Consider the following 47,838-nt stretch of genomic DNA (forward strand, 5'->3'; position numbering starts at 1 on the left):
CGATTCTGTGTCAGAGTTCCGGTCTTGTCGGTACAGATCACGCTCGTCGAACCGAGCGTTTCCACCGCCGAAATCCTTTTGACCAACGCCCCTCGTTTAGCAAGGGTGCGTACTCCAACTGCCAGCGCCAACGTGATGATCGGAAGGAGCCCTTCGGGAACATTGGCAACCAGGAGTCCGATCGCGAAGTTGATCGAATCTCCCCAGGACAATCCCGCAATCAAGCTACCGAGGGGGATGAATGCCGCGCCCATCACCACCGCTACACAGGCGATCAGCCAGGCAATCTTCTTCACTTGTTTCTCGAGTGGACTCTCGTCACGACCCACGCGCTGTGAAAGGGCAGCGATACGCCCGATCTCAGTACGCATACCAGTTGCGAAGACCAATCCCGTAGCTTTGCCGCCGAGCACATCCGTTCCACTGAAGGCGATGTCTCGGGCCGAAACCAAAGGCCCTGCATTACTTGTCGAATCCGCAGAAACAGTGACCGGAACCGACTCTCCGGTCAGCGTGGACAGATCTACCTGCACCGAGCCCGATATCAGTCGTACATCTGCCGACACTCGGCGACCTTCGTCGAGAATGATCACATCACCTGGAACCAAGGTCCGTGCATCCACCACTTGCTCAAAGCGGTCACGGACCACAGTCGCCGTTTCAGGGAGAAATGCAGAGAGCGCCTCCACCGCTTGTTCGGCATGTAATTCCTGGACGAACGCGAACAACGCATTGACGAGAATCACCAGGACGATCGCCACCGCCAGTGGAGAAGCTCCACTGACAACAGCAAGCCCAGCGGCAACCCACAGCAGCAACGCGAGGGGATGAGTCAACTGCCCGAGTATCTCGCCAGGCCACTCACGTCCACGCCGACGCTGCAGTTCGTTGGAACCATGAACAACGGATCGACGTTCGGCTTCTCTGGCCGAGAGACCTTGCCGATCTGACCTGAGATCTCGAAACATTCGTTCCACGGATTCACGCGGATTCACCGCATCTGATTCCGAATCAGCGACCGCCTCGGACACATGCACACCTCCTCACGAACCGAGAACCAAATGCAACTGCTTCGTTCGAGGTTTCACCGTCCGAGAACGCGATACCAGGGCACTCGGTAGTCAACTCAGGCCGTATGGCCTCACTGATCGAAACAGTGTCCGCCTGCCGTGCAACTAGTGACATTCGGCCATGTATGCAATCGACACCGCGACGCAAAGCTGGACGAAGACCGGACATGCCTGCAGGTCCGCCCGCCCGCACGACGGTGCTCGTCTGGCCCCCTGCCCCGCACAGAATCGAGAATCACCGTGAGCGCCACCATCGTCGTCGTCGTGGTTGCGACAATCCTGTTCCTGATTTTCGCAATGGCAATACGAATCGTCACACAGTACGAGCGCGGTGTTCATTTCCGGCTGGGGCGGATCATCGCGGTACGCAATCCCGGTCTGACACTCATCATTCCCGCGGTCGACCGGATGACCAAGGTCTCGATGCGTATCGTCACGATGCCGATCCAGTCGCAGGGAATTATCACCCGCGACAACGTCAGCGTCGATATCGCGGCCGTCGCATATTTTCGCGTCATCGACGCGGAGAAATCCGTGGTGACCATCGAGAGCGTCAACTCTGCCATCGACCAGATCGCGCAAACCACTCTCCGAAACGTGGTAGGTCAGCATTCCCTCGACGAGGTTCTGTCGGAAACGGCCGTGATCAACACCAGCATCCGTCAGATACTCGATACCACGACACTCGACTGGGGCGTCGAGGTAACGCTGGTAGAACTCAAGGACATTCAGCTTCCGGAAAGCATGAAGCGAGCCATGGCGCGTGAAGCAGAGGCCGAACGAGAGAAGCGGGCAAAGATCATCGCAGCGGAAGGGGAAGCGCGAGCCGCCGCTGCGCTCGGCGAAGCATCGGACACAATGATGGACCACCCGTTGGCGCTACAACTGCGCAACCTGCAGACCCTCGCAGAGCTCGGCGTCGAGAAAAACACCACCGTGGTCTTCCCCGCACCCCTGATGAGCGCAATCGGCGAACTCGGTTCGTTTCTTCATCGGGAAAACGCATCTGCGGAGGATCTCTCCAGTCATGGTGCGAAGGAAAACGCCATGAAAGAGACAACTTTCAACGCAAGCTCCCTCAGCGCCAGCCGACCGTGATGCCTCCACTCCAGACCGGTCCAGGAGGCCGGCACCATGCGTAAAGATCTGATTCACACGGCGGGACGGCCCACTCGCTGGTGGAACCAAGCTCCCTGGTCTTCGAACCGACTCATGCGTCCGTCGGATCGTATCTGGTCCTCCTTGGTCATCGCCGCAGTCGCAATCGGGACTCTTGCGATACCTGTCGCAGCAGCAGTCGGCACGTCCGTCTACGCGTCCGGCCGAGCGCGAATCGAACAGCAACAGCACGTCAACAGCCAATGGAGTGGCACGGTGAGTCCCGACCCGGTTCCCGGGACAAAAGACATGGGAGCCGCGCGCAAGGTCGTGGCATGGACCATGAACGGAACTGCACGCACCGAACCATTGGTTGCTCACTTCAGCGCACGTCCCGGTGACACGATCGCCGTGTGGACGAATGCAACAGGCGATCAGGTTCCGCCTCCCCCTCAGACGTCGAGCACGGCTGTCGACGGAATCGCTGCTGCGATCACGTTGTATTGTGCGAGCGTTCTTGCTGTGCACGGAATGCTCACTGCCGCAAGAACACTGATCAGTTGGCGCAACGGTCGCGCCTGGGATGCAGAGTGGTCGGGGGCCTTCCCACCACACGCATGAAGTAACAAAAGTCCAAGTGGATTCGTCTGCGACTGGATTCGTCTGCGACGCAGATCAACTGCTACTCCCTTCCCTCTCCGATCGATCTGCGAGGACGAAATAGCTCTCTTCTTCCTGACGGAAATGCAACTTCAGCACCGCATAGAGACCGTAGAGACACGCGAGAAGGTCTCCGACCTGAGCATCGTCTACCGCTCCCAGCTTGTCCGCGGCCCTGACATGATTCTCGACCCGTCGGCAGAGTCTCTCGATCTCGGAGTGAGCGTCGGCCACCGCCGAGATGGAATCCGCGCCACCCAACGAACGCTCTAGTGCTGGATACAGTTTCGCCCCCTCGGCCCGCTCGTGCGGAAGAACCACCTCCTGGAGAAACCGATTGGTCTGATGAAGTCGCCGCATTGCCAACACACGGTCGTCACCCGAGAGAGCATCCGCAGCGACACGAATCGAATCGAGATCTGCGCGCATACGACGATGCTCCGTGGAGAATCCGCGAAGCATCCGCTCCAACTCAGGTTCGAGCTTCGGCACACTCGACCGTCCGTGCCCAAGCGCACGTAACGCGTTCAGTATCACTGCAACATCTATCAACTCCTGCAACAAGGCACCCACCGCCGGAGCCAGCAATCCGAACGCTGCAAAAGCCATCGCGACCACAGAAAGCCCGGTGCCGACAGTGGCACTCTGCACAGCAATTCGACGAGATCGCCGAGCAATATCCATTGCATCGGCTACCCGAGACAACCGGTCGGTCGTCAAGACGATGTCAGCCGCTTCAGACGATGCCGTCGCACCTCGTGCACCCATGGCGATACCGACCGATGCTGCGGCCAGCGCCGGCGCGTCGTTTATTCCGTCTCCCACCATGACGGTCACCGCGCGCTCGGATTCTTCGCGTACTCGCACGACCTTGTCGGCAGGTTCCTGTTCCGCATAAACCGCGTCCAGTCCGAGGACACATCCGACCTCGACTGCAGGTTCCGGACGGTCGCCAGTCAGCATCACGATCTTGCCGATGCCGGCCGATCGCAAGCGCCGTATCGTCCAAGGTGCGTCGTTGCGAATCGGATCGATCAGCAGTAGCGCCCCGCTGAGTTGATCGTCGATCCGCACCCACACCACGACCGCTCCGTCGAGCCTCGCGCGATTCTCCACTGATGCGGCCCAGCCGGGGCGGTCGATCGCGCCGGCGATTCTGCCGACTTCGACGACATGACCGTCGACCGTTGCGGTCACTCCATACCCTGGCCGTTCGGTCACAGATTCGGGTGTACTGAGTAACAAACCCTGCGCTCGCGCACTTCGAACGATGGACTCCGCCAAGATATGTGAGGACACTTGGTCTGCGGATGCAGCCAGGCGGAGAATTGAAGAGCTGTCGATATCCTCTCCGCAGACGATATCCGATTGTGTGGGTTTCCCTGTGGTCAAAGTCCCCGTCTTGTCGATAACGAGAGTCTTGACATTTCCGAGCCTCTCCAGTGCACCGCCGGACCTGACGATCACACCGATCCGCGATGCCCGTGAGAGACCGGAAACGATAGCAACGGGTGCAGCCAGCAAAAGCGGACACGGGGTCGCGACGACTAGTACGGCAATCGCACGTGTGGCAGAGCCACTCGACATCCACGCAAAGCCACTCACGAGCAGTGTCACGGGTATGAACCACGCCGCCACGCGGTCGGCCACACGCACGATCGGCGCACTGTCGGCGGCCGCTTCCTGGGCAAGCGAAACCACCGCCGCGTACGTGCTCGATCTGGCCGTCCGACTCGACTCGATTCGACAACCACCACCCGCATTCACCACGCCACTGCGAACCGGGTCGCCGATCGAGCGCTCCACCACTTTCGATTCACCCGTCAGAGCGGATTCGTCGAAGACTGCCGGTTCGCCGACAATCCATCCGTCCGTGGGTACGACGTCCCCGGAGCTGAGGAAGATTCGGTCGCCTGGCTCGATCTCGTCGACTGCCACCGTCCGAAGTTGGCCGCACTCTTCGCGTTGCGCGGTCCTCGGAACATGTTCACGAAGGGAACGAAGATCTCGCGCCGCTCGACTATTGGCCGCCGCATCGAGGGTTCGCCCGGTCGCCAGCATGACTGCAATCAACGCACCGGCCAGATACTCCCCTACCCAAATCGTTCCGAGCAGCGACAGAACTGCAATGACATCGACGCCCGCCCGTCCTCTGCGCAACCCGTCGACAACCCACCACCCTGCCGGCAGCAACGCCGCAATTGTGCCCAAGGCCCACATCCCGTCGGCAACGGCGCGCTGATCGAGTGACCAGGCGAGAACGCCACCGGCGAGCGCACACACAGTCGCGGCCAGGAGAAGGGACTCGGCTTTCGTTGTCAAGCGCTGGAACAGGTCTCGGATAGGCGACATGATTCCAGCGTCGTCATTGCCGCGCTGTGACCACTAGTGCCGTAATGCCCGACTAAGTCATCGCAATGCCCCGCGACGGCTGACCGCTGTTTCGTCCAGACTTGAAGGATCGAGGAATCGAGCGTCTCCGCGTGGGAACCGCTGCAGTACGAGGGGAGATCAGATGAGCATTCATGCTTCGTATCTCGACGTAAAGGAAACGACTACCGGGGTCGTCATACTTGTAGGTGACCGCGCGTACAAGATCAAAAAGGCCATCTCCACGCCATTCCTCGACTTCAGCGAACCTTCACGACGAGAGGACGCTCTGCAACGTGAACTCACGTTGAATCAAAGGATCTGCGAGGGTGTCTACCGCGGAGTGACGCACGTGGTCGACCCGGTCGACCAGTCGAGCGAGCCGATTCTGGTGATGGTGCGTATGCCCGATGAGCGAAGACTGTCCGCGTTGGCTGCGACGAACCAGGATGTCGCACACGCATTGGACGAGATCGCAGCGGCAGTGTCGGACTTTCACAGGCGAGCAGCCAGGGGCGAGCGAATATCCGAACAAGGAACATCAACAGGCGTCGGACACCGATGGGTATCGAATCTTGCCGAATTGCGCCAATTGTGTTCGGGTCTCCTCCCGCCCTGCCGACTCGATCACCTCGAGGCGCTGTCTACGAGATACCTGTGTGGGCGTCGGTCCCTGTTCGATTCGAGAATCGCCGAAGGTTGCATCGTGGACGGCCACGGAGACCTTCTCGCGGACGATATTTTCGTACTGCCCGACGGACCCAAGATTCTCGACTGCCTCGACTTCGACGACCAACTCAGATTCGTCGATATTCTCGACGACAGCTGTTTCCTCGCCATGGACCTGGAGTTCCTCGGCTATGAGGATCTTGCGAGGGAGTTCCTTGCCTCGATCGTCACGAAATCGAAGGACCAGCCGCCGATTTCGTTGATCGACCATTACATTGCCTATCGCGCCACGGTTCGTGCCAAGGTCGACGCTCTGCGTCTGCAGCAAGGCGATTCGAATAGTCAGGCCGCGCTCGAACGGCACCTTGATCTTGCCGACAACCACCTGCGCAACGGCGAAGTTCGACTATGCCTGGTGGGCGGCTTTCCGGGAACCGGTAAAACGACATTATCCCTCGCTCTTGCCGCACACACCGGCGCTACAGTCATCTCCAGCGACCGCGTGCGGCGCGAGCTCGTCGATGCCGGCGCACTCCGCGGCTCCGCCGACGCCTATCAATCGGGACTGTATTCGCCCGACTCGGTTCACACCGTCTACAGCGAAATGCTCGATCGTGCCCGCGATCATCTCTCGATGGGTGAGTCGGTCGTACTCGATGCAACATGGGCTCGGTCTCGACACCGCAGGGAAGCCGAACTGTTATGCACCTCAACAGCGTCGACGTTGATCAGCCTGTCGACCAGCACACCGCTACCTGTCGCCGTTCAACGAATAGCAACGCGCACGAATACGCTTTCCGACGCCACGACGGCTACTGCAGCCGCCATCGCGCAAGGCCACGACCCTTGGCCCGAATCGACCGCGATCGATACCGACACATCCATCGACGTCAGCGCCGAGTCGGCCGTAGATGTCTGGCGCCGGTCAGTGAGTGTGGGTAAAGGTGTCAACTCGACACGGTGAGCACCTCTTCGAGTGGACGACGGCCTGTGCCCCCTGTCCGATGTTCCTCGATACGTGTTTCGCTCCCTGCGGCATCGATCACCGCGTCGGACGGTTCTCTCTCCAACCCGACACGAATCATCACCTGTGGATTCTGAAGTGTCTCGCCGGATCTCGAAGCAACATCTCGAACGATTTCCCGACTTGATTCCACTTCGGTCAAATGTGTCAGAGGGCAGGTCGCCAGGTGCGACGCGGTGGCATGTAACAGCAGCGAGGACATCGCCTGACCTGCGTTCAGCCAGTCGATCGGTGTGTCCGAAAACGTACTGATCAGTATCAATGCTGCATCGTCCCTCACTCCAGGCCCGATCCTCAGTTGGCCCGAAGGAAACGCTCGTGCAGACGCAGACTCGTGAATCGACAATGCATCCGGCAACGCACTGCGCGGAACACCGTCTGCTGTCGGAGCCGAGCGTATCCAACTCTCCAACTCGTTCCAGTACGCCGGATCGCTCTGATGCTGCTCTGCGGCCACTGTGGCCGCTCGGGCGAGCATGTCCCCGAACTGCGGTGACAAACTGATTGCCGACGCCCCGAAAACCGAGGCGTGCTGAGCAAGGCCGACCAGCGACCCGACGGGGGGTGCATCGAATGGCCGTCGGTCGGAGCGGCGGCGTTCCAACGATGCGAAGAGGCCCGCGTCGGCACTCATCGCCCGCGCTCGCCCTCTGAAGGTGATCACCGCGAGCAGGTCCGGTTGCCCACGGTCGGGAAAAGTCGCGACAATCGGCTCGATGAGGTTGTGTTCCAATGTAACTCGCAAATGATGCAAGGCGGCGCCACAGCTGATGATCAGCTGCCTGCCGGCAGAATCCTCCACCGGGATCGAGCGCAGCCGATCGACGCGGAGTTCAAGTTCACCGCGACGCAGTCGCCACGCCCACGGTTGGACGTTGTGAACAGACGGCGCCGCGCAGGCCCAACGGACAGCGTTGCTGATCGTCTCGGAATCCGCGCTCACGTAGCGCACCATGGTTCGATCACTCTCGTCGAAGTCGTCTGCTGTCGGACGAGCGGCAAACGTCTCTGTTGATCGTGCGCCTCGCCCCGCACTGTTCGCTACGGCCCTTTGTCAATCATCGAACTGTCGTGAGGCATCCTCGGTTCGTGCGGAGTACTTGAATTCACCGCCACGGAGTTGTTCCGTGATCTTGTCCGCCCACGCATCGATGTCGGCCCAGTCTCGAGCAGCCGAGTATCGACCGCCCATGATCTTGAAGACAATGCGCCGACCAGCAGCCAGTCTCCACGTGTCAACGCACCAGCGAACCGGCGATGGTCTCGCAAGTCCGCCGATTTGCGAAGTTTTGTCACCGTCCTCGGTTCAGACGCAGACTTTCTGATTCGACGAGTCAGTTGCGTAGACAGAAACGTCGATGTCTCGCCCCATGTCGCGACCGAGAAGGCCCTCACCGGTTGAGTCTTCACTGCCACCCTCCGTCGATCGACAATGACTGTGGCGGAGGGCAACCAATCCATGTCGTGAATGGCGCTTCCCAAGATCACAGCGTCGAACCATTCGTGCCCTGGGCTCTCGACCGCAGGAAACATCGTCACGTCAAATCCTGCAGCACCACACCGTTCTGCGATCCTTCCGGCTACACCTCGCGTCGATCCTTTGGCACTCGCGTACGCGATCAGAATCTTGGTCATCGTCACTCGTTCCCATCCGGAAGGGGAACCGACCAGACGAGAGTTGTACCACCTCCTGCGGAGGACTGTGCGTCAAAGGTCCCACCCAAGGCGAATGCTCGCTCGCACAGGTTCTTCAGCCCGCGCCGGTGCGCCCCTGATGGTAAGCCGATTCCGTCATCCTTGATCGTGACGGTCAAGGAATCGTCTACGTCTATGACGATCGCCGCGGTTGACGCGTGCGCGTGTCGGACCACATTGCTGAGCGCCTCTCGCACCACCGCCTCGGCTTGCTCGCCCAGAGTCGGATCGACGACCGACAGTGGACCCTTTATTTGGACGGTCACCCGCAAGTCGGTGTCAGCGCTCGTCTCGGCGACAACTTGGTTCAGGCGACTCCGTAGTGAGGGGGCGCCGTCCTCGGTCGCATGCAAGTCGAAGATGGCACGGCGAATGTCCTGAATGATGTCCTGCAAGTCGTCGATGGTCCCACTGAGCCTTTGATGTATTTCAGGAGCTCGCGCAAGCTGGAGCGTGCCTTGAACCGACAATCCGACAGCGAAGATTCGCTGAATTACGTGATCGTGAAGGTCACGCGCGATCCGATCACGGTCAGCAAGTATGTCGAGTTCCCGCATTCGACGTTGATTGTCTGCCAGCCGCAGTGCAACAGCCCCTTGATCGGCAAAGGCAGACATGGACGCCACCTGATCCGTACCGTACTGCTCCGTCCCGCGCAATTTCAATACCGCCAGGACTCCTCGAACCTCTTGTCCGTCTCGAAGTGGCAGCACGATCGCAGGTCCGTAGTCATGTCCCTCACCGAACCCCGGATCGAATTCCAATGACTCCGTCATGATCGGAAGTTTTTTCCGGTAGACCGCGCCCGATGTGGAGAAGTCCATCGGAATACCGTGTCCGACCAAAGCTTCGGAATCCAGTCCGCTCGCGACAGAGACCACCAACTCGGCGGTCTCTACGGCTGTCAGTTCAGGATCCGCAGGTACCGCCAGAAATGCGCAGTCAGATGAAGTGAGTGACAGCGACTTGTCTGCGATCAGTTGAAGAACTCCCCGTGTGTCGGCGCCGGCCAACAACGCTGTCGTTACCTCGCCGGTCGCGCGCAGCCATTCTTGTTTCATTTTCGTCAGGGCGTACAGCTGGGAGTTGTCGATCGCGATGCCGGCGGCCGATGCGAGCGCGAGAACGATCATCTCGTCGTGCGCGGTGAAAGCTCGCCCGTTCGTCTTCTCGGTGAGGTAGAGATTGCCGAACACCTGGCCACGAGTCTGTATCGGTACGCCGAGAAAGGTTTTCATCGGCGGATGATGGTCAGGGAAACCCACGGAGGCCTCATGTTCTGACAGATCATCCAACCGCAGTGGCTTCGGATCAGAAATCAGGGCGCCGAGCACACCGCGTCCGCGGGGGAGGTCACCGATCAGTTCCCGCCCGGTCTCGTCGATTCCTTCGTAGACGAATTGCTTCAGTTCCTCACTGTCGCCGACCACTCCGAGCGCACCGAACGTGGCATCGACCAACGCGATAGCGGATTTGACGATCGTGCGCAGGGTGGCATCCAAGTCGAGTCCCGCCGTGACCGCCAGTAGAGCTTCGAGCAGACCGTCGACATGTATGAGTTCATCGGACGGAAGGCCTAAGTCGTTCGGTACCGTTCCGGCATGAGCTTCAGAACCCGGCTCGGAGTGAGTCATGGCTGCGGAAGGTGCTCGTGCATCTTCGTTGCCAGTATCGCCGCTTGAGTTCTACGCTCGACTCCAAGTTTGCTCAACAAACGGGAAACGTAATTCTTCACGGTCTTCTCCGCCAAAAACATTCGCGCCGCAATCTGTCGATTCGTCAGGCCTTCACCAAGTAATCCCAGCAATACGCGCTCCTGCTGGCTCAGTTCCTCGAATGGGCCGTTCTTGTCAGCTGCATCGGTGCGCAATTTCGCCATCAACGCCGCAGCAGCTCTGTTGTCGAGCAACGATTTCCCCGCGCCGACATCTCGCACCGCCCTGGCCAAGTCCAGTCCCTTGATGTCCTTGATCACGTAGCCACTGGCACCGGCCAGAATCGCATCGAGCATCGCCTGATCGTCTTCGAACGAGGTGAGGATGAGGCACCGCAGTGCAGGCAACTTCGACAACAACTCGCGACACAGTTCGATCCCGTTTCCATCCGGAAGCCGAACATCGAGAACAGCCACGTCTGGTTTCAGAGCAGGTATTCGTGCCATCGCGTGGGCATAATTCGACGCCTCCCCTACTACCCTCAGGCCCGGGTCTCCCTCGAGTAACTCCACGAGGCCACGGCGCACAACCTCGTGATCGTCTACCAGAAATACGTCGGTCATGTGATCATCCGTCCTCACCTCACGCAGCACGCACTCAACGACTACCCATAGCCCGACGAACGAATCAGCGAACGCGGACGTCACTGCACCCAAAGGGTGTTGCCCGACAAGTTCGTCACGTCACGGTAAGGACCTCGGACATCGACCTACGAGTAGTCATGACGGGTGGAGTGCCGCCAGGCGCACGCCCGATACGAACCAGCATCTGAGGAACGCCGACTTCCGGCACCAACCGGTTGAGCAGAGCACGACTGCCAGGCACTTCGGTCATATGTGACAGCGGGCACGTCGCCGCGCCCCGAACCGTCGCTTCGAGCAGTATCGACGAGAGCACCTGACCACACCGCAGCCAGTCGCGCCGGCTGTCAGTGGTTGTGCCAATTGCCACTACCGTCGATTCGTCGATTGCACCTTGGTCCCCCATCGCAGCATTACGGCGCGCGGGAAAAGTCCGGGCGATGGGGACGCTGCCACCACCGGAAACAAGCGAAGTCTCCGGAATTCCACCCGAGGACATGGAATGCCCAGCCCACCAATGCAACTCCGCTTGATACTCGGAGTCGTATCGGCGAGCAGCGGCCGACGCTTGGGTTGCGCGAAGCAGACCGGCTCGTTGCTCCGAGCCCAGTACCGTTACGCCGACGTCAAGTTTGCGACCCACTTCCGCCACAGAGTCGGTCAGCTCGTCGATTGCGTCGAACATCCCGAAAGCGCGGCGGTCGGTGCGCCGCCGACGTATCGCGGCGAGCATGTCGAAGTCGTGCGAGCGCGGCCGCGCATCGTGCCGAAACTCTACCGTGGCAAATAGATTCGGGGAGACTCCGCGGTCTTCGTAGTGAATGTCGACACTCCAACGTAGCCCCAGCAGGCCCACTCGGAGGTGATCGAGTGCGGCGCCGCAACTGATATGCAGTTGCCGTCCGGTCGGGTCAGCTGCCCGGAGAAGTCTACGGTGATCGCCGAACAGCTGTAACCGCCCGTCGGCGTACGTCCACCGCCACGGTTGGCTGTTGTGCAAGGACGGCGCCCGACACGCGAGATCGACGGCGAGCTGTACGACACTCGAATCCGGTTTGGTGAGGTTCATGTCTCCTCCGATCTCAGCGGCCCGAAGTCCCACGTGCCGCTCTCAGTAGAAGCGTCGCAGGGTCGTCCGCTCCGCATAAGTGCCAATGGTCACCGCAACGCCGACCCTGTGAAGGTCGGCCCAATCCGACTGGTGACACCGAAAATGACTTTCTCCTCTGCCATAGACAGCCTCGGTCACGAAGGATTCGGTCACGGCCAATTGACATCCGTTCCGACGAGAAGGAGATCAGTTGTGAAAAACAATCCACCCGTTGTTGTCGGGTATGACGGATCTTCGCAGTCACGGGACGCAGTGTGGTGGGGCGCTCACGAATCCGCCCTCCGAGCTGCACCCTTACTCCTGCTGACGACGATGTTCACTCCCACCACCTATGGCGTACCCATCGGGATGCCGGCCTTCTATTTCGACGAACAAGAAGCAGCCGCCAAAAAACGACTTGCCGAGGCCACCGAACTGGCGAAACAAGCGGTCGGCGAACGAACAGTCCAGATCGACGTCGAATTGGCTTCGGATCCACCCATACCGGTGCTCCGTGAAACTTCCAAAACTGCCCGGGTCATCGTCGTCGGAAGCCGCGGGCACGGCGAATACACCGGAGGTCTCCTGGGTTCGGTGAGTTCGTCGCTGGCAGTGCATTCACTGTGCCCGGTCGCCGTCGTCCGAGGACTCGGCGGCGACGAGGACGTCTCCTCTCGCCCCGTAGTAGTCGGGGTCGACGGCAGCGTACACAGCGAACCAGCCATCGCCACTGCCTTCGAGGAAGCGTCACTACGTGGCGTCGAGTTTGTCGCCGTCCACGCCTGGTCGGACGTAGTTCTCGACGTTGTCTTCTCGAAGTTTCGGGAGGTCGATTGGCGAGCCCGCCAAGACACCGAACGTGCACTGCTCGCCGAGAGCCTGGCCGGATTCGGCGATCGTTACCCCGATGTGCCAGTAAATACTGTCGTAGTCAAGGACAAGCCGGGTCAAAATCTCGTCCACCACACCGAGCGGGCACAGTTGGTAGTTCTGGGACGCCGCGGCCGCGGCGGATTCAGCGGCATGCTTCTAGGGAGCACCTGTCGAGAAGTCCTCCACGACGCACACTGTCCGGTGTTGGTCGTCAACAGCCATCGATGATCGAGATGACACCCCGCACGCCCTCCGACGAGTGGATGATGTCGTGGCATGTCGACGCCCCCGGTTCGCTCGGGACGCATCCACTTGTCAGGCGACTGGTCCCCCGCCCGGAAATCGGCGCGAATGAACTACTGGTCCGTGTTCTCGCGTGCGGAGTGTGCCGCACCGACCTCCACGTCGCCGTAGGCGACCTTCCGGTTCACCGACGCAACGTCGTACCGGGTCACGAAGTTGTCGGGCTCGTCGAGGCGGTCGGGACGGCTGTCGACGCCTTCAAGCCCGGTAACCGTGTGGGGATTCCGTGGCTTCATTCGACGTGCGGTGTGTGTCGCTACTGCCTACGCGGCGCTGAGAACCTGTGCCCGAACTCCACCTATACCGGCTGGGATGTCAACGGTGGATTTGCCGAATATACTTCTATATCAGAAGCATTCGCACTCAAACTCCCGTCTGGGTATACGGACGACGAACTCGCACCGCTACTCTGTGCGGGAATCATCGGATTCCGTGCGCTCGAGCGTGCCGACCTGCCGGAAGGTGGGCGGCTGGGAGTTTACGGTTTCGGCGCAAGTGCACACCTTGCGACGCAGGTCGCACTTGCTCGAGGCGCACAGGTGCATGTGATGACGCGCAGCAAATCCGCGCGCGAACTGGCCCACGATCTCGGAGCCGCATCGGTGCAAGGTGCATACGACCATCCACCGGAACTGCTCGATTCGGCAATCCTTTTCGCGCCAGTCGGCGATCTCGTTCCCACTGCCCTCGAAGCACTGGACCGAGCCGGCGTCCTGTCAATCGCCGGAATACACCTCACGGATGTACCTGCACTGAACTACCAGAAGCACCTGTTCTACGAACGCGAGGTTCGATCGGTAACTTCGAACACCAGGCGAGATGCACAGGAGTTTCTCGAATTCGCGGACAATCATCACCTCCACGTCAGCACCATGCCCTATCCACTCAGCGGAGCGAATCGGGCACTGGAAGACTTGGCGGCAGATCGAGTCACGGGCGCAGCAGTGCTGGTGCCATGACTATCTGGCGCGCGGCGACCTCCGAACACGCGTCGGTGATCATTCGTAGACGCGTCTTTCGCGCTGTCTTGTTCGACATGGACGGTGTCGTGACCGACACCCGACATACCCATCGAGCCGCCTGGGGGCGCCTGTTTCACGAATTGAGCGCGCACGACGACGTCGGCGATGTGGAACTCGACGACGAGGACTATCGAGAATTCATCGACGGCAAAGAAAGACAGAAGGGCCTCCGGTCATACCTCGAATCGCGGAAAATCGAACTTCCCCTGGGGCATCCCGACGATCCTCCCGATGCCACTACCGTCAATAATCTCCTCGAGCGCAAAAACCGATTCTTCCTCGCGGAACTCGAACGAGAAGGAGTCGGGGTGATCGCCCCGACCGTGAGGTGGGTTCAGCAACTACGCGCCGCCGGCGTACTCACTGCTGTGGTGTCGGCAAGCAAAAACGCGCGACGAGTACTCGAGATCGCCTGTGTCTCTGACTATTTCGACATCCGACTCGACGGCGCCGACATTGCACTACTCGGGTTGGACGGCAAGCCGGATCCAGACACCTATCTGGAAACCGCACGAAGACTGTCGATCCCGCCAGCCGAATGCGTCGTCGTCGAAGACTCGATCGCTGGAATCCGCGCCGCCCGATCCGGTGGATTCGGTCTGCGAATCGGTCTTGGTCCAAGCGAAAATCTCGACTCTCTCACCGAGAACGGCGCCGACCTCGCCGTCACCGCCATCGGCGAGGTCGCCTTCCACTTCGTCACGGCCACAACGCGCGAAGGCGATAACCACGATCCTGGATGCCGACTCTGTATATCAGGAAATGAGCCCAACTCCACACTCGAATATCGCGGGATCGACCCGAGCGCCACTGGCCTACGCGAGACCATGTCGACCATGGGAAATGGCTACTTTGCCACGAGAGGCGCGTTGTCTGAGTCCCACGACGACGGCCTCCACTATCCCGGCACATATGTCGCGGGGTGCTACAACCGACTCACCTCGGATATGGACGGACACTTACGCGAGGACGAAAGCGCGGTCAATCTGCCGGACTGGACGACATTTACCGTCACAGGACCTGACGGAGAACTGCTCCAATCCCAATCAACGCTTGTCACGCACCACCACGAAGCAGTCGATCTCGAGCACGGAATCTGTTCCAGAGAAAGTGTATTCCGCGATACGCGCGGTCGCGTCACTCGAATTCGACAACGCCGGATCGTATCGATGGACGATCCACACGTAGCCGCGATCACCATGACCGTCGCAGCCGAAAACTGGGATGGAACAATCGACATCAGATCCGGCATCACCACCGACGTCGTCAACAACAATGTTCCGGACTATTCGAAACTGGCCAAAAAACACCTCGAAGTCCTCGCTTTGGACACCGTCGACGACCAATGCATTTCCGCAACGGTCCAAACCACTAACTCCCACATTCGAATCACCCAAGCCGAGCGTCTCCGCCTAGCCGACATCGACGGATCAATCACGCAACACCACCGCCACGTGAACACAGACCACACTGGAATCGTGCAGGTCATCCGCTGCCGAATCACCGTCGCCAAACCCGTCACCATCGAGAAGACGTCGGCGCTCTTCACCTCTCGCGATAAATCAACTCTCGACCCGAAGTCCGCCGCGTGGCAACGAGTCCAGGAAGCAGAGAACCACGACGCACTGTTTCGACGCCACTGCGCCGCTTGGGACGGACTCTGGCACCAATTCGCCATTACCCTCGCTACAGAAGACTCCTCTGCTCTGGCGACGAACGTACTACTCCTTCACGTACTTCAGACACTGTCGACCCACACAACAGATCTCGACGTCGGAGTTCCCGCACGAGGACTCCATGGCGAGGCATACCGCGGTCACGTCTTCTGGGACGAATTGTTCGTTATGCCAATCCTGACGCGCCGCCTTCCGGAGTTGACATCGTCCTTGCTGCTCTATCGGTGCAGACGATTGGCCCAGGCGCACCGAAACGCCCGAGGCCTGAATCTGCGCGGCGCTCTCTGTCCCTGGCAAAGCGGCAGCGACGGTCGAGAAGAAACACCGCCCTTCCTCTTCAACCCCAGGTCTGCCCACTGGATGCCCGATCACTCTCGTCGCCAGTACCACGTCAACCTCGCAATCGCCCACAATGTCTGGCGATATTGGCAAACGACAACCGATCTGGAATTTCTCGCTCGTCACGGGGTCGATCTACTCATCGAGAATGCGCGATTTTGGATGGCAAAGTCCGAATACGACGCGAGCAACGACAGATACGATATCCGCGGTGTCATGGGCCCAGATGAATTCCATGACGGCTATCCCGACCGCCCCGGCACCGGGATCGACAACAACGCATACGTGAACGTCATGACGGAATGGTCGCTCATACGTGCGGTCGAGGCGGTTCGGGTACTCCGCAATGACAACCGATACTTCCCTGGGCGCCTCGATGTGAGCGACAAGGAGTTGGTGTCGTGGGACCGACTGAGTAGGCGACTGCGCCTGACTTTCCTCGACAACGGCCTGATCAGTCAATTCGAGGGTTTCGGCGCGTTGACCGAGCTGGATTGGGCCGACTACCGGTCACGATACGGGGACATCGGGCGCCTGGATCTCATACTCGAGGCAGAGGGAGACTCGCCGATCCACTACAAGGCCTCGAAACAGGCAGACATCCTCATGTTGCTCTACGTCTTCACCGCGGAGGAACTGACCGAGTTGATCACACGATTGGGGTACGAGTTCGATCCCTCCGTGATCCCGGAGATGATCGATTACTACCTCGAGCGCACGACGCACGGTTCGACACTGAGCCGAATTTCCCACACATGGGTCCTTGTGCGAGGCAACCGATCACAGTCGTGGGCCATGCTCCGCGATGCCCTGGCCGCGGATCTGTCCGACGCTCGGAGCGGAAGTACCAGGGAAGGAATCCATCTCGGCGCGATGGCGGGCGCGATCGATATTCTCGAACGCTGCTACACAGGGCTCGACTTCCGGGACGATATTCTGTGGCTGCATCCGCAATTACCCCTCGAGCTGCCTGAACTTGCCTTCACGATCTGTTACCGTGGCCACCGTCTTCGAATCCAGTGCACCCATTCGGATGTGACTGTGGCATCGGAGACAAAAGATATCCCACCGATCGAGCTTTCGATCCACGACACCAGCTACACACTTGCTGCAGGCTCCTCGGTCACCGTGAGTTCGGATAAGTAGGAGGTCCGGACAGCTAGGGGTCCGAACAGCGGGGCAGTCAGGAGGCGTCGATCGACGGCCCCAGGGCGAACCCGGCGTCGGATAGATCCGCATACGCAGGCTCGCCGTGGGAACCGTCATCGCGAACCTCGACATACCTGGCCGAATACGCTCTCGGGTCAGCAGCGCTGCCCGTGACAGGCGTCCTCTCGAGCACGACAGCGCCAGGCCATCGCGCATGTACCGCAGCCACCAGGGCGCTGCCGTCGACGGTCGCCGTCGACAGTGGTCCACCTTCACCAACGATCACCACGCGCCGACCGTCTGTCAGCATCCATACCCCGACCGGGAACGATCTGACTGTGCTCCCTTCCCCTGAGACCGTCACCGTATCCCCGGCCTCGCTCACCAAACTCGCAGTTTTCGGTTGATTCATTCCCGGGCCTCCTGAGCAGCCGTACCGGTCGAGTCGCTACCTGCCGTCGACGCTAGCCCACAACAACCACCACCACAGGTGTCGGCGGCACACGGATCAGAAGGCCGAAAGACCCTTTTTCGTGCACCTCGCGGCCCTGACCAGGAAGTCCTGACCCCGGCACAATTCGAATCACGATCACCCGAGCACGGCGAGTGCACGTGAGCAATCGCCCTGTTGATTCCCGAGCGGAGCATTGGATGAAGACACTGGTCACGGCCGCAAGCCGCCACGGTTCGACAAGCGAAATCGCAGATTTTCTCGCAAAATCCCTACGAGAGAGCGGAATGGACGCCGACCGCCGCCAGCCTGACGACGTTCTCGAACTCACCGAGTACGACACGATAGTTCTCGGGAGCGCGATCTATATGGGGCACTGGATGAAGGACGCAGAGGAATTCACCAAACGCTTCTCGGATGCATTGCGGCTTCGCCAGGTTTGGCTGTTCTCCTCGGGACCGATCGGTTCCGGCGAATCCACGACCGGTGTTCCATCCGACATCGCCACCTTGATGGAGAAGACCGGTGCAGTCGAACACAAATCGTTCGCAGGCAAACTCGACCGCGAAGGATTGGGGTTCGGTGAACGAGTGGCCGTACGAGTCGTTCACGCGCCCGAAGGCGACTTCCGGGATTGGGCTTCGGTTCGCTCCTGGGCTGAGTCGATCCGCGAGGCAGCTCGCACCACACGGGATTTCGAATCAGAGGAAACGTCATGAACCGCGGAGCACCAATCGTGGTGGGTGTCGACGGGTCGGCGCCGGCGCTGTCCGCAGTTCGATGGGCGGCCCGAGAAGCCGTACTTCGCACTCGACCGCTCCACTTACTGTCCGTGATGCCTGACGACGCAGACACTTTCGGCGGTGCTGTCAAACTCGGTGCACCACGGTTTCCAGACCAACGAACTGTTGGTCGCGAACGACTCTCCACAGCTCGTTCCGAGGCGCTGCTGTCCGCAGCGACGCTGGGAGACAGAGAATTACAGATCGTCGACAAGCTGAGATTCGGAAACGGTGTAGAAGTACTCCTTGACGAAGCCCGCACGGCTGCGATGCTTGTCGTCGGATCGCACGGGCTCAATCAATTCGCCGACGCGATACTCGGCTCCGTCAGCGCGGCAGTGGTTCTCCATTCGAACGTGCCTGTCGCAGTCATCCGAAACGTCCCGAATTCGAAACAGCCGCAGATGAGCGGCCCGATAGTGGTGGGTATCGACGGGACAGAGAACAGCGAACCCGCGATTGCCGAAGCGTTCGAGGCCGCTTCAATCCACGGAGTGGAGCTAACTGCAGTCCATGCCTGGAGCGACTCCGACCTTACAACCGTGTTTCGCTCCGATCCTGACGGTGTATCGCTGGACTGGGACACGATCTCAACCGCCGAGCATGCGGTCTTGGCGGAAAGGCTTGCGGGGTGGAGGCAGGAGTACCCCGACGTCGCCGTTCGATGTGTCGTCGTACGTGACAATCCTGCAAGGCAATTGGAAATCGAATCGAAATCGGCGCGACTCGTACTCGTGGGACGGCGAGGACGGGGCGGATTCTCGTCGATGCTACTCGGCTCGACGAGTCGCCGTCTCATGCACACAGCGTCCTGCCCGTTGCTGATCATGCCGTCCCCCACCCGCCAGAAGGACCAGAACACGTGACAACGCACCTCGAACCCCAATCACCACCGAAGTCGCCCTCGGACCGCAACCAATACTCCGCCACAGTCAATCGACTCGTCGCGGAGTTCAAGGGACTCATCTCGGCGGAATGCATCAACATCGTCGTGACAGGCTGCCTCGACGATCTGTCCTGGACAACGCCGCAAGCCCGACCTGAACTCAGCGAACGACTCGCGCGGCAACGCATCATCAGCTATCTCGACAGCAAGGCGGACAACTTCAACTGAGGGGCTACGCATGACCGACCACAACGGAAGAAGCGCTCTCATTTCCGGAGGAGCGAGCCAGGTCGGTGCGGCCATCGCCAAAGCCCTGTCCGAAGAAGGCTTCGGAGTCCTCATCGGCGACCTCCTCGAAGGAGAAGGAAACGCCACAGCATCGAAACTCGGTGACCGCGTGGCGTTCCAGCGTCTCGACGTGACACAACCGGAGAGTTGGGAATCCGCCATCGACACAGCCGAGTCAACTTTCGGACATCTGTCCGTCCTCGTCAACAATGCCGGAATCATCGAGTCGGGAAGCGTGCAACTACAACGCCCCACACAGTTCAAACATGTCCTCAATACCAACCTGTACGGGGCATGGCTCGGAATACACTGTGCTGCAAAGTCCCTGACAACCGCGGGCGGAGGTGCAATCGTGAACATCTCCTCCACAGCGGGTCTGACCGGATACCAGGGAATGGGTGCTTACGTTGCCAGCGAATGGGGCCTTCGAGGGCTTACTAAGGCGGCGGCCCTCGACCTGTGCGGCAACGACGTGCGAGTATGTTCCGTTCACCCCGGACCGATACAAGGCTCAGCGACAAATGATTTCGGCGGTTTGCCCTTCGTCGCCGATCAGCCTATCCCGCGTCTCGGAAGTCCGAACGAGATAGCATCGACAGTGCGCTTCATCGTCAGCGAAGCGACGTACACCACCGGCACAGAATTTGTCGTCGACGGTGGATACGCTGCGGGGAGACCGCGCTCGTGACCGAAAGAATGCCGAGGATGGTCGACCTGAACTGAACACGACCAGCGGCAAGCGCACAATGGTGAACCATGAGACGCAGGACCATGAGACTCGGAAACAAGAATCGGTGGCATCTGCATCCCGCAGTCCGTACGGGTTCGGAGCTGACCCGCGGAGAACGTGCGGCCGATGTGGTCCGCAACGGTATGGGGTCGTGGCCGTTCGTCTTCGTGTTCGTCGCGATCATGGGAATCTGGGCAGGGTTCAACGGCAATACCGGTTTCGATCCCTACCCGTTCATTCTGCTGAATCTATTTTTGTCGATGCTTGCCGGCATGCAGGGAGCAATTCTGTTGATCTCGGCGAAACGGGCGGATGCCATCAGTAGTGAAGTCGCGGTTCATACCCTCGACAACACCAATCAACTCCGACAGTTGATCGAGGCGAACACGGCACTGACCGAGACCGTCGCGGAACTCTCGCGGGGAATCCACAAACATGTCTGCACTCCGGAATACACCGCACGCTGACCGTCACGATCTCGTGTCCAGCGCGTGCAGCGGCGCATCCGGACTCCTCACGAGAGCATCTGCGGTTGCGGACAGAGTCTTGGCGAAGAGGGTGGCGGTCGCTGCGTCGAAGAGATCGGCGGAGTAGACGAGTGCCGCCTCGATCCCGGCGAGTTCACCGGTTTCGTCGAACACTTCGGCAAAGTGAAAATGAAGGTCACACTTGGCGATGTCGAGTGGCCGCGGCGTGACCTCGAAGGTAAGCCCGTCGGATTCGAGCACTGCGGCAGGGAAGTTCTCGAACGACATTGCCACCTGGAAGAACGGATGCAGCGACGCATGACGAGGAGGATCGAGATAGTCGACCAGTCGCTCGAACTGCACATCGCTGTGATCGTGCGCCAACAGTTCTACTCGGCGGCACTCGGCGACAAGAGAGTCGAAGTCCGCCGAAACGTCGACGTATGTGCGAAGCACGAGTGTGTTCACGAACATGCCCACGAGGTCGTCGAGTTTCGGATGGCCCCGGCCTGCGACCGGGCTACCGACGATGATGTCGTGGTCACCGGACAGAGCACTCAGTGTCGCCGCTAAGACGGCGTGAACGACGGTGAACAACCCGGTCTCGGCTCGCTTTGCAGACATACTCAGCCCGCGATGAGTCTCAGGATCGAGCAAGAATTCGACTCGCCCGGCCCCGAATGTCCACATCGAGGGTCGAGCGTGGTCGAGTGGCAGAGAATTCTCACTCGGTGCCCCGTCGAGAACCCTCGCCCAATGCTCGAGTTGACCGACAGCGAGGTCGGTAGGCGCCCCCTGCGCTCCCAGAATTTCCGTGCGCCACATGGCGTAGTCCGAGTACCGCACCGCGGTCTCCGGCCACGTCGGGTGCGTATTCCGCGCCCGAACCTCGTACGCGACGGACAAGTCGCGCGCGAGAATGGCGAGAGACCATCCATCTGCCGCAATGTGATGGACAACCGCCGCCAACAGATGATCGTCCCGACCGTATGCACACACGATCAAGCGAATGGGGATCTCGGAACGCACATCGAAACCCCGAGAGAGCGTCTGGTGAACGATCGATTCTGCATCGCTCGAATTCCCTTCGACCACTTGAAGTCCGCGCGGAATCCGGTCCGGATTCACCACTAGCGGGCGCGGCGAACCCGAGACATCCGGATACACGGTTCGAAGTGTTTCGTGCCTGACCATTACGTCCTGCACGGCCGAAGCCAACGCGTCGTGGTCGAGTCTGCCACGCACGCGAATTGTGAAGGGCAGGTTGTACAGAGCAGGCGAGGTGAGTTCTCGACCGATGTATTCCTGTGCAGGTGAGAGCAGCGGCGTCGAGGCGTCGCCGGCCTGTTCCAACGGTGGCACCCACCCGACGTGTTGGCCGAAGGAACTCGCGAGCGCGGCGGCGCTCGGCGAGTCGAACAGATCCCGAACACCGAGGTTGATGCCGAACTCAGCGTTGAGGCGGCCGATCACGCGAGTTGCAGACAATGAGTCTCCCCCGAGATCGAAAAACGAATCGCTGTGGCCGATCTCGCTGGCCCCGAGCACTCCCTCGAAGGTACGGATGATGCGGGCCTCGATCGGTGTTGCGACCCGTACCGCTTCTCTCCGCTCGAAGGTGGGAGCGGGGAGCGCGCCCCGATCGACTTTCCTGTTCGTGGTGAGCGGAACCGCGTCGATTCGAATAACGACGACCGGGATCATGTATTCCGGCAACTTCTGAGTCAGAAGGCGTTCGATACTCACGTCCGAGTCGAGCATTCCCGAATGCAGTTTCACGTAACTCACCAGCGCCGGCGAACCATTGGCCAGATCGCGGACCAACGTCGTGGCGAACTCCACCGACGGGTGGCCGTACAGGACGGAATCGATCTCACCGAGTTCGATTCGGCGCCCACGCACCTTCACCTGATCGTCTGTGCGACCGAGGAATTCGAGTTGGGCGTCGTCTGTCCATCGGACCCGATCGCCGCTTCGGAACATACGATGCCCCGCTGAAAGTGTGGACGCAACGAAACGCGCAGCCGTCTCACCCGCTCCACCCTCGTACCCTCTGGCCAAACCAGGCCCCGACAGGTAGAGCTCCCCCGCGGCCCCTGTGGACAACGGCTCGAGCGATGCGTCGAGAACCACCGCCTCGACTCCGTGCATGAGCCGCCCGAGTGTCACACGATCGTCGACGTTCAAGACGTCGGTGATGGTGACACTGCATGTCGCCTCGGTAGGGCCGTACGCGCTTCGAACACGCACGAACGGCGCCCACCGGCGCATCAGTTCGTGCGGTAATTTCTCGCCACCGACTATCAGGAATTTCAAGCCGGGCACCCGTTCCGGAGCCAATGTTGCGAGCGCCGAAGGTGTTACGAGTAGATGTGTCACGGCACGACGGCAGATGAGGTCTTCCAGCTCGAATCCACCAACGGTCTCGGGTGGGCAGATCACCGACGAGGCGCCGAACAGAGCGGGAGCGAGCATCTCTACGACAGAGGTGTCAAAACTGGTTGAAGCACAATGCATTACGACAGAGCGTGAATCGAGCTCGTATTTCTCGCGAATGTCGGTAGCCAAATTGGCCAGGCCACGGTGAGTGACCGACACCGCTTTGGGCCGGCCCGTGGAGCCGGAGGTGAAGATCATGTAAGCCCGATGATCGGCATGTGCGGGCTCGGGGTCGAAGGACGGCGCGAAAGCATCGGGGTCACAGTCCAAGAACAGCCACTCGAGGTCGTACGGCAACGAACGCCGCATCCCGAAAGTCGTGAGCCCGATCCTTGGTTTGCATACACCGAGCATGTCCACGACCCGTTCGGCGGGGTGGGCCGGATCGATCGGTACGTATGTGGCTCCTACACGCGCCACAGCCCACATTGCCAGGACCGATTCGATGGATCGCGGGATCGCCACGACGACAACATCATCGGGGCCCACATCGACGGACTTCAAATGCCGACTCCAGAGTCCCGCCATCCGATCGAGGTGCCCGTAGGTCCACGATCTGTCACCGTCGGTGATGGCAACCGAATCGACAGCCCGGTGCACTGCGGAACGCAGAAGAGAATCAAGACTTCTGGGCTCGATCGAAGGCTCGCCACGCGCCGGACTCGTGGCTCCCAGCTCGGCATCCGTCCACAGGGACGGAGCAGGATGATCCGGCGGCGTGTCGACGAATACCTCGAGAAACCGAACGAATCGATCATGATGGGCAGAAAGTTCGGCAGAGCTGTACAGCGCACCGTTGGCCTCGAGATCGACGCGAATGTTCCCTGTGTAACCGGGGTAGACGTTCAGCGCGATATCGTCGATCGGTCCGGTCGTGAGTATCTCGACGTGACCTCGTACCGCGCCCAAGCTCAGGGCCCTGTCGAACAACATGACGTTGACGACCGGACCGAAAGATTGCACTCTTGACTGCCGTCGACCGTCAGTCAGAGCGGACATGTCCTCCCGGCGGTAACGTTGGTGCCGAAGTGCCTCGCTCAGTGCGCTCTCGACAACGCATACCGCCGAGGAGGGTGTCGATGCACCCACGCCGCGAAGTACCAGAGGAACCACGTTCGACATCGCGCCCGGCAACGATCTCGACGCAGCAGTCACTCGCCCGGACACCGGCAGAGACAAACACAGGTCGTCGACACCACACATCAGTGCCACGTATGACGCGAACGCCGATATCACCGTTGCTGCCGAGAGATCGGACAGTGGCACTGTGCCACTCGCTCGCAGCGTACTTCCCCGAAAAGTGCCCGTCGCGCTCGCTCCCAAGACCGGAGAGGAGGGAACTGACCGGAGTTTCTCGTGCCAGAATTCTCGATCGCGGACACAGCGCGGTGATTCTCGGTATCGGCTTTCCTGGCGGGCAACCGCCGCCACGCGATCCGACACAACCGAGTCGACCTGATCCGGCCTCACCGGACCAGCGGACAGATACATCTCGGCGGTGCGGCGCATCAGAAGTGCAGCGGAGTAACCGTCGAGTGCGATGTGATGCGCACGGTAGTACCAGAACCAGCGATGAGGGCCGACCTGCAACAGATTGGCGACGGTGAGGGCAGTATCCGGAGCGAGAGTCGCCGTGCTCCACTCTCGATTCATCCACGTCATCGCTGCACGGACGGGATCGTCGTATCGACGGAAATCCAGCCTTCCGCCGACCAGTGTCAGATCAGGGTCTTCGTCCAATTCGGGCACTCCATCCGTCACACGCAGACGAAGGCCCGCAACGCCGAACTCACGGTGCGCGGCGACTGTCGATGATTCCAGCCGAGATGCGTCCAGCTCACCGTTCAGATCAACGAACTGAGCTATGACAAACGGCGACGCCGGTTCAAGGGACTGAGCGAACCACAACGAGCGTTGTGCAGCTGTCAACGGCGTCATCGTCTCGCTCGGATCACGACGATCTCCTCAGTGACCTGGTCAGGGTCGATGACGCCGATCGACTCCAGGTATCGCCTGCGCGACAGCAAGACCGGGCCGAAAGGAATCGAGGTCCTCGAGACCACCGATGCATCGAGTTCGTTGTCGGCGAACAGTTCGACGGTGCGATCGATGCCGCTGAGTGCGGACTGGATCAGCAATATCGTGCCCTCCTTCTGCAGAACACCCGGTGCCGTCGCACATATGCGATCGAGCAACAGGCGTCCGTCGTTGCCTCCGTCCCAACTACGAGCACGGCCGGTGCGCGGCGCACGGTCGTCCACGGAAGGAACATAAGGCGGGTTCGAGACGACGAGGTCGAATCGACGACCGTGAAACGGGGTCAGGAGATCTCCGTGACGGGCGTGGATTCTGTGACCGCGGAGTCGCCCGTTCATCCAGGTGCACACCGCGGCACGTCGTGAGATATCCACGGCGAAAACCGTTCCCGCCCCAGCCTTGGCCGCACACACACTCAGCGCACCACTACCGGAGCACAGATCGAGAACCTGAGAAGACGCATCCAACTTCTCGGCGCGTACTGCGTCGGAAATAAGACGAGTATCGCACTGAGGCGAATAGACACCGGGAAATCGAATCATCACACTGCGCTCCTGCCGTGGACTTACTCGGTGGATGTCTACGACTGCTCCTGCCAGACTGCCTTCGCTCCGCTCTCACCGATGCGATAGACCTGAACCATCGAACCCACTGCCGCGACAACTGCGATCGCCGCTATCGCGACTGTCACGACTCGGAGAAGCGTCGAACTGTCGGACAGTGAAGTTCGTGCGCCTCGCCACTCGGTGAATCTATCGGTATGCAGGACCCACCATGTCGCCGCGAACACGAACACCGCGATGGACCAGATCAGAAGTTGATCACCGAGTTCGGCGTGAATCTCGATCAACTCGCTGTGAGGCGAATTGTGTTCGAGCCATTCACCTGCATCGGTGGTGATCGGTACGAGTATCAACGTGACGAGGGCGATGGCCGGTGGAAAGATCCCGAGCCTGCGCCGAGCACTCGGCCACAGAACGGAGCAGAGAACCAGAACCGCCGAGAGCGGAACCAACACGACAACGAAATGAACGAGGAGTGGGTGAGCGGGTAATCCGCCGATCGTGGTCAGGCCCATGTCGATCAACGTAGGCAGGATTTCTTGGAGAGTTCTGGGGACCCTGCTCGAACGTGCTCGGTGTCAACGAGCTACCGGCAGCACAATCTCGAAGGACGAGCCGACATCCGGTGTCGATTCGACGAAGACTTTCCCTCGGTGCGCGTGCGCGATCTCGCGAACCAAGGACAATCCGATGCCATATCGCCGGCTACCGGCGGGTTGAGTCGGGCCATGTGAGAATCGGTCGAACAGAATCGGAACCGCTTCAGATTCGATTCCGATTCCCGTATCGCTCACGCGGATTCTGACGTGGTCGCGATCTCGCTCGACGCGGAGAAGGACGTGGCCTCCTGGACGCTCGTGAGCAAGCGCATTGTCAACGAGCGCGAGAACCGCTCGGCGCAAAGCCGATTCGATCCCCAAGACCACTGGCTCTCCAGTTCCGGCCTTGCTCACGTCGACAGAGACGCCAGATTTCTGAGCATGATCGGCCACACTGTCACGGACCTTCTCACACACTGCCGCCATGTCCACTCGATTCCGGGGTTGTCCGCTGTCGTCCATCGATGCGGCCATCAACAGGTCCTCGATGACTTCGCCGAGGGCCCGAGTGTCGTCCACCAACCCGTTGAGCTGCGAAACAAGCTCAGAAGACTCGAGAGAGTCTCCGCGTCGAGCCAAAAGTTGTGCACGAGTGTGTAGTACGGTCAACGGCGCACGTAGTTCGTGCGATGCATCGGCGACAAAACGACGTTGCAACTCGAGCGCCTGTGTCAGTGGCTGAATCGCACGTCGGGACAACAACACCACTACGCCCACAGATGCGGCAATTCCGGTGAGTTCGGCAAATCCGAGTGCAAGAAGTAATCGCTGCCTTCCTGATTCATAGGGCTCGAGTGCCGCGATCACGACAACGCGACCTTCCGCACCGTCGGAGACGAGGGCCCTGAAGTTGCTGTCACCATCGGTGAAATCCGAATACCCAGCGGGCGCATCCAAGAGTTCCGCGGTACCGGTGGGGGCATGCGCGCTCACGGTCTCCACCCCATCATCGGAACGAAAGGCCAGCGACATACCGGGCGGCGGATCGTCCGCATCGTCTGCTGTGGCTGCAACCTCGGTCAGTGCAGAACGAATCTGACGATCCTGTGCCCGCGCATACCCCGCGTAGGACACCGCTCCGACGATCAGCAACACGGCACCGAGAGCAATGGCGGCTTGGACCGCAGCTGAACGTCCGGCTCGCCGTAGACGCACCTCGTCACCGAACCCGATCCCAGACGACTGCCTGTCCTTGTTTTTGCTGCGGACAATCATGATCCGAGCCGGTATCCGAGTCCGTGGACGGTGGCTACGACGTCCCTGCCCAGTTTCCGCCTGAGATAGTGGACATAAGTGTCAACGGTGCCTGGAGTATCGGCACTTCCGAAGACACGCCCCAGAAGCTGAGTCCGAGAAAAAACCTGCCCAGGCGATGCGCACAGAAACCCGAGCAGTTCGCTCTCGCGTTCGGACAACGAGGTCACCGATCCGGACTCGGTGTCGGTAGCCGTCCGGTTCACTCGATCGATTTCCCACCTTCCAACCACGATCGGCACTATGGACGTTCGGCGACGCAACAGCGCACGCATTCGAGCCAACAACTCGGGAATCTCGAAGGGCTTGACCAAGTAGTCCTCGGCACCGGCATCGAGTCCCTCCACTCGATCGGCAACGGAACCGCGAGCAGTGAGGATCAACGACGGTACTGAGCAATCCCTCGCCCGGAGGGTTCTGAGCAATTCCACACCGTCGATGACCGGCACTCCACGATCGAAAACGAAAGCATCGTAGCTGCGGGTCAACGCCAGATGCAGACCGATTTGTCCGTCGTGCGCCACGTCGACCTCGTGCCCTTCCTCCTCGAAGAGGTCCGCAAGCAGGCCCGCCAATTGCCGGTCGTCCTCGACAAGAAGAATTCGTGGTTTCGCGCCCATGCCTGCGAGCCTGCCACGTCCGTTCTGAGAACTCTCCAAGATTGCACCGCGATCGTGGAACTCGGAACTCTCCGACGGCACGACCGATTCCCCGCAGCTTCACAGCAGACGTGCAGCCCCGGACAAGCACCTCGGCCGATTGTTGAGTTCTCAATCGAACCTTCGAGAGCAGGCATCAGATGGATACACCGGAAGACGGATTTCGACGCACCCGAATCGTCACCGGGGCCCTCGTGGCATTCGGAGTCGTGGGCGTTGTCGGCGGAACAGTACTTGCCTATTCGGATACGCAGGCCACGCCGATCACAGCGACCACAGACGAAACCAAGCAATCGAGCAGTGCACCTGGCGGCAATTCGACTCCGAACTCGCAATCGAAAACTACCTCAACCGCGGCGGCACCGAAGACCTCGAGCGGAAGTTCTACTCCCCACGCTCGATCGGCCGGATCGTGACCACCTCCCTGAGCGTCGCGAGTTCCATGTGGAGGGTGTGGGGCCTCGAAGCCACGGTCGTGGTGACAAAACCCGAGGCGATTCCATCTGCCAGGTCGATAATCGACGAGCGCCTTCTCGAAATAGAATTGGCATGCAGTCGATTTCGTGACGATTCAGAGATTCGAGCTCTCGAAAAGTCGACAGGCCTACCGGTCGAAGTGAGTAGCACGCTTGCCCGGCTGATCCAGACAGCACTCGATGGCGCCGAGTGCACGGACGGCGCCGTCGACCCGACCATCGGCGCAGCGCTCGTCGCGCTCGGATACGACCGCGATTTCGCGCAGATCGAAGGCAGGGACGTGCCGATCAAGACATCGTTCGTCTCTACTCCGCAGTGGACCTCGGTCAAACTCGACGGACAAAAGGTCACAGTTCCCTCGGGCGTCCAACTCGACCTCGGGGCAACGGCAAAGGCCCTCGCAGCAGACGAATGTGCGCACGCCGTCAGCATGTCACTCGACTGCGGTGTCCTGGTGTGCCTCGGCGGAGACATCGCTACCGCCGGACCGGCGCCGGACGGTGGGTGGATCGTTCTCGTCCAAGACGGCGACGACGCCCCGGCCGATACGGTCGCCATTCCAGGCGGGACAGCCATCGCTACATCCAGCACCAGGAAGCGTCGATGGTCGCAAAACGGTAGACACGTGCACCACATCGTCGATCCGCGGAGTGGCACCAGCGTTGATGCCGCATGGCAGACGGTCACCGTCGGCGCGGACAGTTGTGTGTCGGCAAACCTCGCGAGCACCGCATGCATCGTCCGAGGTTTCGAAGGTGCGCGGGACCTCATGAACACGGGCCTACCGGTGCGACTGGTGGACCGTGCAGGTGAGATCCGCCTACTGAACGGATGGCCGACGGAAGATGCGGTCGCCACCGGCAGACGGGAACCCTAGTCGTGGACGAAGCACTGTGGGCATTGGGTCGAGGGACAGGTATCACCGCTCTCGTGTTCATGACGATGTCGATGGTTCTCGGAATCGTCACACGGTCTGGGAGAGCTCTAGCGGGACTACCTCGATTCGGCGTGCAGAACGTGCACAGGGACGCCGCCTTGATCGGGGTGATCCTCGTAGTCGTACACATGCTGGCACTGTTGGCCGATCCGTACGCACAACTGAAACTCGTCGACTTCGTCTTCCCCTTCCTGGGTAACTATCGTGCCTTCTGGCTCGGACTGGGCACCCTTGCGTTCGATGTTCTGTTAGCGGTGTCCTTGACAGGACTACTGCGAAATCGCCTAGGAAACAGAACTTTTCGCGTCGTTCATTGGAGCGCGTACGCTCTGTGGCCGATCGCGTTCGCGCACGGACTGGGAAACGGAACGGACTCAGGACACACGTGGTTTCTCGCCATCGCCATCGGATCGGCCGTCGCGGTGACCGGAGCAGTTCTCTGGCGACTCCGGACAGACTTCGTCGAATTCTCGACCCTGCGCCTCATGGAAAGGACGTGACGTGACAACCGAATCCACCTATGCGGGCCTTCTCGCCGCATGCTCACCCGATCTAGCCACCCACACGGCCCTCCACGGCCACAACCCACGCTCGTCGCCGGGTACCTTGAGCCGCCTACTCGCCGATGCCGGTCTCCACGGGAAAGGCGGGGCGGCATTTTCGACTGCGCGAAAACTCGATTCCGTAACTGGACGGCGTGTTGTGGTTATCGCAAACGGTAGCGAAGGCGAACCGCTCAGCGACAAGGATGCAGTTCTTCTCGAACGTGCGCCGCACCTCGTCCTCGACGGCTTACAACTCGTCGCACACGAGTGCGGAAGCGAAGAAACATATCTGTACGCAGGATCGCAACTGCTTCAATTCGTACGGAATGCGTTGAAAGAAAGAAGGACTGCCGGGCTGACCGAGCCTTTGGTCACACTCGTGGCTTCACCGAAGACATTCATCAGCGGCGAGACATCCGCGGTAGTCGGAACGATCGAAGGCCGAGCACCCATTCCTCGAGACCGCTCGGTACACAGCACCGTGGCCGGGCTGAACGGACGACCCACAGTGGTTCACAATGTAGAGACACTGGCGCACATCGCTCTCATCGCCCGATACGGACCCGAGTGGTTCCGCACGCGAGGGCTGGGCGACGCGTCGGGGACGACCTTGATCACCCTGTCAGGCGATGTGACCGTGAGTGGTGTCGTCGAGATCCCGATGGGAATTCCATTGGATCAGTTGGTGACCCAGTATGCGCGTACTGATACTCCGTCTATCAGAGCAGTCCTCGTCGGCGGGTTTCACGGAGGTTGGATCGATGCGCAAGACTTGCCAACCACCACCATGACAACAACGGCTTTGGTGACGGTCGGTGCTTCGCTCGGCGCCGGAGTCATTCACGTACTGGGTCACGCAAGGTGTGGTCTGAAGACTTCGGCCGACATCGTTGAGTATCTCGCCGATCAAAGCGCTCGGCAGTGTGGACCGTGCATCAACGGAATGCCCCGACTGGCACGCGCGTTATCCGAGATTGCCTATCGCTCAGGGTCGGTCCATACCCAGGAGTCGATCCGATATCTGGCAGATCTGGTCGAGGGGCGTGGAGCATGCAAACATCCGGACGGGGCAGTGAGATTGGTGAGGAGCTCCCTTCACGTTTTCCAGCACGATCTCCGAATGCATGCCGCAGGAGCCTGCGAGGTCAACACACGGATGGGAGCGGCATCATGAGCACAAAATCGCCCAAAGTCCTACACATCGATTGGACTACATGTGAAGGTCGAGGACTGTGCACAGAATTGCTGCCGACCCTGCTGACGCGCGACGAATGGGGATATCCACTCCCACACGATCGCCGACGTGAGCCACACATTCCCGCCGAACTCGAAACGGATGCCCAACGCGCCGTCAAACTCTGTCCCAGAGCGTCATTGAGGGTTCTCTCGGGTCAGGATCGATGAAAATCTGTTTCCATGCACAGATCCCGACTCCGCAATCAGTCCATACTGTCGACATCGATCATCGACCGCCGAGCGGCAGCGCTCCCCCACCGACGGGGTAGGGAGGGAGCGTTCCCGCAAGTGTCGGTGTCAATGTGGTCGCAGACGGATCGGAACGACCGAGAGTGAATTTCCGAACTTCGGCACCACTTCCGTCGCTGCCGCTGACGAGGAGATCCGCGCCGGTGGTCGTGCTCGTCGTGGCTACTCCGACACCCGTCCCTGGACCGGCGAACGGATCGAAGGATGCAACTTCCCGAAACACCACGTCCGTCGAATGATGATCTGGGCTCTCCAGGTACATCTCGGGCGCACCGTCGAGCCTCGATCCACTCGAAAAGACGCGGATTGATCCTTCTCCTCCGAGCATGCCTGCCACTATCGACTTTGCGCCGCCCTCGGCGCCGGCCACCCAACCCGTCGACAGAGACACCCCGTCGCGGTAGCCCTGATCGAATGCCAAGAACTGCGACGTCATTACAGGACCAGCCGTATGACCTGCGTGTTCATCGGAGCCGCCCTGCGCAGCCGCCGTCGGTTCGTACAGGTCGTAGCGGAACGTCTTGATCAACGGCTCCTCGCCCGCGCCGGGTGCTGTCACGATGCTCGCTCGACCGGAGTGACTGTCAACCATTCCGGTTGCGAACGTGACTCCGCTACTCGATCCCGGGTACGGCGAGAACGAACCGAATTCTGCGGGTGCGGACCTCTTGTCCGCCGGAAGGTCGGTGGAGTAGATCTTGACCTGCGACTCCATCCCCGGGCCTGATGCAACGATGATGTTGTCTGCCAGTGCATTTCCGTCGATGTCGACACCGCCGACGTTCACTCCACCGCGGAAACCCACATCGAAGGGGGCGAATCTTGCCAACTCGTCGGTGAACGGCACGCCGCCGACTGCGTTGTACGCCACCACTTCCGGAGCCGAGCCTGCACCTGTTCCAGCGACCAGATCAAGCACCATGTCTCCGTTCACGTCCGCCATCGCAACACTCGGGGTGCCTTCGAACGACGGGAAGGGCGTCACAGCAGTGATCAGTTTGTCGCCGTTGGCATCGAATATCTGCACCTTGGCGGGCACGCCGGCCGAACCAGGTATCGCGACGGCATATGTCGATACCTCGGGAATCACGTTGACAGTCGCCATCAAACCGTTGTCCTCGTGATTGAGTCGGTGGCAGTGAATCACAAAGGTTCCGGTGTACTCGGTGAACTTCGTCCGCAACGTCACCGATGCTGGTTCCAGCGCATTCTCGTTCTCGTCCGTCACCGGCGCCGGCACGTTCACGTTGTCGATTCCCCAGGGCTGAACGCCCGTCGTGGTACCTGCGACGGGATCCACAACTTCCGTTACCTGGAAGTCGTTGACGTGAATATGCATCGGGTGTTCGTCGTTGTTGAGGTTCGTGATCTTCCATTCCTCAACGGAATTCAGTCGCGGTTGAATCAGCGGAATGTTGGGGAACGTGTTGTCGGCGAATTCGTAGGTGAAGGCCTTCGGATCGCTGTTGCTGGCCTTCTCGTTTCCGAACCCACCGGACACTGTGAGATTGCGGGTCACGTCGGGCGTCATCGCTGCGGTATCCACGAACGAGGTGTAGGTATCGAGCTTCTGTCCGAACTCGAAGGGAGTCGTCTTTCCTTCACCCTCGTCTGGCGTCGCACGGATCAACTGCTGAGTCGGGAACGTGAAGAATCCGTCCGCGTAACTGATCACCGACGGGTCGACGGTGACGGTTCCGAGTTCGGCGGGCGGATTGTCGGTACCGTTGTTGGTGTAGAGAATGCCTGGATTGCTCACCGGTTTTGCACCTTCGAGCGGTGGCATCTCCAGCACCAGATCGCCGGACTCCGGCATCGTCACTGCGATTGCGTATCGCGAGGCCGGCGGAATCACCAGCCTGGTTCCGTCCCCATCCACGGGTGGCCTGACCTCGTCGAACGGGTTTCCGTCCTGCCCTACGATGGCGAACTTCGGATGGGCGCCGCTTGCGGTTTCCGTCAACGTGACCGGCATGTAGGCAAAGTCGCTGATGTTGGCAAGCACCCAGATCCCGGTCTGCCCCGGCTTCAGTTTCAGCGACGGCTGGAACTGACCGTTCACGGTGTACTGCACATCGCGTTGGTTGTCCGGCAGTGAGGGATCGGCCGGTACAGTCGTCGATTCACCCACAAAGCTCTGCAGATTGCCTGGAACGAATTGATTCTGTCCACGATGATTGGCCGGGGACAACGGTCCGGTATACCAGTTGGTGAAATACTGCGCGCCCTCGGTGGTGTCCGAGAAATTCACCGGAGCAAGGCTCGGACGGTACGTCCCGTCGGCTAGTTCCGTACCGGCGGGTGGCGTCAACGTACTGACGAATTGGGGCCAGTTCGCGTCGTTGAGCTGTCGGCCCTTTCCTTTGCGGTCGAATACGAAGTTGTACTGCAGTGCCATATCGCGAATCGGAACGTCGTTTGCCGTCACGACAGGCAGATTGCCGTCCGGCCGGCCGATTTCCAGTAGCCCGGCCAGGCCCATGTACGTCTGCTGGGCGGTGAGGGTGTGCCGGTGACTGTGATACCAGTACAGACCGTTCGGCATCGTCCCCGGAATCGCGTAGTCGTACACGTTTCCCTGGCCGGCGGGAATGTTGAGCAACACGTTGTCCGCATTGCCGTCCGGACTCACGTGCACTCCGTGCGTGTGCAGATTCAGCGGAGCCGACGTCAGCGCCGGCGGATAGATCGGCACGTCCCCGCCCGCCGGTGTGAATGCCGGATCGTAGAAGTCCTGGATCGTGAGATCCTGCAAATCGTTGTCGTAATGAATGATCAATCGCTCTCCGGGATTGACGCGGAGAGTCGGCGCCGGATAGACGTCACTCGCCGAGGTCGATCCGTCCGACGCCGTACCGCGGATGACCTCGTACCCGAAGAGCAGAAAATTCGACACGGGCGCCGAAGCGGTATCGAGCGGAATCACTCCCTGATGAGCGGACAAGCGCACCTCGAGAACACCATCTCGGCTACTCAGTTTCACCGGCTCCCGATAGTCGACGGCGGTTCCGCCAGAGCCGTAATTGCCGCCCACCTCGGGCGCCGATTCACCGGAGGTACACGCGGCCAACGCCATCGTCATGGACACCACTACTGCTGCGGCTAACGACTTTCCTCGCAGTGTGATCACTGGTTTCCCCGTTCCATGGTGGCGTGAGATACGTCCGATCAGCGCTCACCAGCCTATCGAGAAAACATGGGCTGAACAGGATATTCACGATAAATCGCCCACCTAAGGCCTGCGTGAGTGCTGCACCTTGCAAGCAGTCTCAGCAAGCCGATCAGAAATCGAGAAGCACAGCCACGGGACCCGCAATTACGTTGAAAAACATGAACACACCACAGAAGTCCACTTCCGACCACACGTCGTCGATCCACACATCAGCAGGGAGCGCCCAGATGACCACCGCGCAATCCGTGATCCTCGACGTTCCCGACCTCGCGGCAGCCGAAGCCTTCTACAACGCTCTCGGCGTCGGAGATCGAATCCAGCTACACGAATCGAACGAACCGACAACAGGGTTTCGTGGGTACACCCTTTCGCTCGTCGTCTCCCAACCGAACATCGTCGACGCCTTCGTCGGCGCAGCACTCGCAGCCGGTGCCACCGCCTTGAAGCCTGTCAAGAAATCCCTCTGGGGATACGGCGGAGTCGTCCAGGCTCCAGACGGTTCGATCTGGAAGATCGCCACGTCGTCGAAGAAGAACGACGGGCCGGCCACCCGCACGATCGACAGCCTCGTGCTGCTGCTCGGCGCCGAAGACGTCAAGGCCAGCAAGCAGTTCTACCTCGACCGCGGACTCGAGGTGTCCAAGAGCTTCGGTCGCCAGTACGTCGAATTCACCAGTGCAGCAAACAATGTGACACTCGCACTGTATGGTCGCCGCGCTTTGGCAAAGGATGCCGGGGTTGCTCCGGAAGGCACCGGATCACACCGTCTGACCGTTGCCGGCGCGTCTGAAACCTTCACAGACCCAGACGGTTTCGCCTGGGAAGCCGCCTGCGCTTGACATCAAGCACAGATCACCGGGAAGGCGGCCGGTATCAGACTTCGGAGTTGGCCGCGTCATGCGCCGGGTACGCATGCACCAAGGCAGTAGCGAGTTTGGGCACCGCGTGAGTGAGCGAATGCTCGGCGCTGTGTGCAATCGCATGAGCTTCGGCAAGTGTTGCCCGGGGATCGATGTCGAGTTCTGCATCGGCATGCAGTCGGTGTCCGATCCACCGCATCTTCAGATCACGAACACCGAGGACTCCAGGTTCGTGCATCAATGCATGCTCTGCGTCGTCCACCAACTCAGGTTCGACGCCGTCCATCAACCTCCGGAAGACGTCTCGCGCTGCAGTCCTGAGCACCGCCACGATGGCAACGGTGATGACAAGGCCGATGATCGGATCTGCCAACGGGAAACCCAGCGCAACTCCCCCCGCCCCCAGAAGGACTGCGAGCGAAGTGAATCCGTCGGTCCGAGCATGCAATCCATCGGCCACCAGGGCCGCTGAACCGATTTGCCTGCCGACCCTGATCCGATACAACGCCACCAATTCGTTTCCGATGAAACCGATCAAACCTGCCGCCGCTACCCAACCGAGGTGCTCGATCTCGACCGGGTTGATCAATCGCCTCACCGCCTCGACACCGGCGATCACTGCCGACAGTGCGATCATGGCGAGCACGAACAGTCCGGCCAAATCCTCCGCACGCCCGAAACCATAGGTATAGCGCCTGGTCGCAGCGCGCCGACCGAGCGCGAAGGCAATCCAGAGTGGGACTGCCGTGAGCGCGTCGGAGAAGTTGTGAATGGTGTCCGCCAGCAGCGCCACCGAACCCGAGATCGCCACGATCGCAACCTGAGCAACTGCGGTGACTCCGAGCGCGACAAGACTGATCTTGACCGCCCGGATGCCGATTGCGCTCGATTCCAATGCGTCGTCGACACTGTCGGCAGCGTCGTGACTGTGCGGCGAGAACACTTCGCGGACTGCCGATCGAAATCCCTTCGGCCCGTGGACATGGCGGTGGCCGTGGCCGTGGGACGTCTTGGGTTCGTGCGTCATGACGCACCTTCTTCTTGATCGGTCCGATCGACGTTCGCCGAGCGCTCCGGGTGTATCTCCCGAAGCTCACCTTCACTACGGTGATGCCCCGGCAATCCGGGTCCGGCATGCTCCGCATTGAAGACCGCATCCGTAACCAGTTGGCGCACATGGTCGTTCTCCAGGCGATAGAACACCGTCGTACCATCGCGGCGCGTTCGTACCAACCTTGCCATGCGCAATTTCGCCAGGTGCTGCGACACCGAGGGCGCCGGCTTGCCGACGCGTTCCGCCAGTTCGTTCACCGAGCACTCGCGGTCTACCAATGCCCACAAAACCTGCACACGGGTTGCGTCGGCCAGCATGCGGAACACCTCGACGACGAGGTCGACCTGATCATCGGGAAGCTTACGGCGACAAACACCACTATCTGCGTTCATACGTAGATAGTAGATCATGCTGGACGCCGAAGATGACCTCTCGTCGATTCACCAGTTGTGCAAAGCTTGGCGGCAGAGCCCTTCGCCACTCGCAGACCGGGAGACAACGATGAGTACCGACGATTGGAACGCAGGAATCATTGCGGAATTTCGGGAGAACGAGGGCAAGGTAGGTGGCCCCTTCGAAGGTGCGCCCATGGTGTTGGTCCACCACACAGGACGCAAATCCGGACGCGATTTCGTGAGTCCCATGATGTATCTGGCAGACGAGCAGGATCCGAAGACCATCTACGTTTTTGCATCCAAGGCCGGTGCCCCGACCAATCCCGACTGGTACTACAACCTCGTTGCCACCGACCAGGCAGAGGTCGAGATCGGCACCGAAACATACCCGGTCTCCGTCAGCGAAGTAACCGGCGAGAAGCGTGACCGCATCTACGACGAGCAGGCCAGTCGATACCCGGGATTTGCCGAATACGCGGAGAAGACCGCTGGGATCCGCACAATCCCGGTGGTAGCCCTGACTCGCGCGTAAATCCTGGTAGCACCTCCCAGTCGTTTCCATTCGGAAACGGCTGGGATCGTTTGTACGGAATCAGGTCGCTGAAGGGGCTTTGACCTCACCCTTCGCATGCCGTCCGAGCAGCACGTATCCTACCCAGGATCCGACAACCACTGTCGCCGCGAGCGCCTGTACAAGGCCTTCGATACTCGCCGGATAGAACACGCCGGTGATGTAGTGCGAGATGAATCCGGTGGACGGCAACTCCGCGATCCCGGCCATCCGGCGGGCCCAGTTCTCGAGATTGGTCAGCGGGCAGTCATATCCGACCGCTATCGAACCGGCTCCCCAGACGACTGCAAGTAGGTGGAAACCGATGGTACGACGCCACTTCCACGCCACGAATCCACCCAGCACCACATAGAGAACAAACCCGAAGTGAACGAACACCGTTACTACTTCGATGAGCCGATACACCATCGTCGTCTCCGCTCGTGGCGCGGAAGTCCCGCAACAACCAGACTAATCCGATGTTAGTCCTCGTAGAGGTGATCTACCCGGTGTATGCAGCGGTCGTGCGAGCAGCGGCGGCTGCAGCCGCATCCGGGTCGTCGCCCGATGCGATCGCAGCTTCGGCCCACAGTTCACTGCTTCCCGCGATGAATGCCTTGGCCTCGTCGCTCGCCGACCACTCGGGTGTCTCGAGTGGCGTCGCGATCCCCAGTTCCACGTGTCGAGCCAACCCGAGCAGTCCCATGTCCCACCCGACACCGAGGGCACCTGGACCGTACTCGGCCCACCGATCCGGCGCCACGTCCGCGGCGTGTGCGAAGTCGAACAGAATTGCACGACGGCGCTCCTTGGTTCGGGAAAACTTCAGCTCAGGCGCTGCTGTAGATGTACCGCTACCTCTTCTCCAGCGGCGCTCTTGCCGATCGCCTTGCACAGCGCCACGCGCAGCGGAAGCCAGTGCGGTCCGTCGCCGGAGGGCATCAGCGTCGCCTCGAAGGGATGCTCACCATCGAGGGTTCCGAGCACCTTCACAGCGCGTCTGGTTCCCAGAAGTTCCGCCGAGCCGGGCACGGTCAAGAACGTTGCGAACGCACCGTCTTTCTCGATGGGAGCGGTGAACGAGTAATCGAGCGGTTGTGGAGTCTTGTCAGTGGCCATCTCGCGTCACTGCTCAGCAGCGAGCAGGACGTCGGTGTCGAAACACGTGTGAGTGCCGGTGTGGCACGCGGCGCCCTCCTGATCGACGATCAGCAAGACGGAATCGCCGTCACAGTCGAGGCGCACCTCGTGCACGTACTGGGTGTGCCCGGAGGTCTCTCCCTTGACCCAGTACTGCTGCCGCGAGCGCGAATAGTACGTCCCCTTACGGGTTTCCAGTGTTCGCGCGAGCGCTTCGTCGTCCATCCACGCGACCATCAGCACATCACCGGTCGACTTCTCCTGCGCAACCGCGCTGAACAGTCCGGCGTCGTTTCGCTTCAGCTTCGCCGCGATTGCGGGATCAAGACTCATATGACGTTTATACCTTCCACCTGTGACTTCCGTGGAATTCCCCTGCACGGCCGCCCTAGAATGGAAGTTCCTTCGCTTCTCTCGCTCTGGAAGAAGATCCGACATGAACCATCAACGTCATGACGGTCCGCACCCGGAGTACATCTGCCATCTCGCGAACCTGAGTACCGATCGCGTCCGAACCCGCCACGTCGTTCTCGGCATCGGCCCAGGTGCTACCAGCAAGAATGTACTCAGCTACGCACTGACGCTTGCCGCCAAGGAGGATTCAGCCCTCCACGTCGTTCACTGCATCACGTCCGAGGACCTACCTGTCGAAACCGACTCACCAGAATTCGAAACGCGTCTGCACGACCAGATGGTGTCGCAACGCGAGCAGACAACCTCGGCACTTGCCTCGCACGCCGACACCTGGACGTACGACTGCACCTATGGAGACCCGGCCGGTGTCATTCTCGCAACCGCGGACAAATACGACGCATTTACCATCGTGATCGGATCTCCGCGAAAAGGCGCTGCCTCCGCGGTGAGCCGACTGATGCACATCTCGGTCACTTCCCGACTGAACCGGCAGAACCGTTATCCCGTGATATCGGTTCCGACCGGAGTCAGCTCGGCAAGATAGCCGAACGCGGGACAAGCCCGCCTAGATGATCGAATAGTCCTCGAGCGGAAAGCGTTTCGCTTCGACGAACGCATTCCGTGTAGACGTGGGCCGCAGAATCGCAGCCTCGCCGTGCTGATTGAAGTAATAGCTTCGTGCAGTCTGGCAACTACCGCCGTAGAAGACGGAGTCCGCCAGGTTCTCGGTCATCCGGTCGAGAAACTCGGCGTTGGCAGTTTCGGTGACCTCGAATGTTTCCGCGCCGCGCCGTTTCACCTCGCCGAACAGTCGATCCATGTGCTGCATCTGGGATTCGATCGTCGTGAAGTAGGACAACCCGCTGTACGAGTACGGACTGGCGAGCGTGAGGAAATTGGGGAAATACGGAACCGCGACCCCTTCGTAGGCCTGGAAACGGTTGTCGCGCCACCACTTACCGAGGTTTCGTCCCTCTCGACCGATAACCTCGATGGCTGGAAAATTCACATCCCAGAGGTTGAATCCCGTTGCCAGCACCAAGGTGTCGATCTCGGTCTTGCGACCGTCGGCGGTGACGATTCCGTCGGCAGCGATGTGGTCGATCGGCGTCGTTTCGAGATGCACGTTGTCCTTGGTGAACGTACGGAAGTAGTTGTTGGAAAATGTGGGACGCTTGCACCCGAAGTCGTAGTCGGGTGTGAGTTGTTTGCGAAGGCTGGCGTCGCTGACCTGGGACCGCAGAAACGCACGTGATGCGGCCGCCGCACCCTTGTTCAACAGTTTGACCTGCTTGTAGTGCAGGACCGCGCTGACCATGATCATTTCTAGGATCGACGAACTGACAGCGCGCGCGATTCGCTGGGTGAGCGGAATACGCGAGAACAGCTTCTGCACTGCATTCGGAATGGGGACGTCGATCTTGGGAACCACCCAGATCGGCGTGCGCTGGTAGACGGTCAACTCTGCGGCCTGACGCGCCACCTCGGGGATCAACTGCACAGCGGTGGCGCCGGTTCCGATGATTGCGGTCTTGGTGCCGGACAGATCGTAGGAATCGTCCCAGGCCGTGGTGTGGATGATCTTGCCGGCGAAGTCGTCGATACCGGAGATGTCGGGCCGATGCGGTTGCGAGAGGAAACCCGTCGCAGTCAGGAGGTACTTGGCAGTGATGTCCGGCGCGCCTTCGACGGATACGACCCAGTGCGAGGAATCCTCGTCCCAGCGGGCTCCGTTGACCACGGCACCGAACGTCATGTGCTTCCGCAGATCGTACTTGTCCGCGACGTGGTCGGCGTACTTCTTCAGTTCCGCGCCCGGTGCGAAAAGCCTGGACCAGTTCGGATTGGGCTCGAACGAATACGAGTAGGTGACCGACGCGATGTCGACAGCCAGACCGGGATAGCGGTTGACGTGCCAGGTTCCACCCAGATCGTCCTCGCGCTCGAGGATCGCCAGGTTGTTCAGGCCCAGCCGCTTGAGTTGAATGGCCGCACCCATTCCGCCGAAGCCCGCCCCCACTACTACTGCGTCGTACTGCACTGCCATCGGAGAATCCCTCTCGTGAACTGCACATCAGAAAAACTGCACATCAGAAACTGACACGTCATTCCGTTATTGAGAACGGTATCATTCCTGATGTGACGAAGGCCATGACCAGAGCGGAACGAAAAAAGGCGGAATTGCGCCGCGAGATCATCGACGCATCATTCGAGTGCTTCGCCCAGCGCGGCTATCACGCAACCGGAATTGCCGACATCGCAACAACTCTCGGAATCGGCCACGGGACCTTCTACCGGTACTTCGAGAACAAGCGCGACATCATCGATCACGTCATCGACGACCTCGTCGCAAAGATCATCAGCGCACTGGCCACCGAGAATGCTCCCGACGCCGCCAGCACACTGGACGAGTACCGCGCCCAAGTGGGACGGATCGCCGAGGCGCTCCCCCGCATCTTCTTCGACGACCCCCGCATCCCGCGGGTTCTGCTGTTCGAGACGACGGGCGTCGACGCCGATCTGACGGGCCGGATGCTCGATCTACTCGACCAGTCGGCATCGTTGACCGCGGCGTACCTGCACCACGGAGTCGAATGCGGCTATCTACGCGCCGACCTCGATGTCGACAACACTGCCCACGCCGTCAACGGCATGATGCTGGCAAGTGCGATTCAAGGATTGCGAGCCGGTTCGTCCGTCGACTGCACGGCGTTGAACCAAGCCATCAGCCGCCTCATGTTCGACGGAATCCGCGCCGAGAACGCCTAGCGAACGACGATTCCCTCGGCACGCATCGCATCCTTGACCTCCGGGATGCTCAGATCGCCGAAGTGGAAGACACTTGCTGCGAGAACTGCGTCTGCGCCCGCTTCGACAGCCGGGGCAAAGTGCTCGACCAGGCCGGCACCGCCACTGGCGATCACCGGTACGTGGACTGCCGCCCGGACAGCGCGGATCATCAGAAGGTCGAAGCCCGCTTTGGTGCCGTCGGCATCCATCGAGTTGAGCAGGATCTCCCCCACTCCCAACTCTGCACCACGCTCGGCCCACTCGACAGCGTCGATCCCGGTGCCGCGCTTGCCCCCGTGCGTCGTGACCTCCCACCCCGACGGTGTGTCCGGCTGCCCCTGGGGAACGGTGCGGGCATCGACCGAGAGGACGATGCACTGCGAGCCGAAACGCTCACTCAGTTCCTTCAGCAGTTCCGGGCGCGCAATCGCCGCGGTGTTCACGCTGACCTTGTCGGCACCGGCACGCAGCAGACGATCGACATCCGCGACCGTGCGCACTCCACCGCCGACGGTCAGAGGAATGAAAACCTGCTCGGCAGTGCGACTTACGACGTCGAGCATCGTGCCGCGATCCGACGTGGAGGCGGTCACGTCCAGGAAGGTCAGTTCGTCGGCGCCCTGAGCGTCGTACGCTGCCGCGAGTTCCACCGGATCTCCGGCGTCGCGAAGATTCTCGAAATTGACACCCTTGACCACTCGCCCGGCGTCGACGTCGAGGCACGGAATCACACGAACTGCGAGGGTCATGACTGTGGTCCTCCTGAGGACGAAGCGCGCGGATCACCGAGCGCGTTGAGGATATCGAGAATCTCACCGTGGATGCCCGGAGCGGCAGCGAGCACCGACTCCGATTCTACGGTCCACGGGCGGCCGGCCAGGTCGGTGACCACCCCGCCCGCACCGCGAACGAGCGCGACCCCGGCCGCGTTGTCCCACGCGTTGCGGCCGTAGACGATCGCACCGCCCAGGATGCCGGCCGCGGTGAAGGCCAGATCGACTCCGGTTGAACCGTGTATCCGGATCCGCGAGGACACCTTGCTGATCTCGGCGAGGAGGTCGAGACGGAAACTGCCGGGGATCCGCCCTCGACTGTTGACGTTGAGCGCACCCAAGCCGACGATCGACGACGCCAGATCGGTTGGCTCCAGCGGCGGTACGGCGATTCCATTGACCAACAACGGACCGCCGGCGCGAGTCGCGTACGTGTGACCGATCAATGGAAGCCAGGTCAATCCGAGCACCGGGACACCGTCGTCGAGAAGCGCCAACAACGTTCCGGCAGTGGGCAATCCGGCCGAGTAGTTGAAAGTACCGTCAACGGGGTCGAGAACCCAGACGAGCCCGGAACCGACGTCGGGACCGCCGAATTCCTCGCCGTGCACCTCGATGCCGGTCTGCTCGAACAACTCCGCGGTCAACCGCTTCTCGAGCGCAAGATCGACCTCGGTGGCAAAATCACCCCAGCCCTTGCGGACCGCACTCGGGGCGCCGACACCGGAGACGAACTGATCGTGGACGCCGTCGAGAAGCCGACCCGCAATCGCGAGAAGTTCGTCGAGGTCACGCGTCGGAGTCATCTGGAAAATCTATCCGGAAACTGCTGCCAGTGCTTCGGGGAGAGTGAAGCGACCGGCATACAATGCCTTGCCCACGATCGCGCCCTCGACACCCTGATCAACCAGGCTGGAAATGGCGAGTAGATCCTCGATGGTCGACACACCACCGGAGGCGACGACGTGCGCGTCGGTGACCGCGCAGACCTGGCTGAGAAGTTCGAGATTGGGACCGGTGAGTGTGCCGTCCTTGGAGACGTCGGTGACGACGTAACGAGTGCAGCCGTCACGGTCCAGACGCGCGAGGGTCTCCCACAGATCGCCGCCGTCGGTGACCCAGCCGCGACCACGGGTGCGGTACTGACCGTCGACGAGACGAACATCGAGGCCGACAGCGATCTTGTCGCCGTACTTGGCCAATGCACGCGCACACCACTCGGGATCCTCGATAGCGGCAGTACCGAGATTCACGCGAGCACAGCCGGTGGCCAGTGCGGCTTCCAGGGAAGCGTCGTCGCGGATTCCACCGGACAGTTCCACCTTGACCGTCAGGTCGCCGATGACGCCGGCCAACAGTTCACTGTTGGACCCACGCCCGAAAGCAGCGTCGAGGTCGACAAGATGCACCCATTCGGCACCGTCGTTCTGCCACGCAAGAGCAGCGTCGCGGGGCGACCCGTAACCGGTCTCACTTCCCGCCTCTCCTTGCACGAGGCGAACAGCTTCACCGTTGACGACATCTACAGCAGGCAAAAGGACCAGGCTCACGTGCGGTAACCCTAGTAGGTCAGGACCTCGAACCGTCTTCCGGGTCACCGAACGCTTTTCGGGTCATCCGCTTGGATACGACGCCCATTGCCGCAATCGCAGCGGCGACCCCCACGAGACCGATCACGAGGCCGACGCCCGGCGATGGTTTGAGAACAACGATGACGACAGTTGCGACCGCCAGCGCAGCCACAGCGGCGCCGAGCGAGAACAACGCCAGACGGGCGAGGGAGAAATCGTCACCGCCGTTCGGTCCGGATCCCCCGGTCACAAACTCTGCACCCAGTTGCTCAGCAACTCGGCGCCTGCGTCACCGGATTTCTCGGGGTGGAACTGCGTTGCCGACAACGCACCGTTCTCGACGGCAGCGAGAAACTTTCCGCCGTGATCGGCCCATGTCAGCTTCGGGGGTGCAATGTGCTCGGACGGCGCGAGCTCCCAACTCTGCACACCGTAGGAGTGGACGAAGTAGAAGCGGGTATCGGCGTCTATGCCCTTGAACAGGGTGCTGGACTCCGGCGCCTCCACGGTGTTCCAGCCCATGTGCGGCAAAACCTCTGCTTGCAGCCTCTCGACGGTGCCGGGCCATTCGCCACAGCCCTCCGCCTCGACACCGAATTCGACTCCCCGGTCGAACAGAATCTGCATGCCGACGCAGATGCCCAGCACCGGTCGGCCACCGGCCAGGCGTCTGCCGATGATTCGGTCACCCTGCACTGCACGCAGACCTTCCATGCAGGCCGCGAACGCGCCGACGCCGGGCACCACGAGACCGTCGGCCGCCAGTGCAACCTTCATGTCGTTGGTCACCTCCACCTGCGCCCCGGTGCGCGCCAGTGCGCGAGTGGCCGAATGCAGGTTGCCGGAGCCGTAATCGAGTACAGCAATCGTGGAAGCGCTCATGCCCCAACTCTATCGGGCAACCCTGCTGCCGATCACTTTGCCGCCCGCGGCCAGTGCCGGGAGGAGCGCGACAACTACCGCGGAGACCGCGAACACCCATGCGTAGCCGGCAGTCGTGGCCACGAATCCCAACGCCAGTGCACCGATTCCGGTGCCGGCGTCGTAGCCGATGTTCCAGATCGCGCTGGCGGATCCGAGTTGCCTCGGGCCGGCAGCCTGAAACGCCATGACCAAGGATTCGTTCTGCACCGCCCCGAACCCCAGCCCGAAAAGGACCGCCGCGCAGAACAAGACCGGCGTCGACCCGCCGTCGACGTTGATCGCGAGCAGCACCAATCCGATGGTCGACGACGCCAATGCCGGCGCGAGTGTCCGACCACTGCCGAGACGATCGGCGATCAGGCCCGCCGAGTACCGGCCGACCAACATCGACCCACTGGCGGTCGCCAACACCACTCCAGCAACTGCCGCACGCTCCGAGATTGCGATCGGCAGTAGAGACGACAATCCGCCGAACGAGGCGGACACACACGCCAGAGCGAGCACCGGAACCAAGACGGCGAACACACTCAGTCGAACGGATTCCCCGGTCGGCTGGGCGAAGATCTTCGGCAACCCGGCAATGGCCACCAGCGCGAGCGCCGGGATCAGCGCACCGAGGACGAACACCGGTGTCGCCGACCACCGTTCCATGATCGCAAGCCCCAGCGGAAGCGCCGCCATTTGTGACGCTGCGATCGCGATTCCCTGGGCACCGGTGGCACGGCCCAGAATTCGTTTGGGCGCCAACTCCGCCACCAGTGCACTGCCGGCCACCGTCAGCATGCCGAAACCGATGCCACGCACCGCGGAAACCGCCAGGACAGGGCCGGCGTCGGCCGAGATCAACAGCACCAACGACGGTGGGCCGAGGAGCAAACACCCGACTGCCAGCACGCGCCGGTAGCCCTGCGTCCGCAACAACCGAGGCACGAGCAGTTGCGTCAAGACCGTGGCCGCCATGAAGACACCGGTCACCGATCCGGCTAGCGCATCCGATCCGCCGGACTGCGCAACCAGCAACGGCACCACCGGCAACAGCAACGACCAGCCACCGAAAGCTGTTGCCGCCATGATCAGGACACCGATCATACCCGGAGTGCGAAACAACCCCGGTGATGGAACAGGATCTTGCGTCTCAGACACAGTCACTTTTCGCGTCACAGACGCAGTGCGCCCGCTACCGCCGCCAGAACCGCCAACGCCAGAAGGATTCCCGACGCAAGCTTGTTGACCTTGAACATCGAGTAGGCGCCACCCACGGCAATTCCCGCACCGATGAACAGCAGATAGGTGAAGAGGACGCTCACAGTGTGCCCTTCGTCGACGGCACGCCGCTCACGCGCGGATCCGGCTCGACCGCCTCACGCAGAGCTCGCGCAACGGCCTTGTACTCCGCCTCGGTGATGTGGTGCTGATCGCGGCCGTACAGAACCCGAACGTGCAGTGCAATACGTGCATTCAATGCGATCGACTCGAACACGTGGCGGTTGATCACCGCGTGATACGGAACGCCCGGGTACCCGCCGATGACGGAATGCACCATGTAGTCGGGCTCCCCGGTGTGCACGCAGTACGGGCGACCGGAGACGTCGACCGACGCGTGCGCCAGCGTTTCGTCCATCGGGATGAAAGCGTCGCCGAAACGACGGATGCCCTTCTTGTCGCCGAGTGCCTGGCCGAGCGCCTGGCCGAAGACGATCGCGGTGTCCTCGACGGTGTGGTGGGCGTCGATCTCGACGTCGCCCTTCGCCTTGACGTCGAGATCGAAGCTGGCGTGAGTACCCAACGCGTTGAGCATGTGGTCGAAGAACGGAACGCCGGTGGAGACGTCGACGATGCCGGTCCCGTCCAGATTCAGTTCGACGACGATGCTTGATTCCCGAGTTGTTCGTTCGATCCGCGCGATGCGATCGCTCATGCCGTCTCTCCTGAATTCGTGTCGACCAGCTGGGTGCCTGCGATTTCGTCACTGGCCTTGATGAACGCGTCGTTCTCGGATTCGAGTCCCACGGTGGCCCGCAGATATCCGGGGATGCCGATGTCGCGGATGAGAACCCCGCGGTCGAGGTATTCCTTCCACGCCTGTGCACTGTCGGTGAACTGACCGAACAAGATGAAGTTCGCGTCACTGGGAATCACTCGGAAACCGTTGTCCGCCAGCGCCTTCGACACTCGATCGCGCTCGGCGGACAAGGCGTGCACACTGCCGAGGGTCTCGTCGGCGTGACGCAGGGCGGCACGTGCCGCCGCTTGCGTGACCAC

50 protein-coding genes are annotated in these 47,838 nt (G+C 60.8%); 20 read left to right on the plus strand and 30 right to left on the minus strand.

Features of this window, described 5'->3' with window-relative positions; genetic code table 11:
• Positions 1-1,031: HAD-IC family P-type ATPase (locus tag A2J01_RS12850; RefSeq protein ID WP_331715318.1), on the minus strand; the 1,031-nt coding region annotated here is incomplete at its 3' end.
• Between the two features lie 336 nt (positions 1,032-1,367).
• Between A2J01_RS12850 and A2J01_RS12855 the strand changes: the two genes are divergently transcribed.
• The gene (locus A2J01_RS12855; RefSeq protein ID WP_080656743.1) at positions 1,368-2,168 is read left to right on the plus strand and encodes a slipin family protein; all 801 of its coding nucleotides are present in this window, start codon (positions 1,368-1,370) and stop codon (positions 2,166-2,168) included.
• Between the two features lie 36 nt (positions 2,169-2,204).
• Entirely contained in the window at positions 2,205-2,789 is a 585-nt protein-coding gene (locus A2J01_RS12860; RefSeq protein WP_141751469.1) for an Rv1733c family protein, read from the plus strand.
• A 54-nt stretch (positions 2,790-2,843) separates the two neighbouring features.
• Here A2J01_RS12860 and A2J01_RS12865 read toward each other — a convergent pair whose 3' ends face one another.
• Positions 2,844-5,180 (minus strand): heavy metal translocating P-type ATPase, encoded by a 2,337-nt coding sequence (locus tag A2J01_RS12865; protein WP_064112843.1) that lies wholly within the window; start codon positions 5,178-5,180, stop codon positions 2,844-2,846.
• Between the two features lie 163 nt (positions 5,181-5,343).
• Here A2J01_RS12865 and A2J01_RS12870 point away from each other — a divergent pair, with 163 nt between their 5' ends.
• Positions 5,344-6,831 carry a bifunctional aminoglycoside phosphotransferase/ATP-binding protein gene (locus A2J01_RS12870; protein WP_064112844.1) on the plus strand — a complete coding sequence of 496 codons (1,488 nt, stop codon included), beginning with the start codon at positions 5,344-5,346 and terminating at the stop codon, positions 6,829-6,831.
• On the opposite strand, the gene A2J01_RS12875 is transcribed toward A2J01_RS12870, so the two are convergent.
• The 5 genes from A2J01_RS12875 to A2J01_RS12890 form a co-directional block, all read right to left on the minus strand.
• Positions 6,815-7,834 (minus strand): Acg family FMN-binding oxidoreductase, encoded by a 1,020-nt coding sequence (locus A2J01_RS12875; RefSeq protein WP_141751468.1) that lies wholly within the window; start codon positions 7,832-7,834, stop codon positions 6,815-6,817. The genes A2J01_RS12870 and A2J01_RS12875 overlap by 17 nt on opposite strands.
• 98 nt (positions 7,835-7,932) lie before the next feature.
• Positions 7,933-8,526, minus strand: a complete 594-nt coding sequence (locus tag A2J01_RS37450) for a flavodoxin domain-containing protein (protein WP_082900852.1) — start codon at positions 8,524-8,526, stop codon at positions 7,933-7,935.
• Between the two features lie 2 nt (positions 8,527-8,528).
• Positions 8,529-10,220 (minus strand): sensor histidine kinase, encoded by a 1,692-nt coding sequence (locus A2J01_RS12880; protein ID WP_082900853.1) that lies wholly within the window; start codon positions 10,218-10,220, stop codon positions 8,529-8,531.
• Positions 10,217-10,864 (minus strand): response regulator transcription factor, encoded by a 648-nt coding sequence (locus tag A2J01_RS12885; RefSeq protein ID WP_064112854.1) that lies wholly within the window; start codon positions 10,862-10,864, stop codon positions 10,217-10,219. Before A2J01_RS12885 ends, A2J01_RS12880 begins: the two co-directional genes overlap by 4 nt.
• Positions 10,865-10,979: 115 nt before the next feature.
• Positions 10,980-11,951, minus strand: a complete 972-nt coding sequence (locus tag A2J01_RS12890; protein ID WP_054187205.1) for an Acg family FMN-binding oxidoreductase — start codon at positions 11,949-11,951, stop codon at positions 10,980-10,982.
• 234 nt (positions 11,952-12,185) lie between these two features.
• Here A2J01_RS12890 and A2J01_RS12895 point away from each other — a divergent pair, with 234 nt between their 5' ends.
• Genes A2J01_RS12895 through A2J01_RS12905 form a run of 3 tightly spaced genes read left to right on the plus strand, consistent with a single transcriptional unit; the run spans position 12,186 to position 17,331 of the window.
• A complete protein-coding gene (locus tag A2J01_RS12895) occupies positions 12,186-13,073 on the plus strand; it encodes a universal stress protein (RefSeq protein WP_064112845.1) in 888 nt (295 codons plus the stop codon).
• Positions 13,074-13,108: 35 nt separating this feature from the next.
• Positions 13,109-14,107 carry a zinc-binding alcohol dehydrogenase family protein gene (locus A2J01_RS12900; protein WP_054187217.1) on the plus strand — a complete coding sequence of 333 codons (999 nt, stop codon included), beginning with the start codon at positions 13,109-13,111 and terminating at the stop codon, positions 14,105-14,107.
• Positions 14,104-17,331 (plus strand): HAD-IA family hydrolase, encoded by a 3,228-nt coding sequence (locus A2J01_RS12905; RefSeq protein ID WP_064112846.1) that lies wholly within the window; start codon positions 14,104-14,106, stop codon positions 17,329-17,331. Before A2J01_RS12900 ends, A2J01_RS12905 begins: the two co-directional genes overlap by 4 nt.
• Before the next feature lie 37 nt (positions 17,332-17,368).
• On the opposite strand, the gene A2J01_RS12910 is transcribed toward A2J01_RS12905, so the two are convergent.
• A complete protein-coding gene (locus A2J01_RS12910) occupies positions 17,369-17,746 on the minus strand; it encodes a hypothetical protein (RefSeq protein WP_054187202.1) in 378 nt (125 codons plus the stop codon).
• A gap of 239 nt (positions 17,747-17,985) precedes the next feature.
• Here A2J01_RS12910 and A2J01_RS12915 point away from each other — a divergent pair, with 239 nt between their 5' ends.
• From A2J01_RS12915 to A2J01_RS12935, 5 genes are all read left to right on the plus strand, one after another.
• Complete coding sequence (locus tag A2J01_RS12915) at positions 17,986-18,504, plus strand: flavodoxin domain-containing protein (protein ID WP_054187201.1); 519 nt, start codon at positions 17,986-17,988, stop codon at positions 18,502-18,504.
• Entirely contained in the window at positions 18,501-19,433 is a 933-nt protein-coding gene (locus tag A2J01_RS12920) for a universal stress protein (protein WP_064112847.1), read from the plus strand. The genes A2J01_RS12915 and A2J01_RS12920 overlap by 4 nt, the downstream gene beginning before the upstream one ends.
• Positions 19,430-19,681 carry a hypothetical protein gene (locus A2J01_RS12925; protein ID WP_054187199.1) on the plus strand — a complete coding sequence of 84 codons (252 nt, stop codon included), beginning with the start codon at positions 19,430-19,432 and terminating at the stop codon, positions 19,679-19,681. The genes A2J01_RS12920 and A2J01_RS12925 overlap by 4 nt, the downstream gene beginning before the upstream one ends.
• 10 nt (positions 19,682-19,691) lie before the next feature.
• Positions 19,692-20,429 carry an SDR family oxidoreductase gene (locus A2J01_RS12930; RefSeq protein WP_054187198.1) on the plus strand — a complete coding sequence of 246 codons (738 nt, stop codon included), beginning with the start codon at positions 19,692-19,694 and terminating at the stop codon, positions 20,427-20,429.
• Positions 20,430-20,497: 68 nt separating this feature from the next.
• Positions 20,498-20,938 (plus strand): DUF1003 domain-containing protein, encoded by a 441-nt coding sequence (locus A2J01_RS12935; protein WP_231915779.1) that lies wholly within the window; start codon positions 20,498-20,500, stop codon positions 20,936-20,938.
• A gap of 3 nt (positions 20,939-20,941) precedes the next feature.
• Here the strand turns inward: A2J01_RS12935 and A2J01_RS12940 are convergent, their stop codons facing one another.
• The 5 genes from A2J01_RS12940 to A2J01_RS12960 all read right to left on the minus strand — a co-directional run bounded on the left by A2J01_RS12940 (position 20,942) and on the right by A2J01_RS12960 (position 28,450).
• Positions 20,942-25,315, minus strand: a complete 4,374-nt coding sequence (locus A2J01_RS12940; RefSeq protein WP_064112848.1) for a non-ribosomal peptide synthetase — start codon at positions 25,313-25,315, stop codon at positions 20,942-20,944.
• Positions 25,312-25,959: a HemK2/MTQ2 family protein methyltransferase gene (locus A2J01_RS12945; protein ID WP_064112849.1), complete on the minus strand. Its 648-nt coding sequence runs from the start codon at positions 25,957-25,959 to the stop codon at positions 25,312-25,314. The genes A2J01_RS12940 and A2J01_RS12945 overlap by 4 nt, the downstream gene beginning before the upstream one ends.
• Before the next feature lie 35 nt (positions 25,960-25,994).
• Entirely contained in the window at positions 25,995-26,492 is a 498-nt protein-coding gene (locus A2J01_RS12950; RefSeq protein ID WP_021333643.1) for a DUF2231 domain-containing protein, read from the minus strand.
• Positions 26,493-26,555: 63 nt separating this feature from the next.
• Positions 26,556-27,791, minus strand: a complete 1,236-nt coding sequence (locus A2J01_RS12955) for a sensor histidine kinase (protein WP_082900856.1) — start codon at positions 27,789-27,791, stop codon at positions 26,556-26,558.
• The gene (locus A2J01_RS12960) at positions 27,788-28,450 is read right to left on the minus strand and encodes a response regulator transcription factor (protein WP_031331629.1); all 663 of its coding nucleotides are present in this window, start codon (positions 28,448-28,450) and stop codon (positions 27,788-27,790) included. The genes A2J01_RS12955 and A2J01_RS12960 overlap by 4 nt, the downstream gene beginning before the upstream one ends.
• A gap of 179 nt (positions 28,451-28,629) precedes the next feature.
• On the opposite strand from A2J01_RS12960, the gene A2J01_RS12965 reads away from it, so the two are divergent.
• The 5 genes from A2J01_RS12965 to A2J01_RS35090 are packed head-to-tail and all read left to right on the plus strand — an operon-like array spanning position 28,630 to position 31,852.
• Positions 28,630-28,905 (plus strand): hypothetical protein, encoded by a 276-nt coding sequence (locus A2J01_RS12965; RefSeq protein WP_021333646.1) that lies wholly within the window; start codon positions 28,630-28,632, stop codon positions 28,903-28,905.
• 26 nt (positions 28,906-28,931) lie between these two features.
• Entirely contained in the window at positions 28,932-29,843 is a 912-nt protein-coding gene (locus A2J01_RS12970) for an FAD:protein FMN transferase (RefSeq protein ID WP_064112857.1), read from the plus strand.
• Positions 29,844-29,845: 2 nt separating this feature from the next.
• Positions 29,846-30,403 (plus strand): ferric reductase-like transmembrane domain-containing protein, encoded by a 558-nt coding sequence (locus A2J01_RS12975; RefSeq protein WP_021333648.1) that lies wholly within the window; start codon positions 29,846-29,848, stop codon positions 30,401-30,403.
• A 1-nt stretch (position 30,404) separates the two neighbouring features.
• On the plus strand, positions 30,405-31,622 hold the full coding sequence (locus tag A2J01_RS12980) for an NADH-ubiquinone oxidoreductase-F iron-sulfur binding region domain-containing protein (protein ID WP_231915780.1): 1,218 nt from the start codon (positions 30,405-30,407) through the stop codon (positions 31,620-31,622).
• The gene (locus A2J01_RS35090; protein ID WP_082900857.1) at positions 31,619-31,852 is read left to right on the plus strand and encodes a ferredoxin; all 234 of its coding nucleotides are present in this window, start codon (positions 31,619-31,621) and stop codon (positions 31,850-31,852) included. Before A2J01_RS12980 ends, A2J01_RS35090 begins: the two co-directional genes overlap by 4 nt.
• Before the next feature lie 58 nt (positions 31,853-31,910).
• Here the strand turns inward: A2J01_RS35090 and A2J01_RS12985 are convergent, their stop codons facing one another.
• Positions 31,911-35,015, minus strand: a complete 3,105-nt coding sequence (locus A2J01_RS12985; protein WP_197494213.1) for a multicopper oxidase family protein — start codon at positions 35,013-35,015, stop codon at positions 31,911-31,913.
• 317 nt (positions 35,016-35,332) lie between these two features.
• Here A2J01_RS12985 and A2J01_RS12990 point away from each other — a divergent pair, with 317 nt between their 5' ends.
• Positions 35,333-35,944 (plus strand): glyoxalase, encoded by a 612-nt coding sequence (locus tag A2J01_RS12990; RefSeq protein ID WP_042449542.1) that lies wholly within the window; start codon positions 35,333-35,335, stop codon positions 35,942-35,944.
• Between the two features lie 34 nt (positions 35,945-35,978).
• Here A2J01_RS12990 and A2J01_RS12995 read toward each other — a convergent pair whose 3' ends face one another.
• Positions 35,979-36,992, minus strand: a complete 1,014-nt coding sequence (locus A2J01_RS12995; RefSeq protein ID WP_042449543.1) for a cation diffusion facilitator family transporter — start codon at positions 36,990-36,992, stop codon at positions 35,979-35,981.
• The gene (locus tag A2J01_RS13000; RefSeq protein WP_003942406.1) at positions 36,989-37,411 is read right to left on the minus strand and encodes an ArsR/SmtB family transcription factor; all 423 of its coding nucleotides are present in this window, start codon (positions 37,409-37,411) and stop codon (positions 36,989-36,991) included. The genes A2J01_RS12995 and A2J01_RS13000 overlap by 4 nt, the downstream gene beginning before the upstream one ends.
• A gap of 109 nt (positions 37,412-37,520) precedes the next feature.
• Between A2J01_RS13000 and A2J01_RS13005 the strand changes: the two genes are divergently transcribed.
• Positions 37,521-37,946: a nitroreductase/quinone reductase family protein gene (locus A2J01_RS13005; RefSeq protein WP_029255500.1), complete on the plus strand. Its 426-nt coding sequence runs from the start codon at positions 37,521-37,523 to the stop codon at positions 37,944-37,946.
• 60 nt (positions 37,947-38,006) lie between these two features.
• On the opposite strand, the gene A2J01_RS13010 is transcribed toward A2J01_RS13005, so the two are convergent.
• From A2J01_RS13010 to hisI, 4 genes are all read right to left on the minus strand, one after another.
• Positions 38,007-38,393 carry a DUF2784 domain-containing protein gene (locus tag A2J01_RS13010; protein WP_042449546.1) on the minus strand — a complete coding sequence of 129 codons (387 nt, stop codon included), beginning with the start codon at positions 38,391-38,393 and terminating at the stop codon, positions 38,007-38,009.
• Between the two features lie 73 nt (positions 38,394-38,466).
• Complete coding sequence (locus A2J01_RS13015; protein ID WP_228401036.1) at positions 38,467-38,727, minus strand: hypothetical protein; 261 nt, start codon at positions 38,725-38,727, stop codon at positions 38,467-38,469.
• Positions 38,728-38,789: 62 nt separating this feature from the next.
• Entirely contained in the window at positions 38,790-39,083 is a 294-nt protein-coding gene (locus tag A2J01_RS13020; protein ID WP_042449548.1) for a DUF1905 domain-containing protein, read from the minus strand.
• Positions 39,084-39,089: 6 nt separating this feature from the next.
• On the minus strand, positions 39,090-39,437 hold the full coding sequence (gene hisI, locus A2J01_RS13025) for a phosphoribosyl-AMP cyclohydrolase (RefSeq protein WP_003942390.1): 348 nt from the start codon (positions 39,435-39,437) through the stop codon (positions 39,090-39,092).
• Positions 39,438-39,540: 103 nt separating this feature from the next.
• On the opposite strand from hisI, the gene A2J01_RS13030 reads away from it, so the two are divergent.
• Positions 39,541-40,062 (plus strand): universal stress protein, encoded by a 522-nt coding sequence (locus tag A2J01_RS13030; RefSeq protein WP_064112851.1) that lies wholly within the window; start codon positions 39,541-39,543, stop codon positions 40,060-40,062.
• A 21-nt stretch (positions 40,063-40,083) separates the two neighbouring features.
• Here A2J01_RS13030 and A2J01_RS13035 read toward each other — a convergent pair whose 3' ends face one another.
• On the minus strand, positions 40,084-41,565 hold the full coding sequence (locus tag A2J01_RS13035) for a flavin-containing monooxygenase (RefSeq protein WP_064112852.1): 1,482 nt from the start codon (positions 41,563-41,565) through the stop codon (positions 40,084-40,086).
• A 104-nt stretch (positions 41,566-41,669) separates the two neighbouring features.
• Between A2J01_RS13035 and A2J01_RS13040 the strand changes: the two genes are divergently transcribed.
• Entirely contained in the window at positions 41,670-42,287 is a 618-nt protein-coding gene (locus tag A2J01_RS13040) for a TetR/AcrR family transcriptional regulator (RefSeq protein WP_030537064.1), read from the plus strand.
• Here the strand turns inward: A2J01_RS13040 and hisF are convergent.
• The 9 genes from hisF to A2J01_RS13080 form a co-directional block, all read right to left on the minus strand.
• The gene (gene hisF, locus A2J01_RS13045; RefSeq protein WP_003942380.1) at positions 42,284-43,057 is read right to left on the minus strand and encodes an imidazole glycerol phosphate synthase subunit HisF; all 774 of its coding nucleotides are present in this window, start codon (positions 43,055-43,057) and stop codon (positions 42,284-42,286) included. The two genes, A2J01_RS13040 and hisF, sit on opposite strands and share 4 nt — an antisense overlap.
• Positions 43,054-43,887 (minus strand): inositol monophosphatase family protein, encoded by an 834-nt coding sequence (locus tag A2J01_RS13050; RefSeq protein ID WP_003942414.1) that lies wholly within the window; start codon positions 43,885-43,887, stop codon positions 43,054-43,056. Before A2J01_RS13050 ends, hisF begins: the two co-directional genes overlap by 4 nt.
• A gap of 9 nt (positions 43,888-43,896) precedes the next feature.
• Positions 43,897-44,631 (minus strand): bifunctional 1-(5-phosphoribosyl)-5-((5-phosphoribosylamino)methylideneamino)imidazole-4-carboxamide isomerase/phosphoribosylanthranilate isomerase PriA, encoded by a 735-nt coding sequence (gene priA, locus A2J01_RS13055; RefSeq protein ID WP_003942371.1) that lies wholly within the window; start codon positions 44,629-44,631, stop codon positions 43,897-43,899.
• A 19-nt stretch (positions 44,632-44,650) separates the two neighbouring features.
• The gene (locus tag A2J01_RS13060) at positions 44,651-44,902 is read right to left on the minus strand and encodes a hypothetical protein (protein ID WP_030537065.1); all 252 of its coding nucleotides are present in this window, start codon (positions 44,900-44,902) and stop codon (positions 44,651-44,653) included.
• The gene (gene hisH / locus A2J01_RS13065) at positions 44,899-45,534 is read right to left on the minus strand and encodes an imidazole glycerol phosphate synthase subunit HisH (RefSeq protein ID WP_003942389.1); all 636 of its coding nucleotides are present in this window, start codon (positions 45,532-45,534) and stop codon (positions 44,899-44,901) included. The genes A2J01_RS13060 and hisH overlap by 4 nt, the downstream gene beginning before the upstream one ends.
• A gap of 9 nt (positions 45,535-45,543) precedes the next feature.
• On the minus strand, positions 45,544-46,665 hold the full coding sequence (locus A2J01_RS13070) for an MFS transporter (protein ID WP_037126830.1): 1,122 nt from the start codon (positions 46,663-46,665) through the stop codon (positions 45,544-45,546).
• Between the two features lie 68 nt (positions 46,666-46,733).
• Positions 46,734-46,883, minus strand: coding sequence for a hypothetical protein (locus A2J01_RS36370; protein ID WP_007732248.1), 150 nt, complete (start codon positions 46,881-46,883; stop codon positions 46,734-46,736).
• Complete coding sequence (gene hisB / locus A2J01_RS13075; RefSeq protein ID WP_003942383.1) at positions 46,880-47,494, minus strand: imidazoleglycerol-phosphate dehydratase HisB; 615 nt, start codon at positions 47,492-47,494, stop codon at positions 46,880-46,882. The genes A2J01_RS36370 and hisB overlap by 4 nt, the downstream gene beginning before the upstream one ends.
• The coding region (locus A2J01_RS13080; RefSeq protein WP_156519263.1) for an aminotransferase class I/II-fold pyridoxal phosphate-dependent enzyme at positions 47,491-47,838 on the minus strand (348 nt) is incomplete at its 5' end. The genes A2J01_RS13080 and hisB, both read right to left, overlap by 4 nt.

This window comes from Rhodococcus sp. EPR-134 (assembly GCF_001647205.1).
Taxonomy (GTDB): Bacteria; Actinomycetota; Actinomycetes; order Mycobacteriales; family Mycobacteriaceae; genus Rhodococcus_F; species Rhodococcus_F qingshengii.

Excerpts from the sequence above, each read along its gene's own strand:
- A2J01_RS12855 (WP_080656743.1), top strand. The coding sequence starts at position 1,368 with ATGGCAATACGAATCGTCACACAGTACGAGCGCGGTGTTCATTTCCGG.
- A2J01_RS12860 (WP_141751469.1), top strand. The coding sequence starts at position 2,205 with ATGCGTAAAGATCTGATTCACACGGCGGGACGGCCCACTCGCTGGTGG.
- A2J01_RS12865 (WP_064112843.1), bottom strand. The coding sequence starts at position 5,180 with ATGTCGCCTATCCGAGACCTGTTCCAGCGCTTGACAACGAAAGCCGAG.
- A2J01_RS12870 (WP_064112844.1), top strand. The coding sequence starts at position 5,344 with ATGAGCATTCATGCTTCGTATCTCGACGTAAAGGAAACGACTACCGGG.
- A2J01_RS37450 (WP_082900852.1), bottom strand. The coding sequence starts at position 8,526 with ATGACCAAGATTCTGATCGCGTACGCGAGTGCCAAAGGATCGACGCGA.
- A2J01_RS12880 (WP_082900853.1), bottom strand. The coding sequence starts at position 10,220 with ATGACTCACTCCGAGCCGGGTTCTGAAGCTCATGCCGGAACGGTACCG.
- A2J01_RS12885 (WP_064112854.1), bottom strand. The coding sequence starts at position 10,864 with ATGACCGACGTATTTCTGGTAGACGATCACGAGGTTGTGCGCCGTGGC.
- A2J01_RS12890 (WP_054187205.1), bottom strand. The coding sequence starts at position 11,951 with ATGAACCTCACCAAACCGGATTCGAGTGTCGTACAGCTCGCCGTCGAT.
- A2J01_RS12900 (WP_054187217.1), top strand. The coding sequence starts at position 13,109 with ATGATGTCGTGGCATGTCGACGCCCCCGGTTCGCTCGGGACGCATCCA.
- A2J01_RS12905 (WP_064112846.1), top strand. The coding sequence starts at position 14,104 with ATGACTATCTGGCGCGCGGCGACCTCCGAACACGCGTCGGTGATCATT.
- A2J01_RS12910 (WP_054187202.1), bottom strand. The coding sequence starts at position 17,746 with ATGAATCAACCGAAAACTGCGAGTTTGGTGAGCGAGGCCGGGGATACG.
- A2J01_RS12915 (WP_054187201.1), top strand. The coding sequence starts at position 17,986 with ATGAAGACACTGGTCACGGCCGCAAGCCGCCACGGTTCGACAAGCGAA.
- A2J01_RS12920 (WP_064112847.1), top strand. The coding sequence starts at position 18,501 with ATGAACCGCGGAGCACCAATCGTGGTGGGTGTCGACGGGTCGGCGCCG.
- A2J01_RS12930 (WP_054187198.1), top strand. The coding sequence starts at position 19,692 with ATGACCGACCACAACGGAAGAAGCGCTCTCATTTCCGGAGGAGCGAGC.
- A2J01_RS12935 (WP_231915779.1), top strand. The coding sequence starts at position 20,498 with ATGAGACGCAGGACCATGAGACTCGGAAACAAGAATCGGTGGCATCTG.
- A2J01_RS12940 (WP_064112848.1), bottom strand. The coding sequence starts at position 25,315 with ATGACGCCGTTGACAGCTGCACAACGCTCGTTGTGGTTCGCTCAGTCC.
- A2J01_RS12950 (WP_021333643.1), bottom strand. The coding sequence starts at position 26,492 with ATGGGCCTGACCACGATCGGCGGATTACCCGCTCACCCACTCCTCGTT.
- A2J01_RS12955 (WP_082900856.1), bottom strand. The coding sequence starts at position 27,791 with ATGATTGTCCGCAGCAAAAACAAGGACAGGCAGTCGTCTGGGATCGGG.
- A2J01_RS12960 (WP_031331629.1), bottom strand. The coding sequence starts at position 28,450 with ATGGGCGCGAAACCACGAATTCTTCTTGTCGAGGACGACCGGCAATTG.
- A2J01_RS12965 (WP_021333646.1), top strand. The coding sequence starts at position 28,630 with ATGGATACACCGGAAGACGGATTTCGACGCACCCGAATCGTCACCGGG.
- A2J01_RS12970 (WP_064112857.1), top strand. The coding sequence starts at position 28,932 with ATGTGGAGGGTGTGGGGCCTCGAAGCCACGGTCGTGGTGACAAAACCC.
- A2J01_RS35090 (WP_082900857.1), top strand. The coding sequence starts at position 31,619 with ATGAGCACAAAATCGCCCAAAGTCCTACACATCGATTGGACTACATGT.
- A2J01_RS12985 (WP_197494213.1), bottom strand. The coding sequence starts at position 35,015 with ATGACGATGGCGTTGGCCGCGTGTACCTCCGGTGAATCGGCGCCCGAG.
- A2J01_RS12990 (WP_042449542.1), top strand. The coding sequence starts at position 35,333 with ATGACCACCGCGCAATCCGTGATCCTCGACGTTCCCGACCTCGCGGCA.
- A2J01_RS12995 (WP_042449543.1), bottom strand. The coding sequence starts at position 36,992 with ATGACGCACGAACCCAAGACGTCCCACGGCCACGGCCACCGCCATGTC.
- A2J01_RS13000 (WP_003942406.1), bottom strand. The coding sequence starts at position 37,411 with ATGAACGCAGATAGTGGTGTTTGTCGCCGTAAGCTTCCCGATGATCAG.
- A2J01_RS13005 (WP_029255500.1), top strand. The coding sequence starts at position 37,521 with ATGAGTACCGACGATTGGAACGCAGGAATCATTGCGGAATTTCGGGAG.
- A2J01_RS13010 (WP_042449546.1), bottom strand. The coding sequence starts at position 38,393 with ATGGTGTATCGGCTCATCGAAGTAGTAACGGTGTTCGTTCACTTCGGG.
- A2J01_RS13020 (WP_042449548.1), bottom strand. The coding sequence starts at position 39,083 with ATGGCCACTGACAAGACTCCACAACCGCTCGATTACTCGTTCACCGCT.
- hisI (WP_003942390.1), bottom strand. The coding sequence starts at position 39,437 with ATGAGTCTTGATCCCGCAATCGCGGCGAAGCTGAAGCGAAACGACGCC.
- A2J01_RS13030 (WP_064112851.1), top strand. The coding sequence starts at position 39,541 with ATGAACCATCAACGTCATGACGGTCCGCACCCGGAGTACATCTGCCAT.
- A2J01_RS13035 (WP_064112852.1), bottom strand. The coding sequence starts at position 41,565 with ATGGCAGTGCAGTACGACGCAGTAGTAGTGGGGGCGGGCTTCGGCGGA.
- A2J01_RS13040 (WP_030537064.1), top strand. The coding sequence starts at position 41,670 with ATGACCAGAGCGGAACGAAAAAAGGCGGAATTGCGCCGCGAGATCATC.
- hisF (WP_003942380.1), bottom strand. The coding sequence starts at position 43,057 with ATGACCCTCGCAGTTCGTGTGATTCCGTGCCTCGACGTCGACGCCGGG.
- A2J01_RS13050 (WP_003942414.1), bottom strand. The coding sequence starts at position 43,887 with ATGACTCCGACGCGTGACCTCGACGAACTTCTCGCGATTGCGGGTCGG.
- hisH (WP_003942389.1), bottom strand. The coding sequence starts at position 45,534 with ATGAGCGCTTCCACGATTGCTGTACTCGATTACGGCTCCGGCAACCTG.
- A2J01_RS13070 (WP_037126830.1), bottom strand. The coding sequence starts at position 46,665 with ATGATCGGTGTCCTGATCATGGCGGCAACAGCTTTCGGTGGCTGGTCG.
- hisB (WP_003942383.1), bottom strand. The coding sequence starts at position 47,494 with ATGAGCGATCGCATCGCGCGGATCGAACGAACAACTCGGGAATCAAGC.